The 57,671-nt window shown below is 47.4% G+C and carries 52 protein-coding genes (1 of these 52 running past the window's edge); 31 read left to right on the top strand and 21 right to left on the bottom strand.

Annotated elements, in window-relative coordinates; translation table 11 throughout:
* Positions 1-120: 120 nt before the first annotated feature.
* From NDI44_RS04795 to NDI44_RS04820, 6 genes are all read left to right on the top strand, one after another.
* A complete protein-coding gene (locus NDI44_RS04795) occupies positions 121-1,461 on the top strand; it encodes an adenylosuccinate synthase (RefSeq protein ID WP_190412581.1) in 1,341 nt (446 codons plus the stop codon).
* Between the two features lie 125 nt (positions 1,462-1,586).
* Complete coding sequence (locus NDI44_RS04800; protein WP_190412582.1) at positions 1,587-2,195, top strand: 50S ribosomal protein L25/general stress protein Ctc; 609 nt, start codon at positions 1,587-1,589, stop codon at positions 2,193-2,195.
* A gap of 127 nt (positions 2,196-2,322) precedes the next feature.
* A complete protein-coding gene (locus NDI44_RS04805) occupies positions 2,323-3,903 on the top strand; it encodes an AAA family ATPase (protein ID WP_190412583.1) in 1,581 nt (526 codons plus the stop codon).
* A 179-nt stretch (positions 3,904-4,082) separates the two neighbouring features.
* A complete protein-coding gene (locus NDI44_RS04810) occupies positions 4,083-4,382 on the top strand; it encodes a hypothetical protein (protein WP_190528405.1) in 300 nt (99 codons plus the stop codon).
* A 186-nt stretch (positions 4,383-4,568) separates the two neighbouring features.
* Positions 4,569-5,360: a YdcF family protein gene (locus NDI44_RS04815; RefSeq protein WP_190412585.1), complete on the top strand. Its 792-nt coding sequence runs from the start codon at positions 4,569-4,571 to the stop codon at positions 5,358-5,360.
* Between the two features lie 62 nt (positions 5,361-5,422).
* Positions 5,423-5,647, top strand: a complete 225-nt coding sequence (locus NDI44_RS04820) for a hypothetical protein (RefSeq protein ID WP_190412586.1) — start codon at positions 5,423-5,425, stop codon at positions 5,645-5,647.
* A gap of 63 nt (positions 5,648-5,710) precedes the next feature.
* Here NDI44_RS04820 and NDI44_RS04825 read toward each other — a convergent pair whose 3' ends face one another.
* Together NDI44_RS04825 and NDI44_RS04830 are read right to left on the bottom strand one after the other, a co-directional pair.
* Positions 5,711-5,935, bottom strand: a complete 225-nt coding sequence (locus tag NDI44_RS04825) for a ferredoxin-thioredoxin reductase variable chain (protein ID WP_190412587.1) — start codon at positions 5,933-5,935, stop codon at positions 5,711-5,713.
* Positions 5,936-6,119: 184 nt separating this feature from the next.
* The gene (locus tag NDI44_RS04830) at positions 6,120-8,381 is read right to left on the bottom strand and encodes a protein phosphatase 2C domain-containing protein (protein ID WP_199304832.1); all 2,262 of its coding nucleotides are present in this window, start codon (positions 8,379-8,381) and stop codon (positions 6,120-6,122) included.
* 242 nt (positions 8,382-8,623) lie between these two features.
* Here NDI44_RS04830 and NDI44_RS04835 point away from each other — a divergent pair, with 242 nt between their 5' ends.
* Positions 8,624-9,079 (top strand): NfeD family protein, encoded by a 456-nt coding sequence (locus NDI44_RS04835; protein ID WP_190412877.1) that lies wholly within the window; start codon positions 8,624-8,626, stop codon positions 9,077-9,079.
* A gap of 45 nt (positions 9,080-9,124) precedes the next feature.
* Positions 9,125-10,108: an SPFH domain-containing protein gene (locus tag NDI44_RS04840; protein WP_190412588.1), complete on the top strand. Its 984-nt coding sequence runs from the start codon at positions 9,125-9,127 to the stop codon at positions 10,106-10,108.
* Here the strand turns inward: NDI44_RS04840 and NDI44_RS04845 are convergent.
* A complete protein-coding gene (locus NDI44_RS04845; RefSeq protein WP_190412589.1) occupies positions 10,105-10,512 on the bottom strand; it encodes a Fur family transcriptional regulator in 408 nt (135 codons plus the stop codon). The genes NDI44_RS04840 and NDI44_RS04845 overlap by 4 nt on opposite strands.
* 162 nt (positions 10,513-10,674) lie before the next feature.
* Here NDI44_RS04845 and purS point away from each other — a divergent pair, with 162 nt between their 5' ends.
* The 3 genes from purS (at position 10,675) to NDI44_RS04860 (ending at position 13,064) form a co-directional block, all read left to right on the top strand.
* Positions 10,675-10,962, top strand: coding sequence for a phosphoribosylformylglycinamidine synthase subunit PurS (gene purS, locus NDI44_RS04850; protein ID WP_190412878.1), 288 nt, complete (start codon positions 10,675-10,677; stop codon positions 10,960-10,962).
* Positions 10,963-11,070: 108 nt separating this feature from the next.
* A complete protein-coding gene (gene purQ, locus NDI44_RS04855; RefSeq protein WP_190412590.1) occupies positions 11,071-11,745 on the top strand; it encodes a phosphoribosylformylglycinamidine synthase subunit PurQ in 675 nt (224 codons plus the stop codon).
* A gap of 206 nt (positions 11,746-11,951) precedes the next feature.
* Positions 11,952-13,064, top strand: coding sequence for an iron-containing redox enzyme family protein (locus NDI44_RS04860; RefSeq protein ID WP_190412591.1), 1,113 nt, complete (start codon positions 11,952-11,954; stop codon positions 13,062-13,064).
* 249 nt (positions 13,065-13,313) lie between these two features.
* Here the strand turns inward: NDI44_RS04860 and NDI44_RS04865 are convergent, their stop codons facing one another.
* From NDI44_RS04865 to NDI44_RS04875, 3 genes are all read right to left on the bottom strand, one after another.
* Positions 13,314-14,030 carry a class I SAM-dependent methyltransferase gene (locus NDI44_RS04865; RefSeq protein ID WP_190412592.1) on the bottom strand — a complete coding sequence of 239 codons (717 nt, stop codon included), beginning with the start codon at positions 14,028-14,030 and terminating at the stop codon, positions 13,314-13,316.
* Between the two features lie 469 nt (positions 14,031-14,499).
* Positions 14,500-14,856: a hypothetical protein gene (locus NDI44_RS04870; protein ID WP_190412593.1), complete on the bottom strand. Its 357-nt coding sequence runs from the start codon at positions 14,854-14,856 to the stop codon at positions 14,500-14,502.
* A 135-nt stretch (positions 14,857-14,991) separates the two neighbouring features.
* Complete coding sequence (locus NDI44_RS04875) at positions 14,992-15,579, bottom strand: Uma2 family endonuclease (protein ID WP_190412594.1); 588 nt, start codon at positions 15,577-15,579, stop codon at positions 14,992-14,994.
* A 397-nt stretch (positions 15,580-15,976) separates the two neighbouring features.
* Between NDI44_RS04875 and NDI44_RS04880 the strand changes: the two genes are divergently transcribed.
* Positions 15,977-16,993: an SDR family oxidoreductase gene (locus NDI44_RS04880; RefSeq protein ID WP_190412595.1), complete on the top strand. Its 1,017-nt coding sequence runs from the start codon at positions 15,977-15,979 to the stop codon at positions 16,991-16,993.
* Between the two features lie 202 nt (positions 16,994-17,195).
* On the opposite strand, the gene NDI44_RS04885 is transcribed toward NDI44_RS04880, so the two are convergent.
* Together NDI44_RS04885 and NDI44_RS04890 are read right to left on the bottom strand one after the other, a co-directional pair.
* The gene (locus tag NDI44_RS04885; RefSeq protein ID WP_199292335.1) at positions 17,196-17,888 is read right to left on the bottom strand and encodes an ABC transporter ATP-binding protein; all 693 of its coding nucleotides are present in this window, start codon (positions 17,886-17,888) and stop codon (positions 17,196-17,198) included.
* A gap of 568 nt (positions 17,889-18,456) precedes the next feature.
* Positions 18,457-19,710, bottom strand: a complete 1,254-nt coding sequence (locus NDI44_RS04890; protein ID WP_190412597.1) for an FtsX-like permease family protein — start codon at positions 19,708-19,710, stop codon at positions 18,457-18,459.
* 484 nt (positions 19,711-20,194) lie between these two features.
* Between NDI44_RS04890 and NDI44_RS04895 the strand changes: the two genes are divergently transcribed.
* The 3 genes from NDI44_RS04895 to NDI44_RS04905 all read left to right on the top strand — a co-directional run bounded on the left by NDI44_RS04895 (position 20,195) and on the right by NDI44_RS04905 (position 21,991).
* A complete protein-coding gene (locus NDI44_RS04895) occupies positions 20,195-20,494 on the top strand; it encodes a hypothetical protein (protein ID WP_190412599.1) in 300 nt (99 codons plus the stop codon).
* A 136-nt stretch (positions 20,495-20,630) separates the two neighbouring features.
* Entirely contained in the window at positions 20,631-21,557 is a 927-nt protein-coding gene (locus NDI44_RS04900) for an SH3 domain-containing protein (protein WP_190412600.1), read from the top strand.
* A gap of 215 nt (positions 21,558-21,772) precedes the next feature.
* Positions 21,773-21,991 carry a hypothetical protein gene (locus tag NDI44_RS04905; protein ID WP_190412601.1) on the top strand — a complete coding sequence of 73 codons (219 nt, stop codon included), beginning with the start codon at positions 21,773-21,775 and terminating at the stop codon, positions 21,989-21,991.
* Positions 21,992-22,112: 121 nt separating this feature from the next.
* On the opposite strand, the gene NDI44_RS04910 is transcribed toward NDI44_RS04905, so the two are convergent.
* The 3 genes from NDI44_RS04910 to NDI44_RS04920 form a co-directional block, all read right to left on the bottom strand.
* Positions 22,113-22,874, bottom strand: a complete 762-nt coding sequence (locus NDI44_RS04910) for a MinD/ParA family protein (protein WP_190412602.1) — start codon at positions 22,872-22,874, stop codon at positions 22,113-22,115.
* Between the two features lie 287 nt (positions 22,875-23,161).
* Positions 23,162-23,488 carry an ArsR family transcriptional regulator gene (locus NDI44_RS04915; RefSeq protein WP_190412603.1) on the bottom strand — a complete coding sequence of 109 codons (327 nt, stop codon included), beginning with the start codon at positions 23,486-23,488 and terminating at the stop codon, positions 23,162-23,164.
* Positions 23,489-23,605: 117 nt separating this feature from the next.
* Positions 23,606-25,963 carry a CHASE2 domain-containing protein gene (locus NDI44_RS04920; protein WP_190412604.1) on the bottom strand — a complete coding sequence of 786 codons (2,358 nt, stop codon included), beginning with the start codon at positions 25,961-25,963 and terminating at the stop codon, positions 23,606-23,608.
* 546 nt (positions 25,964-26,509) lie between these two features.
* On the opposite strand from NDI44_RS04920, the gene NDI44_RS04925 reads away from it, so the two are divergent.
* The gene (locus NDI44_RS04925) at positions 26,510-27,313 is read left to right on the top strand and encodes a DUF928 domain-containing protein (RefSeq protein WP_190412605.1); all 804 of its coding nucleotides are present in this window, start codon (positions 26,510-26,512) and stop codon (positions 27,311-27,313) included.
* 51 nt (positions 27,314-27,364) lie between these two features.
* Here the strand turns inward: NDI44_RS04925 and NDI44_RS04930 are convergent, their stop codons facing one another.
* The 8 genes from NDI44_RS04930 to NDI44_RS04965 all read right to left on the bottom strand — a co-directional run bounded on the left by NDI44_RS04930 (position 27,365) and on the right by NDI44_RS04965 (position 32,397).
* The gene (locus tag NDI44_RS04930; RefSeq protein ID WP_339380677.1) at positions 27,365-27,523 is read right to left on the bottom strand and encodes a DUF6760 family protein; all 159 of its coding nucleotides are present in this window, start codon (positions 27,521-27,523) and stop codon (positions 27,365-27,367) included.
* A complete protein-coding gene (locus NDI44_RS04935) occupies positions 27,508-27,885 on the bottom strand; it encodes a phage tail assembly protein (protein WP_190412606.1) in 378 nt (125 codons plus the stop codon). Before NDI44_RS04935 ends, NDI44_RS04930 begins: the two co-directional genes overlap by 16 nt.
* Before the next feature lie 9 nt (positions 27,886-27,894).
* A complete protein-coding gene (locus NDI44_RS04940; protein ID WP_190412607.1) occupies positions 27,895-28,254 on the bottom strand; it encodes a hypothetical protein in 360 nt (119 codons plus the stop codon).
* The gene (locus NDI44_RS04945; RefSeq protein ID WP_190412608.1) at positions 28,241-28,747 is read right to left on the bottom strand and encodes a phage tail protein; all 507 of its coding nucleotides are present in this window, start codon (positions 28,745-28,747) and stop codon (positions 28,241-28,243) included. The genes NDI44_RS04940 and NDI44_RS04945 overlap by 14 nt, the downstream gene beginning before the upstream one ends.
* A 122-nt stretch (positions 28,748-28,869) precedes the next feature.
* Entirely contained in the window at positions 28,870-29,370 is a 501-nt protein-coding gene (locus NDI44_RS04950) for a phage tail protein (RefSeq protein ID WP_190412609.1), read from the bottom strand.
* Between the two features lie 107 nt (positions 29,371-29,477).
* The gene (locus NDI44_RS04955; RefSeq protein WP_190412610.1) at positions 29,478-29,948 is read right to left on the bottom strand and encodes a phage tail protein; all 471 of its coding nucleotides are present in this window, start codon (positions 29,946-29,948) and stop codon (positions 29,478-29,480) included.
* A gap of 82 nt (positions 29,949-30,030) precedes the next feature.
* Positions 30,031-31,749 (bottom strand): phage tail sheath C-terminal domain-containing protein, encoded by a 1,719-nt coding sequence (locus NDI44_RS04960; RefSeq protein ID WP_190412611.1) that lies wholly within the window; start codon positions 31,747-31,749, stop codon positions 30,031-30,033.
* A 99-nt stretch (positions 31,750-31,848) separates the two neighbouring features.
* Positions 31,849-32,397, bottom strand: coding sequence for a Pvc16 family protein (locus NDI44_RS04965; protein WP_190412612.1), 549 nt, complete (start codon positions 32,395-32,397; stop codon positions 31,849-31,851).
* A gap of 240 nt (positions 32,398-32,637) precedes the next feature.
* On the opposite strand from NDI44_RS04965, the gene NDI44_RS04970 reads away from it, so the two are divergent.
* The 4 genes from NDI44_RS04970 to NDI44_RS04985 all read left to right on the top strand — a co-directional run bounded on the left by NDI44_RS04970 (position 32,638) and on the right by NDI44_RS04985 (position 38,031).
* Complete coding sequence (locus NDI44_RS04970; protein WP_190412613.1) at positions 32,638-33,792, top strand: HAMP domain-containing sensor histidine kinase; 1,155 nt, start codon at positions 32,638-32,640, stop codon at positions 33,790-33,792.
* Between the two features lie 79 nt (positions 33,793-33,871).
* Complete coding sequence (locus NDI44_RS04975) at positions 33,872-34,549, top strand: response regulator transcription factor (RefSeq protein ID WP_190412614.1); 678 nt, start codon at positions 33,872-33,874, stop codon at positions 34,547-34,549.
* A gap of 99 nt (positions 34,550-34,648) precedes the next feature.
* The gene (locus tag NDI44_RS04980; protein WP_190412615.1) at positions 34,649-35,995 is read left to right on the top strand and encodes a DUF4255 domain-containing protein; all 1,347 of its coding nucleotides are present in this window, start codon (positions 34,649-34,651) and stop codon (positions 35,993-35,995) included.
* On the top strand, positions 35,992-38,031 hold the full coding sequence (locus tag NDI44_RS04985; protein ID WP_190412616.1) for an ATP-binding protein: 2,040 nt from the start codon (positions 35,992-35,994) through the stop codon (positions 38,029-38,031). The genes NDI44_RS04980 and NDI44_RS04985 overlap by 4 nt, the downstream gene beginning before the upstream one ends.
* 111 nt (positions 38,032-38,142) lie before the next feature.
* Here the strand turns inward: NDI44_RS04985 and NDI44_RS04990 are convergent, their stop codons facing one another.
* Positions 38,143-38,352: a Nif11-like leader peptide family natural product precursor gene (locus tag NDI44_RS04990; RefSeq protein WP_190412617.1), complete on the bottom strand. Its 210-nt coding sequence runs from the start codon at positions 38,350-38,352 to the stop codon at positions 38,143-38,145.
* Positions 38,353-38,424: 72 nt separating this feature from the next.
* Here NDI44_RS04990 and NDI44_RS04995 point away from each other — a divergent pair, with 72 nt between their 5' ends.
* The 7 genes from NDI44_RS04995 (at position 38,425) to NDI44_RS05025 (ending at position 50,488) form a co-directional block, all read left to right on the top strand.
* Positions 38,425-40,776, top strand: a complete 2,352-nt coding sequence (locus tag NDI44_RS04995; RefSeq protein ID WP_190412618.1) for a substrate-binding domain-containing protein — start codon at positions 38,425-38,427, stop codon at positions 40,774-40,776.
* Between the two features lie 141 nt (positions 40,777-40,917).
* Complete coding sequence (locus NDI44_RS05000; RefSeq protein WP_199304833.1) at positions 40,918-41,205, top strand: hypothetical protein; 288 nt, start codon at positions 40,918-40,920, stop codon at positions 41,203-41,205.
* Entirely contained in the window at positions 41,205-41,795 is a 591-nt protein-coding gene (locus NDI44_RS05005) for a phage tail protein (protein ID WP_190412619.1), read from the top strand. Before NDI44_RS05000 ends, NDI44_RS05005 begins: the two co-directional genes overlap by 1 nt.
* A 19-nt stretch (positions 41,796-41,814) precedes the next feature.
* Positions 41,815-46,977, top strand: coding sequence for a hypothetical protein (locus tag NDI44_RS05010; protein WP_190412620.1), 5,163 nt, complete (start codon positions 41,815-41,817; stop codon positions 46,975-46,977).
* A gap of 28 nt (positions 46,978-47,005) precedes the next feature.
* Entirely contained in the window at positions 47,006-47,536 is a 531-nt protein-coding gene (locus NDI44_RS05015) for a hypothetical protein (RefSeq protein ID WP_190412621.1), read from the top strand.
* A gap of 454 nt (positions 47,537-47,990) precedes the next feature.
* Positions 47,991-50,084: a VgrG-related protein gene (locus tag NDI44_RS05020; RefSeq protein WP_190412622.1), complete on the top strand. Its 2,094-nt coding sequence runs from the start codon at positions 47,991-47,993 to the stop codon at positions 50,082-50,084.
* Positions 50,085-50,197: 113 nt separating this feature from the next.
* Positions 50,198-50,488: a PAAR domain-containing protein gene (locus tag NDI44_RS05025; protein ID WP_190412623.1), complete on the top strand. Its 291-nt coding sequence runs from the start codon at positions 50,198-50,200 to the stop codon at positions 50,486-50,488.
* Between the two features lie 141 nt (positions 50,489-50,629).
* Here the strand turns inward: NDI44_RS05025 and NDI44_RS05030 are convergent, their stop codons facing one another.
* Positions 50,630-52,306 (bottom strand): WD40 repeat domain-containing protein, encoded by a 1,677-nt coding sequence (locus tag NDI44_RS05030; RefSeq protein ID WP_190412624.1) that lies wholly within the window; start codon positions 52,304-52,306, stop codon positions 50,630-50,632.
* 628 nt (positions 52,307-52,934) lie between these two features.
* On the opposite strand from NDI44_RS05030, the gene NDI44_RS05035 reads away from it, so the two are divergent.
* The 4 genes from NDI44_RS05035 to NDI44_RS05050 form a co-directional block, all read left to right on the top strand.
* The gene (locus NDI44_RS05035; protein WP_190412625.1) at positions 52,935-53,348 is read left to right on the top strand and encodes a GPW/gp25 family protein; all 414 of its coding nucleotides are present in this window, start codon (positions 52,935-52,937) and stop codon (positions 53,346-53,348) included.
* 126 nt (positions 53,349-53,474) lie between these two features.
* Positions 53,475-55,682, top strand: a complete 2,208-nt coding sequence (locus NDI44_RS05040) for a putative baseplate assembly protein (RefSeq protein WP_190412626.1) — start codon at positions 53,475-53,477, stop codon at positions 55,680-55,682.
* Positions 55,683-55,867: 185 nt separating this feature from the next.
* Positions 55,868-56,947 (top strand): phage tail protein, encoded by a 1,080-nt coding sequence (locus NDI44_RS05045; RefSeq protein ID WP_190412627.1) that lies wholly within the window; start codon positions 55,868-55,870, stop codon positions 56,945-56,947.
* A gap of 61 nt (positions 56,948-57,008) precedes the next feature.
* Positions 57,009-57,671: the 5' portion of a DUF4159 domain-containing protein gene (locus NDI44_RS05050; RefSeq protein ID WP_190412628.1), read on the top strand. The gene runs 597 nt beyond the window's last position; only the first 663 of its 1,260 coding nucleotides appear in the window; the start codon lies at positions 57,009-57,011; its stop codon lies beyond the right edge, outside the window.

Consider the following 57,671-nt stretch of genomic DNA (forward strand, 5'->3'; position numbering starts at 1 on the left):
GTGCGCGGTGCGCCCCTTTTATAGATGTGAAGCTGCGAATTGTTAACCTGAAGTTGACAGCGGTAGCACCATCTGTTAATAATTGTAATTTGTGAAAACTCTAGCTCTTTTAATAAACCCTTGGCTAACGTAGTTGTGATCGGTGCCCAGTGGGGCGATGAAGGCAAAGGTAAGATAACTGATTTACTGAGTAAATCAGCAGATGTCGTAGTACGTTACCAAGGGGGTGTCAACGCTGGGCACACCGTCGTGGTGGAGGATCAGACCTTTAAACTGCACCTGATTCCCTCTGGAATTTTATATCCGGACACCGAGTGCATTATTGGTTGTGGGACGGTCATCGATCCGCAGGTTCTGATTGAAGAACTGGATCAATTAGAAGCTCTGAAGATATCTACCCGTAATCTACTGATTTCTCAGAATGCCCACGTCACGATGCCTTACCACAGGTTAATTGACCAGGCATCCGAGGAGCGACGCGGTAGCTATAAAATCGGTACCACCGGACGTGGGATTGGCCCTACTTATGCAGATAAGTCAGAGCGAACCGGCATTCGAGTCTTAGACTTGATGGATACCGAGGGTTTGCGCGAACAGGTGCGATGGACGATCGATTATAAAAACGTCATTTTAGAAAAGCTTTACAACTTACCGCCCCTGGATGCAGAAATCGTGATCGAGCAGTACCTGGGGTACGCCGAGCGTTTGCGTCCGCATATCGTGGATAGTTCCCTAAAGATTTACGACGCGATTGGGCGACGGCGCAATGTTTTGTTTGAGGGTGCCCAAGGAACGCTCTTAGACTTAGATCACGGAACCTATCCTTACGTTACCTCCTCAAACCCAGTCGCCGGGGGAGCTTGCGTGGGTGCTGGGGTTGGACCAACGATGATCGACCGCGTGATTGGGGTGGCGAAAGCGTACACGACGCGGGTAGGAGAAGGGCCGTTTCCCACCGAACAGAATGGCAGCGTCGGAGAAATGTTGTGCGATCGCGGGGCGGAATTTGGCACCACGACGGGGCGCAAGCGCCGCTGTGGATGGTTTGATGCGGTGATCGGTCGTTATGCCGTGCGGATTAACGGTCTCGACTGTCTCGCGATCACCAAACTAGATGTTCTCGACGAACTAGAGGAAATTAAGGTCTGCGTCGCCTACGAAATTGATGGCGATCGCACCGAAGACTTCCCCACCAACTCTCGTCAATTTTCCCGCTGTCAGCCGGTTTACAAAACTCTGCCCGGATGGAAACAATCCACTGCTGACTGCCGTACCCTGGAAGACTTACCCCAGCAGGCGTTGGATTATCTCAAGTTCCTGGCAGAGCTGATGGATGTCCCAATTGCGATCGTCTCCCTCGGTGCTAGCCGCGATCAAACGATTATAGTAGAAGATCCGATCCACGGACCCAAGCGGGCGCTATTGCACGCCAATGGCACGCCGGTAACATCACATCGGTAATAGGCGAAAAAATTAAAAGTTAGAAATTAAAAATTGAAGAAAGACGATTTTCTAATTTTTAATTTCTAATTTTTTATGAAGATGCCAATTACCAAGTCACTATTAGCAACTCACAAACAACGAAGATGGAACATACAGTTGAATGTCAAAAGCGCCCTGAAGGGAGCAAGCCGAATGCCCTTCGTCGCAGTGGATTAGTCCCAGCCGTCCTATACGGGCACAAAGGAACTGAATCCATTGAGTTGACTTTGGAAGCCAAAAAGGCTGAAACCTTACTCAAAGGTGCCTCTGTTAATAACACCTTGATTCAGCTCAACATTCCTGAGATTTCTTGGAGTGGTAAAACACTGCTCAAAGAAGTGCAGACGCATCCTTGGAAAAGAACCTCCCTGTATCACCTCAGCTTTTTTGCGGTCGCGGCTCATGGCGATCTGGATGTGCAAGTGCCCCTGCATTATGTAGGAGAAGCCTATGGTGTTAAGCAAGAAGGCGGCGTATTAGACCCCGTACTCAACGAACTTCAGGTGCGGTGTGCGCCTGAAAGCATCCCTGATTCGATTGAGATTGATGTCTCTAATTTGCATATTGGAGATAAATTGCATATCGGCGAACTCGTTTTGCCACCTGGGGTGACAGCGCTTGGTGAGCCAGATCAAGTGACTGTAAGTGTCCTCCAACCTCAAGTCCAAGCTGAAGATCAAGAAACTGAGTCGGAAACTGAATCTGAAGCATGAGACGATGGCTTTTTGCCAGTTTGTTTCTCATTGCCTTGAAAACCAGGGGTTAAGCCCCTGGCTTTTTTTTAACCGTAAAGACACATTAGTGAAGCCATGCGCGATCGCGCTATAGAACGCAAAAAATATGACAGAAGCTTCTTTTCCCCCTTTAATTCAGCAGATGTTGCAGCCGAGTTTTTATCCTCATCCGGTGACGCAACCAATTGAGCTGATTCAAACACACGTTTCTTATGTGTTGTTGACGGGTGATTTGGTTTATAAAGTTAAAAAGCCGATGAATTTTGGCTTTTTAAACTATTCAACCTTAGAGCTAAGGCAGCATTTTTGTAATGAAGAAATCCGCCTGAATCAGCGCGGTGCGTCGGAAATTTATTTAGAAATTTTGCCCATTACTCAGACAGACGACCAATTTCATCTAAATGGCACGGGTGAGCCGGTGGAATATGTGCTGAAAATGCGCCAATTTCCCCAAGATGGCTTATTCAGCAATCTGTTTGAGCAAGGCTTGCTGACGGAAAAACTGATGGAGGATTTGGGACGGGTTGTTGCCAAATTCCATGAAAAAGCCCACACGGATGACTATATTCGTAAATTTGGTGAAGTGGCTCAAGTTCGGGATGCCATTGATGAAAATTATCGGCAAACTGAAAACTATATTGGTGGGCCGCAAACTCAGAAACATTACGAGGAAACCAGGCAGTATACAGACTCTTTCTTCGCCGAGCGAGAGGAGCTATTTAAAAGCAGAATTCAAAACAATTGGATTCGGGAATGCCACGGGGATTTACATCTGAGAAATATTTGTCTCTGGCAAGACAAGATTCTGCTATTTGATTGCATTGAATTTAACGAGCCGTTTCGCTTTGTCGATGTCATGTTCGACATTGCCTATGCGGTGATGGATATGGATGCGCGATCGCGTCCAGACCTCGGCAATGCCTATTTGAATACTTATGTCGAGCAGATGGGAGATTGGGAAGGGTTGCAGGTGTTGCCTTTGTACTTGAGCCGTCAAGCTTATGTACGGGCAAAGGTGACTTCTTTCTTGTTGGACGATCCGGCTGTTCCCGCAGCGGATAAGGAAAAAGCCGCCGCCACTGCTGCCCAATATTACCAACTGGCGTGGGAATACACGCGATCGCCGTCCCCAGCGTATGCCACTATTAGTGGCTCCTCTAGCGGCTCCTCCCGCCAAGGAAAGCTGTTTTTGATGTCTGGTCTATCGGGTTCTGGAAAGAGTACGGTAGCGCGGCTCCAGGCGCGGCGCTTGGGGGCAATTCACATCCGTTCGGATGCGCTGCGGAAACATTTAGGCGGCGTTCCCTTGGAACAACCAGGAGGGGCAGACCTTTATTCCGATGAGATGACTCAGAAGACTTACAGCCGGTTGTTGGAATTGGGGATAATGCTGACAAGCCAGGGTTGGTCGGTGATTTTGGATGCGAAGTACGATCGGCAGAAGTTGAGAGAAGATGCGATCGCTCAAGCGACGGCTCACCAAATCCCTTTGCAAATCCTCCACTGCACGGCACCAATGGAAGTTTGCCAGGATCGTCTCGCCTCCCGTACTGGTGATGTTTCTGATGCTACCGTTGACCTATTGGCGAAGCAACAAGCCACTGCTGAACCTTTTACTCAATCCGAACAACCCTACGTGAAAACTTTAGACACGACTCAGGATTGGGAGTCACAATTAAATAGCTAATCGAAAAGTGGCTAATTGAAGGATTCAACCACTCTTCGATTAGCCACTCTTGGATTAGCCAGACACTTATGACGAACAAAGGCAATGGGTTCAGATCCCTGGGACTCTCAAGTGGGTTCTCTGCTGGGTTGAAGTACTGGTTGTTTTTTCTGATTTGCTTTGTAATGCTGGGGTATCGGGTGCCCTTGAGCATCTTTCTAGGGGCGGTTGGGGGTTTTGCAGGGGCATGGGTAGTTGCCTGGTCAAAAGCCAAAGATGAACCCCGGCAGGTACGCTCAGAGGAGACGAAAGAAGGTTCCAATGGGCGGAATCGGAATAATTCGGCAAACAGAAAACGCTATGGTAAACCCAAAAAACAATATCGTGGCTTAAGTGGTCGTCGCGACCGGGGCAACCTAGGAAATAACCAACAAAACAATACAGCCTACAACACAGAAGATAGCCGGGAAGACAACACAGAAGATAACCGGGAAGAATAATTCTGCTGGGGATGAAAAGCAGAGGCGCAAAAGGGGGACAGGAAGTTATCCTCTTTTAGATTTTGGATTTTAGATTCTGGATTTTAGATTTTGGCTCGTACTGGGCGTGTCCGTAGACACGCCCAGGCATTGATTTTGAGCGGCTTTAAGGTGAAATGGTATAGCAATTACTAATTACCTTGTTCTATGTTTTTGTTTCTCTCAAAACTGCTACCGCTATTTATCTATCCCTTGGGAATTGCCTGCGTGCTAATGATTGTGGCACTGGTATTACTGTGGAAACGACCTCGTTGGGCGGCGGTGCCGATTGTTTTGGCATTGATTGCCTTGCTGGTGGGGAGTAATGGCTGGGTGGAAAACTCGTTATTGCGATCGCTAGAATGGCAAAATCTCCCACCAGCCGAACTCCCAACTGCCGAGGCGATTGTCATTTTGGGCGGTGCCACGAAATCGGCTTCGCCGCCTCGACCGAGTGTAGATTTGAGCGAAGAAGGCGATCGCGTCTTCTATGGTGCCCAGTTATACCGCGAAGGCAAAGCTCCTGTCGTCATTGCTAGCGGCGGACGCATCGACTGGCGGGGCAGTGGGGCACCGGAATCTGCGGATATGGCTGTAATTTTAGAAACATTAGGCGTCCCTAAATCTGCCATTCTTCAAGATCCTAGCTCTTTAAACACTTATGAAAATGCGGTGAATGTGCGGCAAATTTTAGAAAAGCAGGGGATTCGCCGAGTATTATTAGTGACTTCGGCAATGCATATGCCGCGATCGCTCCTGATTTTCAAGCGTCAGGGAATTCAAGCCATTCCCGCACCCACCGACTTTTTGGTGACAGAAGCAGACTTTCTCGAATCCAACAGGAGCCTGCAAGCTCGAATCCTAAATGTTTTACCAGATGCCGAGCGGTTACACAGGTCAACCAGAGCGTTAAAAGAATACATTGGAACAGGGATCTATCGCCTTAAAGGCTGGCTTTAAAAAGTTTAGACAGTAGTTTGAAGCGATTATTTTTCCAACCTTCAACCTTCCAACCTTCAAAAATGCCAAAAGAATTCCCACACTTTATTCCAGCACCTCCCCCCGTAGCGGACATCTTTGCCACCTACCAAATGACTCATGACTTTTACCGGGAAGCTGAGTACCGAAAGGAACTTGAGCGTTACTGCCAGTGGTATCAGATGACAGCGGAAGCTAACCGGCAAGAGTTGCAGAGAATGCGGGGTGACATCAATATATTCGGCTGGTTTAATCGCGGTAGGCGATGATAGTCAATGGCTCATGGTCAATGGCTCATAGCTAATTGCGAATATGAGCCATTGACCATGAGCCTAATTTAGAGTTTCTAGCTCATCCTCGCGGAAGTGACCTTTAAATTTTTTGTCAAACTGGACAAAAACTGGAAGGTTGGCGCTGACGGGTCTGCCTTGCCATTCGTGAATGATTGAGACCACTTCTCCTTCCCGATCCTTGACATCAAAAGGCTTACCCTTATTTTCAGGATGGTGGTAAACAATCACAGATTTGATAACGCGGACGCGATCGCCTACTTTCATTTCTTGATCTCCGGTTGGGTATCTGAGTCAAACTGGTGCAGCCTTCTTTTGAGGAATAACTGCTTCCACCAAGCGTGGTGAGCTGGGAGCGTTGCCTATCAAGACGCTTGGCTCTTACCAGTACCCAAGCATTGTGCTATTGTGAACAACCTTAATATTCTTGCACAGGACGGTAACTTCCTCTTTATGGACTTGAAGGGGGTACTGACGGAACTGGCGACGCTGTATTTCCGGGAGGGGGTACTGACGGAACTGGCGATGCTGAATTTTCGGGAGGGGGTGTTGACGGAACTGGCGACGCCGAATTTTCGGGAGGGGGTGTTGACGGAACTGGCGACGCTGAATTTTCGGGAGGTGACGGCACTTCTGTGGATGGAGATGGAGAGTTTTGCGGTGATGGTGGCATCGAAGCGGGAGATGGGGTTTCGGGGACTGGAACGGGCAACGGTGCGGGGTTGAACAAGCGATCGCGTATTTGCTGGAACCCTTGAGGATTGTATTTCCACCAAGCATATAACCCAGCAGCACTGCCCCCCAGCAGTAGGAGGAAGACTCCCAGTGCGACGACCAACCCTTTCCCTCGGCGCAGTCGGTTTGGCTTTGCCGGAACGATCTCTACCGGCACCGCTTCAGCATACTTCACGTCTTCAGCTTCAGCTTGCAGAGTAGCTTTCGGCATCAAGGTGAGATTCCCGATCTCGCCAAAATTGAGTAGCACCGGATACTCTGGGGAAACGCGGCAGTAAGTAATCACGACTGAAGTATTATCGTGACCGTTCTTCTGATTCGCTAAGTCAATCCAGGACTGGACTGCCGCCTCCAGGGGAATTTTAGCCTGAAGCACCGGCTCCACATAATCTACCCAGGATCGCTCAACCCAGTTATTGTCGCTCAGACCATCAGAACACAGCAGCAGCAGTCCGTCTTCTTCCACAATGAAGCGTTGCACATTCGGACGAAGAAACTCGGCATCCCGCGTGCCTAGCGCTTGGGTGAGCGCCCCGGCATCGGGTCGCTGTAACGCCTCCCGGTAGAGACTGCGCCCCATTCGTACTTCCCTAGTAGCAACGTCATCGTCTACGGTCAGCAGCTGGCAAGAATGGGGGGTAATCCAGTAGGCGCGGCTATCCCCAACATGGGCAATATAGAGTTCGTGGGCATTCCCCACACCAGAGTTAGCCGTCGTCACCTTCTGGGGCAGCTGGAGAGCCATCACCAGCGTCGTTCCCATCCGCCGCCTAGACTCTCGTCCTTGTTCGTCATTGCGGGCACAAATGAGGTTATTGACTACCCGGATACTTGCCGCAAGTTGCTCTTTCACCAGTTCCGGTGGCACGATTTCCGTTTGCTCTGCCACTTCCGCCAAAAGCGCCCGAACTTGCAGTTTCAGGGATTGTACTGCTAGCTGGCTGGCAACTTCTCCACCTTCATGACCGCCAATCCCATCGCAAACGATGCTCAAGTGGGGAATCAGCGGGTCAGTTGTTTGGGTGAAGTCTGCGGCTAGCAAATCCCGTGCGGTGGGATAGCAGCTATCTTCGTTGTGATCGTGTTGGGGTCCCGTATCTGTGGCACCGGCAACCCGCAAGCGCAAGGGTAGTTCCGCTGCCTGCTCCAGTAATAGCTGATTTAGCCGTTCGGCGATCGCGCTTTCGGTCGCATCTTCGGCTTGCATCAGTTCGCAAATTTCTAACAGTGGCGTCACCGCTGATGCCTGGATTAATCGGCACCAACTCGCGATAACAAGACCCAGATCCCGGAGACTTGGGCCAAACCCCGCGACCATTTGATCCCCGGTCGGTTCCGCTAAGGCGTGAGCGGCAAAAGGTTCAAGGCTCAAGGTGAGAGGCAGAAATTTTTTCTCTTCCCGCCGACTTCCTCCGACTTGCTTGTGGTCGGAGATCCCATTCCCATTGTTTGTATGGGCAACTTCCATCTCTGGGTCGGTGACTGGGTCTGCGTAAAGTTCTAACAGCCGCAACCGCCACCCTTCAACTCGGAGATTGTCCGCAACTAAAAGGCTAGAAGCTACCCCAAATTCCGCCAGCGGCGTCCAAAGTTCCAGAATTTGCCAGAGCCAGTAAATCTGGCGGACTGCCGATGCTTGGGGCAAAGCGTCCAAAATGGAAGGAAATAGCTTGCCTGTGGCATCCATCGGGACATTTTCTAGCAACAGAATCTCAGTCGGGGATGGAGAATTTCCCACTGCTGCATATCCATAGACTTCGGGGAGATGAAACCGCTGGGGATATAAGCGCAGGTAAGGGTAAAGATTTTCCGGGAACTGTTCGGGGATCTGAGGCGGCTGTGTCGGTTGAGTATCGAGCCAAACTTGAGGTGCAACAACTTGATATCTGTCTTGCACGAATTCTCCGACCGGGATCGTTGCAGCAACTGAGCCAGTTGCCCAAAGATAGCGATCGCTCTTCAACTGGGAACTGTTCATAAACTGAAATTTTTATAAAAAAGCTTCCAAGAGATTCTTAAGGAAAAATTCCACTGGGTTCTAGGAAATCTATAGATGAAATGTTGTAGTAAACAGAAAGGCAAGATGCCTTCCCAATCCTAACTGGCTTTCATTGGAATAGTTCATCTTACCTTGATAACTATCCTTACCGGGATATCAAGCAGGGATTGAGTTTTATGACAATTTGGTTTTTAGCAGGGTTGTTTGATTCTCCTTTACTGATGCAGCTGTCGATCCAGCCTTTCGGATTCAGCCCGACTTTGTTGTGGTTACTGGTAGGGGCGATCCTTTGCTCGATAGAGCTAGTTGTACCAACAGCTTTTACCGCTTTCATGATGGGAGTCAGCGCCTTCGTGGTGGCACTGTTAGTCATGCTGCTCCCATTACCGGCGGCTTTACAAGTGGTGCTTTGGTTAGTGTTTTCAATTGCTTTCGTTTACCTGGGTCATCGCTTGATGCCGAGGCGAAAGGTGTCTTCGATGGAAGATGCAACCGAGGGTCAGACTTTAACAGAGATTTTGCCAGGAGAGATGGGGCGGGTACTCTACGAAGGAAATTCTTGGAAGGCACGATGTGAAGATGAGAAACTGGCGATCGCTCCCAATCAAAGAGTGTACGTCGTCAGACGGGAAGGCACAACTCTCATCGTGCTGCCAGAACACCTATTGAAATCCTAATTTTAGGGTTTATCAATCTGCGATATTGTAAAAACGAGGTTCACAATGGAAGGATTTTTTGGGTTACTAATCGCTTTAGTTTTAGGCGGATCTGCCCTCTCAGGGGTCAAGGTGGTTACTCAAGGAAACGAAGCTTTAGTCGAAACTTTAGGTAAATATAGCGGCAAAAAACTAAAACCCGGTTTGAATTTCGTGATCCCGGTTTACGAAAGAGTCGCTTACCAAGCAACCGTCCGGGAAAGAGTTCTCGATATTCCTCCCCAACAATGTATTACCCGCGACAACGTTTCGATTACCGCTGATGCTGTCGTGTACTGGCGCATTCTGGATTTGGAGAAAGCCTACTACAAAGTGGAAAATCTCCAGTCAGCAATGGTGAATTTGGTGCTGACGCAGATTCGCTCAGAAATGGGCAAACTGGAACTGGATGAAACCTTTACTGCCCGGACTCAAATTAACGAACTTTTGCTCAGAGAACTGGACGAATCTACCGATCCTTGGGGAGTGAAGGTGACACGGGTAGAACTGCGAGATATCGTTCCCTCCAAGGCTGTGCAAGAATCGATGGAATTGCAAATGTCGGCGGAACGTCGCAAGCGGGCGGCAATTCTCACCTCTGAGGGCGAACGCGAATCAGCCGTGAACTCTGCTAAAGGTAAGGCTGAGGCGCAAGTTTTGGAAGCAGAAGCCCGTCAAAAATCCGCGATTCTGGAGGCAGAAGGGCAACAAAAGACGATTGTTCTCAAAGCGCAGGCGGAACGACAGCAGCAAGTTCTCAAGGCTCAGGCTACTGCTGAAGCGCTGCAAGTGATTTCTAAAACGCTCAAAACTGACCCCAATGCTCAGGAAGCTCTCCAGTACCTACTGGCTCAGAATTATCTGGAAATGGGGATGGCGATTGGCAAGAGCGGTAGCAGCAAGGTGATGTTTATGGACCCGCGCACTATTCCAGCAACGTTGGAAGGCATCCGCTCGATTGTTGGAGACACGAACCAAGCTCAATTTTTAGATTTAGATGAGGACAGTTAATCCAGGGCATCGCTAGCAACTTGAGCAACACAGCAGCGATCGCACAGTCCAAAAAACTCCAGAGTATGGTAGAAAATTTTAAACGAGTGCGATTGTTGCAGCTGGCTCTCTAATTCATGGACTGGACATTGATTGATGGGAATCGAGTCTCCGCACTGCAAACAAGTCAGGTGATGCTTGTCTTGTTGCACGGAACTGTAGAGCGATTCGCCACTTGCCAATGTCCGTACCTGGACGACACCATCCAGTTTTAAGGCTTCCAGGGAACGATAGACGGTTGCTAGTCCCATGCTTTGGCTACGATTGCGAAGTTCTACATAAATATCTTGAGCTGAGACAGCTCGGTTCATCGTCTTGAGCAGATTCAAAATACGCTCCTGACTGCGGGTGCGTTGGGCTTTCATGGTCTTCAGTTTTGCTAGATATCCTTAATATGTTTCAGGTTGTCGCTGATACCTTTATCTCTTTCCAGCTTAAATTGCGAGAACTTCACGCAGCTCACACCCTTTCCCCCTTAGAATAAAACAAATATCACCTATCTAAGGGAATAATTTATAGGAATGGCTGTGAATCGGAAATATCAAGCGAAAATCTACGTGACTCTGCGCCCTTCAGTTTTAGACCCAGCAGGCACGGCGGTACAGTCTGGGTTGGGGCATATGGGATATGCCAATGTTGAGCAGGTGCGAATCGGAAAGTATATTGAACTGACTCTGATGGCAGAGAGTGAGGATGAGGCGCGGCATCAATTAGATCGGATGTGCGATCAGTTGTTGACGAATCCGGTAACGGAAAACTATCGGTTTGACCTAACTGAGATGTCGGGTCAGATAGAGACGGAGATATTCTTTTAGGATAATAGGGGCTAGGTAGTTGGTAGTTAGTAGCGATGGGTCATTTGTGAAGAACCAATCGCTACTGATGACTTCTGGCTAGCCAGTCTTCCATTAGCGATTAGCAATATGAAATTTGGGGTTGTTGTGTTTCCGGGTTCTAATTGCGATCGCGATGTCGCCTATGTGACTCGCGATTTGCTACATCAGCCAACGCGGATGGTTTGGCATGAAGACACGGATATTTCCGATCTCGATGTGGTAGTGATTCCGGGTGGCTTCAGCTACGGCGATTATCTGCGCTGTGGCGCGATCGCTCGTTTCTCTCCGGTGATGCAAGCAACGATTAAACACGCCCAGCAAGGGAAGTTTGTCTTGGGTATCTGCAACGGGTTTCAGGTGCTAACGGAGGCGGGACTTCTGCCAGGGGCACTCACTCGAAATCAAGAATTGCATTTTATTTGCGATCGCATTCCCCTGAAAGTCGAACGCACCCATCTCCCTTGGACACAAGCTTATTCTACCGGGCAAGTCATTACCCTCCCAATTGCCCACGGTGAGGGGAGATACTACGCCGATGCCGATACTTTGGCAAGTCTGGAAGATAACCATCAAATTCTCTTCCGTTATCACGGCGAGAATCACAACGGCTCTTTGAATAATATTGCGGGTATTTGCAATAAAAAAGGAAACGTGCTAGGAATGATGCCTCATCCAGAACGCGCCTCAGATCCGATTTTAGGCGGTACGGATGGCATTGGGTTGTTCCAAGGATTACTGTCTGCGGTGGCAGCGATCGCATAGTGCCATAGCAAAAAATGTTTTGTTGAACCACAAAGACACAAAGAAAGCACAAAGTTTCTTTGTGTCTTTGTGGTTAATCTTCAAACACCTATATATTTAGGTAGAAATACGTTTGGCTGTGGCAAGTTCCCCCCACAGACCGACAATTGTTCCAACCGGACAGCACTAGCATCAAAAAAGTGCAAAGACGGAATTCATGGGCAATTATGGTCGCGATTACTGATTTTCAACCAACGAATACGGCAACGAGTCAAGAAACAGCCACAAGCTACAACGAATCTGAGCAGCAATTTATAAAATTGCTCGAAATGGAAGATTTAGACAACAAGCTAGCTGCACAACCTGAACTAGCAAGCGACGTTGAAAGTGCGATCGCTACCGCAATTGAGGCGGCTTACAAGGTAGGAAGTGGTGATGAGCTAGTTGAAGCCGCACACCTCTTTTTGCAGCGCGTGCTGTATCGCATCAATCGGCTCAAGCTGTTTTGGTATGACGATCTGCGCCATTACACCAACGAACGCTCAATTTGGTTGCAAAAAGTTCGCAACCAAATCGAGTCCGCTTGGCAGCAGTGGGAACTGGCACACTTTGATGTAGAAGCACTCCAAAAACTTTCCCCAGCCGATGTTAAGCAAGCGCTGAGCGAGCGGGGTGCAGCCGACTTAGATCCTCCCCTATCGGAAGGTAGTCGCTACTTGCGGGAGCAGACAACAGAGGCTGGTTATCGCCGAATCTTGGCAATTGGTTCCTTTGATGGCTTAGTTGAAGGCAGCCGCCTGTCGCGCATTCTGGGAGGCACCGCCAACGCAGTACAATGTACCCTCGTCAAAGTGTTGTTGGAAGAGTACGGCAACGGTCGCCTTTCCCGCAAGCACTCTACCTTTTTTGCCCAGATGCTTGACGAGTTTGGCATGAACACAGAGCCAGAAGGCTACTTCGATTTAGTACCTTGGGAAGTGCTAGCCTGCGCCAATCATAACTTTCTCGTTACCGAGCGCAAAATTTATTTCTTGCGTTACTGCGGTGGATTGACTTATTTTGAAGTGGCAGGTCCTGCGGCATACAAAACTTATCTAGCCGCGGCACAACGGTTGAAACTTTCTGATGCAGCAATGGGTTACTGGGAACTGCACATTCGGGAAGACGAACGTCACGGTCAATGGATGTTAGATGATGTGGCGATGCCGTTGGTTGACAAGTACCCGAATGATGCTTGGGAAATTGTCCTGGGATATGACCAAGAGAAGCTAATGGGCGATCGCGCTGGTGTAGCGATCGCGCGTTCGGCAAGAGAAGCGGATCGAGAGGCCAATCGATAAAATACATTTTGCCTAAAATACTTGCCGACTTGTTAACAGTCAGTCGTCTTCCATTCTCGTTCTTTAGGTTGAACCCTGAGAACGAGAATAAATTTGAATTTTTCTAGTTTTAGTTAGAAATTAAACAATAAGAATAGGGCACTGAGAACTGTTAACTTCTCAATACCCTTGATTCGTTCCCGTCTAAAGTGGCTTTTGGGTTTAGGAAAGATTCTTTAGCGATCGCTCTCCCCCTCCCTGTTTAAGCTTTTACAAAGATGTCATGATCTGAATCAGCTCAGTAGATAAATCCACTTGACATTTCTGCTGCTTCCTAAACAAAACACCAGCTAAAAGATAGATGTTCGCTGAGTAAAAAGCCATCTTCTTTTCTCGCAACTCTCTAATTGTGTTTTTAACCTTTGGCTCACAACTGTAATAACCAAAGTTTAGAGGGGAGACGATAAAATTAGCAATCGAGTAGCCTTGCATGATTGCATAATTAATAAAGCCCTCCGGATTAGAATAACTAGAGAGCATTAGTAAGACGTTTTCATAATCTAAAGATAAAAGCCGTTTGGCAATTTTAGACCCATCTGTACCCCCATGTAACAGGGGTTGATAAATATTCTCATCTGGCGCTGGAAGGTATGGTGGATTTGAGATCAGATAATCGGCCTTGGGAAGAGATGCCTCAAAGAAAGAAGTATTGTGAATGATATATTGGGCGCTAAGTTCGTATTCCTGAATATTTGATTTAGCAGTTTTCCAGGCTAAGTCATTGAGTTCAAAGCCATGTATAATTCCATCAAATCTGGTTCTCATTAAGGAGTTAATGACTGGGGTTCCATCTCCTGAACCAAATTCGATAATAGTTTTACCATGAGCGCCCTCATTTAAAACTAAACTTTCTAAACATTGAGAATAAAAATTAGATTCTTCTGGGCAATAGAATACATCTTTTACTGGCCTGGATGAAATTAGCATAGTTTTCTCGGTGATAACTATAACAAAGCTAATTCATTCTCTATGCTTTTGTGATCTATCAAGAGAATTATACCCAAAGGCATTGACAAGCATTTACATTTATTTATAATTTTCTAAGGTGTTTTTACGGAATTTTAAAAAACACTGTTTTTCTGAACAAAAAACAACAAATGGCTAATTGCTTTTCAACACTTAGCAATTAGCCATAAGTCATCATTAAGTAATAAATGGAGCTATAAAAAGTTAAGCAACTACTGCCAGTTGGTTAAGATCGCCATTCAATCCACAGGTATAAACTAATCTTTGATGAGTACCTGGAGTTTGGCTAGCAAGCTACAAAATATCTTTGTTAACAAAACCTGGGATGATATCTGTGTGAACGCACATCCATCAGAAGCCAGCATTGCCTAACGTTGTTACTACAAGCATCAAACCAAAGGCGAGGCAATACTGACGACATGAAGCTGTTTCAGGGGTGGTTGATAGCGCTAGAAGCGTTAGGGTAGCGTTTGCGGAGGACAACTGTATTGTAGTTGTAGGCGATCGCTAGAATATTCATGACCAGGCAGGTGCTTCCCAAACATAGCAGGATATAGGTGGGAGGCAACACTACCCCAACCTGGAACCAAGTAAAGACGTGTAGCACCATCACCAGAGCAAAGACGGTTGCCACTCCAGCACTCCGCCACACCTGAACTTGAGGGCGACAGAGTGCAGCCAGAATCATTGTCCAGATGGTAGCACCCAAGTTGGCTGGAACCAGAAACGCGCAAATGGCGATACAGTGGGCGCGTGAAAACTCAGAGAGGGAATTAAAGTCCAACATCTGTTCATTATATCGAATGGCAAGATTTTACAAGACTTTTTGCGATCGCCTGTAAACACTCACGGCTGTTGATCACATTTATTCACATACGACTGCGATCGCTTTCCCACTAAAACTGCACGACCTTGTCTAAAACTACATAATTTGTTTTAAATCTAATAAAAACCCAGGTAACACATCTTCTCCTGATAAAGTTGCCGGATTTTCTAAAATCTCCACATCCTGCCCTTGACGATAGATTTCTACTCGCTGGTTTTTCCGGTTGATCAACCAACCCAAACGAGCGCCATTTTCCATATACTCTCTCATTTTCGCCTGTGCGATTTTCAGCGAATCGCTAGGAGAGAGTAACTCAACCACAAAATCAGGACATAGCGGTGCAAATCCCTGTTGTTCTTCGGGGGTCAAAGCATCCCAGCGATCGCGTCTTACCCAAGACGCATCAGGTGAACGATCTGCACCATTCGGTAGTTTGAAGCCACTCGAAGAGTCGAAGGCAAGCCCTAGATTGCTCTGTCGGCTCCAAGCTTGGAGTTGATACGATAAATCGATATTACGATTTCCAGTTTCGCTACCTGTAGGGGGCATAATGATTAATTCTCCCAATGCTGTGCGCTCAAATCTCAAATCCCGATTGTTCTGACATAACTGGAAAAACTGCTCGTCTGTCAAATCAATCGTTAATTTGAGGGTAGAAGGTAAAGTAATTGTTGTTGTGTTCATAAAGTTATTAAAGTATTAACTCGCTTATATTTTCTAGTCTATTATCGCTCTGTTATAAAATTTGTTCGCTTCTTCTTGCTTCTGTATTGGCGCTAAATAAATTGTTTTCTTTTTTTCTCATTCTGGAAAATTCAGTCGTGGACTATCTGCACGAATTCGGAGCTGACTTCTGTAAAAGTCAGCTATCCAGCGATCGCAAAATCTAGGCAAAGGGCGCTACTCCCATCCCCATTGTCAACCTTGAGGTCAACCCTGAGACTGATGTAACCCGCCGTGAGTCGATTAATTTAGTTAATAGAACTTAACATTTGACAACTAAGGCAACGTTCCTGGATGCAATTGAGCTGCAAAGGTGAATGGTTTGTCGTCAGCAACTTTAATAAAAGGATGAGCAACAATGCAATTAAAGCCAATCACAGAGCAAGTCGTCGCCGTCGTTGGCGCTTCTAGCGGCATCGGGCGCGAGACAGCTTTGCAGTTTGCCCACCGAGGCGCAAAAGTAGTCGTCTCAGCTCGCAGCGAACCAGGGTTAAAGTCTTTGGTGGATGAGATACAGCAACAAGGCGGTGAAGCAGTCGCAGTCGTTGCTGATGTCACGGATTTCGAGCAAGTAAAAGCGATCGCAGATAAAGCCGTGCAGGTATACGGGCGACTCGATACCTGGGTGCATTGCCCCGCCACGGGCGTTTTTGCCACTTTCGACAACACAACACCGGAAGAGTTTAAGCGGATTATCGATATCAGCCTGATGGGGCAGGTATACGGAGCAATGGCGGCGCTACCTCATCTCAAGCGTGAAGGGCGCGGGGCGCTGATCCACATCTCTTCAATGGAAGGCAGGCGTTCATTACCCCTCCAGAGCGCCTACTCCTCAGCAAAGCACGGGGTTGAGGGCTTTCTAGAATCTCTGCGCGTCGAGCTGCAACATGAGGGAATCCCCATCAGTGTAACGAGTGTGAAGCCATCCGTGATCAACACGCCCTTCTACAACAACGGTCGCACGAAATTAGGCGTCAAGCCGACGGGAATACCGCCTTACTATGAGCCGAACCTTGTTGCCGATGCGATTCTCTACGTAGCCGAACACCCCACTCGTGACTTTATTGTGGGGGATGTGGGCAAGATGTTAGACGTGGTTCAGCGCATCTCACCGGGACTGGTGGATCAAATTTTGGTTCTCATCGGCTTCAATTTTCAGAAAACCAACGAGCCAAAGTCTGAAGATGCTCCAGATAATCTTTACGAGCCGATTCTCAGCCATGACAAAGTAGAAGGAGATTTTGGCAATCTAACGATTCCCTCCTTCACTGACTGGCTGGATAAGAATCCGCCGGTTAAATGGGGCGCTGTAGCAGCTGCGGCGTTGGGAGTGGCCGCAGTCGTCAAAGAGTTTTTCCCAGGAAATAATATTTAAGGCGATCGCATCAGGGACACTACTCGGTTGAAGCGATCGCATCCAACCTCAGCTGCCTTCTCATCTAAATCTAAAGTTGCGATCGCTCTCATAATTCTTAAAACGAATGGGGAATTGGAAAGAAGGCACGCCTAATGTCATTTCCAATTCCCCATTCCCAAACAGCAACAAACTATCAATGATCCGATTCACAAATTAGATTTTATGCCTTCAACCTTCCATCTTCTAGATGCAAAACTCGATCGGCAACATCCATAATTCGACTATCGTGTGTCACCATCAGAACCGTGCAACCGCCTTCCTTGGCGAGCTGACGCAGTAACTCAATCACAGCGTGTCCGGAGTGAGAATCTAAAGCCGCCGTAGGCTCATCTGCCATAATCAACTGAGGATTGCCAGCTAAAGCACGAGCGATCGCTACCCGTTGTTTTTGTCCCCCAGATAAATCGCGGGGTAAATTTTTCGCCTTATCCGCCAATCCCACCTGTTCTAGCAAAATTTGTGCTTGTTGCCGTGCCATTCGTCCCCGAATCCCTTTCAGATTCAGCGCTACTTCTATATTCTCAGCCGCAGTCAGCGCCGGAAACAAGTTAAATCCTTGAAAAATAAAGCCAATATTTTCCAGTCTGAACTTTGCTAACTGGCTCCGAGACATCCTTGTAATCTCTTCCCCCAGCAAGTGTACGCTGCCAGCAGTCGGCGTCAAAATCCCAGCCAAAATTGAGAGTAAGGTCGTTTTACCCGATCCAGATGGCCCCATCAATAGTTGAATATCGCCCTTGAAGATTTCCAGATTGACTCTTTTAAGGGCTTGGAAACGCGATCCTCCCGACTGGAATACCATTTCTACTCCGATGCCGATAATGGCTTTTCTGTGAGCCTGAAGCGAACTCATAGAAGGAATAGCATCTAGATTTCGGACACTGGCAAATTGAGTACGGTTGCTTTGGGAAAGAATCATCAAAATTTCTATTCGTTAGGTCTAAACTACAACGAGTTACTAAATGCAATCTGTCTTAAGTAACCATACTCCGGACAAAATTTCAACGGAAGCATCGAAGGAAAGAATCAGATGCAGGCTTTAAGAAGAAACCGAACATTAATGCCTCCTACTCTAGATAAAGGCTGTTCGACTATTGAATAGCAAGCAGGAATCAATCTATTTTATAGAGATTGACATTAGAGACTAAATAGTAGGTGTGACTTCAGGTAGTACGAACACTGCTCCCCTCACCGTTTCAAGTGAGATTGAATTAAACTCACCTACTTAAAGTACGCATACTCTCCAAAATAGGTTTGTATAATGTTTTAATTTCTAATCGTTCCGCCCTGTTGCCAATATAAAGTTCAACTCACTATCAGTTAGGATAAAACAGACATCTACATTTATTATTGATGGTCATTGAGTATATCAGGTTCCTGAAAACCATCGACTATTATCCTAAAGCGGCAAAATTCTGAAATCATGCCTTAAAAACAATAGCCGGATCGACACGAGTCACTCTTTGGATAGCGAAGATAGCTGAACCAACACACATCAGAGTCGTAATCCCAAAGATGGCGATCGCACTTCCAGGCGTGATTAAAATGATGATTCCCTGAGTAGCAAACGTCCAAGCTCCCAACCCCTGGCAAAGAACCATGCTGGGAATATAGCCCAGAACCGCCATCCAGAGCGCCTGCTCGACAATCACACCGTAAATCTTCCAATCTGAAGCTCCCATCGCCTTGAGCGTACCATACTCCTTTAAGTGGTCAGATACAGAAGCGTAGAGGATCTGACCTGCGATCGCCATCCCGATAATAATGCCAACAACGGCACCCAAGCCCAAAATAAACCCAATTCCCGTGCGCTGCTGCCAGAAAACCCGCGTCTGCGATGCCATTTCAGCCTTCGTATAAGCGCGGGTATCTGGTAGTGCTGCTTCTAACTTTTTCTTGAGTTGCTGTAAATCTTGACCGGGCTTTGCCTGCACCAATACATAGGTGATTAAATCAGTAGGAGTTAATTTCTGGGGTGCAGGAGCAGATAGATTATTCGCAGCGGGTGGGTTATTAAAACTCGCCGACGCACTGGTACACTTTATGTCACCCGATTGGAGCTTGCAGTTTAAACTCGTCGTTACGCGGGAATTTGCGTAAGCGTTGGCAGTCTCCAACGAGGTGAACAAAAAAGTATTCGATGTAATTGATTGAGTGTCTTGCGTCAGAGCAACTAACTGTGCCTTAAATGAGCCAACTTCAGCAACATCGCCAATTTGTTTGATGTTCAAAGGACGCAAATTAGATTTATCCAGCATCACCGTGTAAGGCTGCTTTAAGGCACTCAAACTTCCTTGAATAACTTTCCCTGGACTAAATAATTCTCCGGCTGGATTGAATCCGATGATTCTCATCGGTGAAATCTTGTTCCGAGAATCTCGCCACAAAGATGCTTGGACAATCAGCGGTTCAGCTTGTTCTACGCCTTCTACCCGTCGAGCCTCAACAACTCGCTGCGCGGGTATGGGTAGTGTCAGCTCCATGTGAATCATATCCGCTGAGGATACCCAGATATCAGCATTGGAATTGTCGATTAGCAAAGTCGTAGCGCGAGTAAATCCATTGAAAATACCCGTTTGAATAGTGACTAAGCTAACTGCAAACATAATCCCCGCCTGAGCTGCCAGGAAGCGGGGAATATCCTCAAATAGGTTTTTGCGGGCGATTGATGCCATGAAAGGAGTTGTTTACTAGCGTGTTTATTATAAAACCGGAAAATTGAAAGACAATTTCCGCAAAACGAGCGAAATAAACTGAAAATTGCGTTACAGTACCCCAAACCCGATTTCTTAGAACAATCAGATTTGCTAATCCTATTCATTGTGCTTACCGATATATCCGCACTAAGATGGATTTTTTAAATTTATTTTACTGTGAAAGGATTAAGCTTGGTTCTGGCTGCGATTTCCCTATAATTACCGACGTGCTGAGAGGAGTTCAATGCGATCGCGTCTTTTCCGTGTCAGAGGAAATCTCGCCTATCCAGCGTCAAGCCAAGCCTCTGCTATCAAGCAATGCCGCTGCGCTCTCTACCTTTGCCTTTACCAATTTAATACCCGCGAAAGAGTAAAGAGCGATACTAACTAAGCTACCTTCATAAATAGAAACATCGTAATAAACAGACTACGCTCAACTTAAAATAACATAGGAGAAAAATTCATGAGCGACGAACAAAATCCAGTATTGCCAGAAGATCCCAGCGAAGCAGAACCGGGAAGAGGGGCACCAGGAAACAACCACATTGGAGTTCAATTATCGCAATCAGTATTGGGCGTGAATGCAGCAGATGCGGTGATTCCATCTAATGTGGACAAAGAGCTGAATAAACACCAAGTTGAAGCAGCTAGAGAACAAGAAGAAGGAACTGGTTTAGATACGACCGAGGGTTACATCCTGGATGAAGCGGGGCAGCTAAACAATTTTGCGATTGAGCCTCCAATGTATGTAGAAGAGAAATAATATACGACCTTTGCTGGGAGCGCCAATCATCAGCCTCCCGGCATATTCATGTATTTAAAAACAAAAATTTAATAACTTTGCCTGAAATCCTAGCGTCTCAACTGTAGGTAACAAAAAGACGTTATCGGCATTAGTTATGAAAAAAATATACTTTTTGATTATGGGGGCAGTTGCGATTTCGGCAATTACTGGTGCCACTCTAGCAACAGCCGGTCGCCAAACTGGGGCACAGAACCAACAAAGCATAGAAACAAATATACCGGAATCAACTTCGACCTCACAAGCAACTGCGATCGCTTCCACCGTTAAAACCAACAACGATGCAGTTGAAGCCACAACGCCACAGATAAAGACTCAAACGGATGTGGCAATACAGCCAAAGCTGGATAACTTTCCCCATCAACGCATCGTTCTGGTAGATGAAGTAAACCCAGGAAGTGACTTCGCTCAATTTCGGCAACAGTTGCGGGAAGCAGTGCGATCGCGCGATGCTGAGTTTCTGCAATCCATTTTGCCCCCCAACCAAATTGGCATTGGTCACGGCATCAGCACCCTCCCCGATTTAAAGCTGGAAAATCACAATGCCCCAATATGGGAATGGCTAGAAAAAGCCCTAACTGCCGGTTGTTTTCAAACCAATAACCAGGGGCAACCAGATGTTGACTCCCCTCAGGGTTGGACTTGTAACACCGTACCGCGCGATTTTGCTCGACAGTATCCCGCACCGAATGCCGATGGGGTTTCCTACGAATTAAGCCGCGTCATCGTTGTTGGTGAAAATGTGAACGTGCGATCGCAACCCAGCGTAGAGAGTCCAGTAGTCGGCTTACTCTCAAACGAAGTCGTCAAAGTCAATCGTCAAATCGAAGAACAACGCGCCAGAGAACGGGCGCAACGAGGCGAAGATTACAGTTCCATCAACGGGTGGACTGCGGTAATTTTGCCAAATGGAAAACCGGGCTACATTTCCAATCGCTTTGCTTATTCTCCCCTTGAATATCAAGCCGTCTTTGGCACAGTGAAGGGGCAATGGCGTCTGCTTTATATGCCCGGTGGAGAGTAAATCAAAGTGAAAGTATCGCTATTTCGGGGAAAATTAGACAGGCGATCGGGAATTAAAAGCAAGTTTCCTACAGACTAAAGCTTGAAGCCAGGTAAATGAAGTTCGCAAAGGTGACTTCACGAAAACTATCTTTGTATTTTCGAGCTAGCCAAGCAAAGATTCTGTTACCTTGTCAAAATTCTCCAGCCTGATGAATACCTTTGAGAGTAACGTCCATGCCAGTAGACTTAATCATTCTAATTGCCGCACTCATCGTATCCTGGTTAGTCTTCACCTTACTCATTAAGGTAGTGAAAGCCAGCATCGGCACAGCCATTTTAATTGCGGCAGTTGTTCTCGTTTTACAACTCTTCTTTGGCATTGGCCCCCAAGACCTTTGGCAGCAGATAACCCAACTTCCCCAAACTATTTTGCGAATGGTTACGGGCAATTAATTAAATAGCAAAAGTCCATAGTGTAGGGGAGTTTATCAATATGCTTAGCTAATCACCAATATTTTGTCAAACCCGTCCCTACAAATTCAGTTGTTTTTTCGGTTGCACTGACAATTACCTATTAAGCCATAATCATCTTGGCAACCTTTTCCATTACCTTACTCAAGGGATGATCTGGAAACCGCAGGCAAAAGAGATCGCTGCTTGCCATTTGAATCATCTCTTCTGAAAGCGGCAAAATTCCAGCCACCGGAGCATTGTAGGTTTTTTCTACCTGTTGCTTCAAGGCATCAAAATCCAAAACGGGTAGCGCCTTATTTACTAGCAGCAACATCTTAGGCACCTGTAATTTCCGAGCCACCTCCACCGTCACAGCAGTCCCCTGAAAGTCCTGGCGGTCTGGACGCAAAATTAGCACCAAGATATCAGATATAGTAATAGAAAGTAGAGTTTCTTCGTTAAGACCTGGGTGGGTGTCAATAAATAAGTAATCCAGATTCAAGGTTTCCATTATCTCTTGGAAACCGTCATTGAGGAGACCAAAATCAAATCCCTCGCGCAGAACTTTAGTAATATCCCCTGCTTTGATACTAGAAGGAATCAGATGAATGCTGCCGCCTTTAACGCCAGTTTTTCTTAAAACTGAGGTGACATCATAAGCAGCTTCTTCAATTAAACAGCGACCCCACAGGTAGTCATTGAGAGAGTGTTCCATCTTCTGCTCATCGAAACCGAAAAGCACGTGAATTCCTGGCGATTGAATATCGGTATCAACGATACCAACGCGATACCCAAAGCGAGCCACTAAAGCTGCCAGATTCGCCGTCGAATTTGATTTGCCGGTGCCACCCCGGAATGAGTGGATGGACACAATTTTTGACATGGTTTACCTCAATATGTGAGAGGATTCTTCATCCTTAACAGAAAACAATCGAGAAAGCCCACTCAAGGGCGCGGGGAATGAACCGTGCGGCTTATACGCTATACCATTTTGTCTTTTGGTTGCAACATATAGATTCTCAGATGCCCTTTTTTCAAGCGTTAGGGAGGGGCTGGAAGAAGGGTTAATCTAGCGCCTCACAACCCAAATAGGATTACAACCTTATCAAGGTAGTAGAAACTTGCGTTTAGGCTAATTCCCACAACTTGATAGACGCTTATTTCGTTTACTCACTCCAGGTTCTGCCAGATATTTGTAGATAGCTTGCTTCGCTGTTTAGAGGCAAGGCGAGGTCGGTAGCGGAGTGTTTCTCCCTCTTCTAGTTCTTGCACGACGCCTTGAGCGACTAGAGCTTCTAACTGGGTGCGGGCAACTTCCTCACTTTCGCCAGTGTGAGCTGCCACTTCCGGCAAGGTCACGTTTTTTTGACGCATCATCCAGTTGACGAGTTTTTGCAGGTCATCGGGCAAATTCATCATATCAAGCATATTCAGACCAATATCAGTTTGGTGTCCGCTGGAATCGGTGGGTGATTGATCGATTCGATCCTGATTCATCTTTTCCTTCCTTGTTCTTCAGCTAATGATGTGAATCGCGAGCCTACGCATCCGGCGTAGCATCCTCAGTTCGATGTATCGATAGATGTCCTCTAATAGCGCTTTATCTCGCCGCCATCAGGTAGATTCAGTCTCTGTATTCCTCACTGTTTTTGCCCGTTGCTGCAACTGCTGGAAGTAATCGAGTTCTTCGCTTTCAGCTTCCTGGCTAGTCTCTAGAGCTTCTATTGTTGAGGAATTTGACTCGGTAGTGGTTTCTGCGTGCCCGTCGCTGCTCGAATTTCTCAAGTTTGCTCGTTGCTGCAACTGCTGGAAGTAATCGAGTTCTTCGCTTTCAGTTTCTTGGCTTGCTGGTGTGACATCTGCTATTGAGGTATTTAACTCAGTGGCAGCTTGGGTTTGCCTATCTTCCTCCCAATTTCTCAAGGTTGCTCGTTGCTGCAACTGCTGGAAGTAGTCGAGTTCTTCGGTTTCTTCAACTTCTTGGCTTGGCTGGAGGACTTTTGGGGTGGAGGTATTGGACTCAATTGCGGCTTCTCCCTGTCCGTCCTGCTGATTGCTTAATTCTTCGACAGGAGAAGGAATTTGGCTTGCCAATGCAACTTCTGGTATTTCAACGTTTGATTCCGCAACAGCTTCTGCTTGCCCATCATGATGCCGATTTCTTAACTTTTTACCCTTTTTCTGTAACTGCTGTAAGTAGTCGATTTCTTCTGTTGTTTCAGGGGCTTGGCTTGCCTGTGTAGCTTCTGGTATTTCAACAGTTGGCTCAGTGGTAGCTTCTGCTTCCCCATCATTGGATCGATTTCTTAACTCTTGCCCCTTTTGCTGCAACTGCTGTAAATAGTCGATTTCTGTGGTTGTTTCAGCGGCTTCTGGGATTTCAACGGTTGACTCAGTGGTAGCTTCTGCTTCCCCATCATTGGATCGATTCCTGAAACTTTTTCCCTTTTGCTGCAACTGTTGTAAGTAGTCAGTTTCTGCCGTTGTTTCAGCCGCTTCTGATCTCTCGACTTTTAATTTAGAAGTTGTTTTTTCAGAAGGATTGCTTTCTCGACTCCTGAGATTTTTCGCCTTTTCCTGCAATTCTTGGAAGTAGTCACTTTCTGTAATTTCCGCTACTTGGCGTTCTTTCTTTTCCTGGTCAATCTCAATATCGATTTTTAAAAACCCTTTGACGCCTTGATAGATGGCTTTGGCGTATCCTCTATCTATCAAAACGACGCCGACTGCCGTTGTCACCAGTGCCAATGCTGGGGGCACGAGGGGTATCCATCCTGCTTTGAGAAACAAAACATAACAAGTTCCAAACAAGAGGGCGATCGCTCCCCCTCCCGCAATCACCAAGAGCAAGGGACGCCGAATCCGCCATGCTACTAAGCCTCCCACCAACGACCAGACCCAAATCCACCCAATTTCGCCCCACTCATTCCAGTACCAAAATAGCGGTCGTTTATCCAGAACTGCACTGAGGATTTGACTCACAACCTGAGCATGAATGACCACTCCGGGCATTTTCTGGGTGCCTTCTTGAGCAGCACTATAGGGCGTGTTGAAGTCGTCATTCACGCTAACTGCGGTGTAGCCAACCAAAACAACGCGATCTTTCACTAAAGCCGGATCTATCTTGCCCTTGAGTACATCTGTGAGCGTTATCTTTTGGGCAGGCAGATTTGCCGAACGGTAGTTAATCAACATCTGCAACCCTTCCGTGTCGGCGTTCCGGTATCCGCCAGCATTCGGGTCGGGGCTTTTGAATACAGTGGAACCGATCTTCAAGTTTCCATCATCTGAAGGTTCTGCTTCGATTCCCTCAGCTTGCAGGTACATGAGTGCTAGGGTCAAATCCAAGGAGGTGAGTTGCTCTTCGGGATCGCTACAAAGATGTGGGTTCTCTAAGGGAGCGTTCGGGACTGGAGGATTTGCAACTAAGAGACTGCGGCGAACCCATCCATCAGGTTCTTTGACGAAATCAGCAAATCCCACTTGGTCTGGTGAGATTCCAGGCGGTGGCGGAAATCCTGCCTGTTTCCCATCACTGAGTTGGCAGATCGTAATAATGCGATCGCTTCCTTTGAGGATCTTCAATAAATTGGCATTCCCCTCTTTGACCGGAACATCCCGAATAATATCTATACCGATGGCTCTCGGTTCATACTGCTCTAGTTTCTCTAACGCTTTGGCAATTGTGGCATCCGAGATAGGCCACCCTTTCTCAGTTTGGATATCTCCCTCAGTAATCTCCACCAGCAACAGGCGATTATCTGGACCTTCATCACGACGCATCCGAGTCAGCTGGTCAAAAGCACCCAGCTCTTGTCCTTGGAGTATCCCTAGTTGCCTAGCTCCCACGACCAAGCTTGTCGCCACCACACTGGTGAGAACAACTTGTCCACCAAAATTTAAAGCTGCTGTGCGTAGGTTGTTTGTGTTTGATAGCAGGGAGCGAATCTTTGAACTGAGCTGAGAAACCATATAATTGCCGCCTCCTCTCTAGGGGCTAGAGTTTTAATCTTCGCTCAATGTGTAGCTTAAACAGAGAAAATTAAGATTAAGAATTTGTATGTATCCTTGTGTCCTTGAAAATTGTTTAAGCCGCAAATTGAGTCGTCAAGAACCAAAAAATTAATTGACTACAAAACTTTATGAAGCTTTTGAGAAGAAATCGGACAAATAGATAATTTTTTTGATTGAGGAAAGAAAAAGTGCCAACTTGAGAGATAATTTTATAGTAGTTATAACATCAAATTTTGTACTAAGCAAAAACCAGCGATTTTAAGTACCCACTAAGGCAAGAAACATGACAAAATTAATCGCTAATTTCTAGAGATATGCCAGGAAAAGTGGGAAACTTTGTTGAAGATTAAAGAGTCTTTGTCTAAAACCACTACGGTCGCGATCGAGTTTATTTACAAAGCACGATGCCTCATGGAGGCGATCCCTTTGGAAAGTGTTTCGATCCCTTTGTATGCACTCCGCTTGCTGCTCGCTAGGTAAACCCACTGCAACAACTTAAAGATTATGGTGAACAAGTCTTCTGTGTATTTCACAACACTCTCCTTAGCCTTGTTTGTGGGGCTTAGTGCGATCGCTACCAGCTTTCCAGCCACCGCCACCACAAAAAGCAAACCGATTCAACAACCCAGCCTGAACCGTAGGGAAATGCGTGTGGCAGGGCGCTTAAGATTTAGGCTGCCAAGGGTTGGGGCACCCAAAACTAGAGAACCGGGAGCATCGCGTGGTAGCAGCAGCTGCGCCGCCCAAGGAAAGTCGCTCATGGCATTGTTACCCAGCACAAATGTAGGTTTGACTGTAGCAGCTCGCCCGACATTATTTGTTGCTGTTCCTAAAACTTCCGCCCAAGACGCAGAGTTTATTCTGTATGACGGCGAAACAAGTCAGCAGGTAATATACGAAACAACATTGCCGATTCCTAGCACAGGAGGTGTTGTGAGTGTTAGCCTTCCTCAAAAGGATGCACCCTCGTTAGTTGCTGGCAAAAAATACCGTTGGTCGTTATCAATGATTTGCGATGCTGAAGATCGGGGAGCAGATATTTCTGTAGAAGGGTGGATTCAACGAGTCCAACCAAATGTTGCCCTGAGGAATGATCTAAAGAAAGCAGCACCGCGCGATCGCCCAGCCATTTATGCAGCAGCTGGGATGTGGCTTGACACCCTCTCATCTCTAGCTGACTTACGTAACACCAATCCTAGCGATTTCACCTTAGAGACCGATTGGAAAGACTTATTAAAGTCAGTTAATCTCGGCACAGTGGCGGAAGAACCCTTAGTGGTAGATATCACTCAGAAGCCAACCCGATAAAGGAAAGCATTGCAGTGAATTAGGGGTAAGGGTCAAGCCCTTACTCCTACTTTATTCTGGCTGCACCAGCTGACTAATTTCTGTCACCCAATCCCGGCGATCGCGATGTTCCAGATTGAGGATATCCTCTAAAGACCAGTGAAAGTGAAAAGCAATCAAGGCTACCTCTTGGCGTAGTATGTCCGAGGGGTAGCCTAGAATTCCCCCGATAGAGAAAGCTCCACCTGAAATTGACGATTGCACTGGGGACACTGAACCGGAATGTAAGCTTCCCCCTCCTGGTTAATGCGATTGTAAAACTCCCGCAAATATGCCAGATCTCGCGAGAAAAGACCCTCCAACAGCGTAGGCGTTACCTCGGTTACAGTACCGATACAGGTAATCACCCGCGAGAGCATTACCAAGACTCCATAAGCTGGATTATCCTGAACGCCCCGGTCTTTTTGGACGCACATTTCATCTTTTGCCGTTGCCAGACGCATCACCCCCTGGCGATGAACGCCCCCTTGAGCATCGATCAATCCTCTAGGGAGGACAAATTCAAATTCTGTTTGGATGCGATCGCTGTCCATCTCGTCGGGTTACTCGGAATCAGAAGCCAGTGCAGGATTTGCAGAGGGGTTCGTGGCTTCTTTCAATCCTGCATTTTCCTGTTCTAGGTCATTAATTTGACGATAAAATTTCTGGAGATAATTCAGGTCACAAGCAAAAAAGCCTTCAACAACTGAAGGCGTGACCTCCTCCAACGCTCCCAAGCGGACAATCACGCGGGACAAAATAATCACTGTAGCGTAGGCAGGATTTGATTTAACACGCGGATCTCGCAAAGGGACAATCTCATCCATCGCCCTCGACAAACGCATCACACCTTTGCGGTGCAGATTGCCATCCGCATCGAGATATCCCTTAGGTAAAGTAAATTCAAACTCAGTTTGAATCATTCCTTGCTACTTGAATCCGTTTTAACTGTTCAACTGTCATTTCTATTTCTTCAATCTCCAGCTCACCCCCAGCCGCATTCACATCAGAAATTTTATAGCTAGTAGGCCACGCCCGTTGAAACTCAAATCTAAACTGTTCTTCCGCCGCTTGATTATAAATCACCAAAGAACCATCTCGTCGTTGTTCAGCCCAATCTCCATCCTGGACAGCTTGAATCCAGTTCCATAACGTCATCGAACAAGTCAGACCCCGGCGCAGAGTAATATTGCTGTAACTAACCTTACCCGGAATTTTTGTACTGACAATTCGACCCTTAGATTCCCCATCTTTTCCCCACTTTTGAGGTGTCACCTCAGAGATTTCTATCACCTGTTGGGTAGACTTAAAACCACTACAATCCATAAAGTAGCCGTCTACTGCATCATTGCTGCCATTTAGTTTTAGTTCTAGAAAAAATCGGCAAGTGGTAAGAATTTCAGGGAAGTCTGTCACAGTTGATACCGCCTTACAACCAATGAGCTTTCGAGCTGATAAATCAATGACTGGTGAATAAGACTGTGCAACATCTCACCTCACCAGCGCAGTTTTACAGGGAGTTGACTTTAGAATTCCTTCTACGCCGATACAGTAAACTTCATCCGCTCGTAGTTCAGCTTAAGCGTCCAAGTTTCCAGTTCGCTACTCCCTGCGTCCCGCTTAGGAACATCAAAACTATTGGGAAGCACCCCTACAAAGCTGTAGGTTAACCCCACCTTCCCCTCTGAACCGGAGTAATAGACATTAATTGTCATTTCTTTGCGTAAAGTTCGCGCTTTTGCAGCTTCCCCAAGGTTAGCTTTCGAGGCGCAATCCTTGTACCACTCCCACAGCTTATCGTCATTTCCGCCTTGATGCGCTCCTGGCACCAAAACGAGCGTTATCTCGCCATACTTCGGTTGGCTTGGAACACTGAGAACCAGCGATTTTCCCTTCGGGCCAGAACCGATGGCATTATCAGCACCCTTTGGGGACATATCTACTGACATCCCACTGACTTCTTTGATAATGATGTCTTTGATATCACCAATTGCTACATCATAGTTATCACTAGATAGTAACTCAACAGCATCAGCCATAAATAACCTTCCAATCAATTACAAAGTGCAAAGGAATGATTTTTGCGATCGCTTCTTAAAGCGAACAAAATTAAGAATATTGTCTCAAACACCCAGACTTAGATAGATCAAGCTGGATCGAATTGGTCAACCTGTAGCGTAAAGGTTTCTTCAAGCAACCCGCCATCTGCACTGAGTTTCCCGATTTGATATTTACAAATCCAAACTCCGCTCATCTTCCAAGAGTCCACCATTTCTCCGGCTGAGTTATAAGATTTAATTACGCCTTCTGCCATCCTGGCACTCGTTGGAAAACCGCCACCATCCTCTGCTTTTGGCATACACTGTAGCAACCACTTTCGCATCAGTGAGCTAGTGCTTTTTGCATCTCCACTCGCTAGGGTTACTAAAGTAATTTGAACCGCGGCTTCCCTTTTCTTAGTAAGAGTCTGCCGTACAGCTCCCTTGGCACCAGACATTAGGGCATCACCGTGTTGAACGTCAGTCTTATATGCTGGTAAGTCAACACTTTTAAACTGTAAACCGTCACCTACGCCCTTAATTTCTAATTCAAAATTCTCAACGGTAATAATCGCCATTATTCAAAACCTCCTTACAAATTTTTCAATATCAGCTCAGATATCAGCTCTTGATCAAGAGCTGATATCTGAGAGTTTTAACCTACTGGTTAGGAGACCACTGACTGATACGGAAGATCACAAATTCCGCTGGTCGGACTGGGCAAACTCCAATTTCGACATACAAACGACCCAGCATTACCGTCTCATGGGTGTTGATACTGGCATCGCACTTCACGTAGAAAGATTCACCAGGCGAACCACCGAATAACGCCCCTGCACGCCACAGTCGTTCGAGGAAATTGCTGACCGTGCGAGTAACTCGCGCCCACAAATCTTGATCGTTAGGCTCGAACACAACCCACTGGGTACCGATTTCAATCGAGCGCTCAATGTAGCTAATCAGGCGGCGGACGCTGATATAGCGCCACTGGACATTAGCCGGTTCTACCAGAGTCCGTGCGCCCCAAACTTGGAAACCTCGGTTGTAGTTAGCAAAGTTGCGGATACAGTTAATCCCCACCGGGTTCAACAGTTCCTGTTCGCGGAAGTTAGTTTCGTAGGCTAGACCCAAGACACCGCGAGGAACTTCGTTGGCGGGTGCTTTAAAAACGCCACGGGTCTCATCGGTGCGGCACCAAATCCCCATCATGTGACCGCAGGGGGGAACCAAAATCGGTCGTCCGGCATTGCGTGGGTTCGCTACTTTAATCCAGGGATAGTACAACGCCCCAAACATGGAACGACGATTGAAGTTACTTAACCACTGAGCTACGTGCTGAGGCTTTTGTTGCTCAGGGGGTACAGGCTCGCCGCCTCCCTTGCAAGGTGGTGGGTCGAGAACCACCATGCGATAGTTGGGGCTGGGTGCGTTGTTTTCGCACATGCTAACCATCATTTCCATGATGCCGTGAACCTGATCCAAATCCAGCAGGCCGCGTTGGTATGCCAGCATTAGGTCGGGGCAAGCAATCATCGAAACTTCGTCAATTTCAAAAATCCCTTGGACGCCCGTGCGGTCATCGCGCACCCCATTTACATCCCGTGGAAAGCGTTCAGGGCTAGAAATGACGGGTGGAGGGCTGACTTCATAGGTGCCGTTGACAGGTCGTCGAGACAGGGGTTGTCCGCTGGTGGACATATCGGTGACGGACAAAAATTGAGATGCCTCTTGGTCGCCAATCCCCTCATTAATCGCAGTGATGACATAGGTACCCACTTGCGCCTCGACGTCCGGGTTCATGGTCAGGTGGCTGTACTCTTCGAGTTTCTCTCCACCGCGACTAACGATGACTTTAAAGTATTCACCCGTGTTGAGTGGGGGTTCTGCCTCTGGATCTTCAGGAGCTTTGGGTTCATCGGGAAGGATTGAAACATTGACTCGTCCACCGGGTAAGGCAAGAGCTGAGCTACCATCCTCTTCGCCTTCGGATGCCTTAATCGCAAACATCAAAGAGGGACGATTTCCAGAGGTTCTGAGCTTTGTGGCTGTTTCCTCCGGTGCTGGTGGTTCCGAACCGGGGAGTTTGGTACCAATGCTAGTCACCCAACAGCGCCCACCGCCGTTCATAAACCAGCCATTGACGGCAAAAGGGAGGTAGGCGTTGAAGTCTGTGTAACCATCGGAGCCTTGTTTGGCAAAATACTCTAGGTATTGGCTCCAGTTGGTAATCATCATGGGTTTGAACAGTTCGGCATCACCGCGTACATCCTCGGTAAAGCCAACAAACCCAGCAACACTCATGCTTACGCCTTCAATCGGGCGACTACCACGGTCTACTTCTTCGACGTAGACACCAGGAGCAAAATAATCCATTGGCATAGCGTAGTCTTCCTTGATTAGTGGTGGGTAATCGGTAATTGGTAATCGGTAATTGGTAGGGGCGAGCTAGCAGGTCGCCCCTAGAGTAGTAGGTAATTGTTACGACCTACTACCTACTACCCCATTCCCTACTACTTCTATAGGTGTGATTGGTTCTCCTTGTCCTAGCTGGTTAAAGGGAACTGTCACGGTTACATATAAAGCTGGACGTAATGGAACCCCCAGCGCACGCCATAGAGCGACGGCATCAATAAGCCCAACGGCAGAAATGGTCATTGACAAGTTGCCATAACCCCGTAGTGAAGGCGCTAGCAGCTCTTCTGGTAGCCAGCGGTAACGTAACAACAGCATCAAGGCTTCTGACAGCAGACGCTGTTCTCCCAGGACGGTACGATCCCAGGCACTGACTAGGAAGGAAATGTCAAACCATAATGGGGAATACTTCCCAAAAGTGGGTGGATGCGGTTTTTCCTGGTTAATCCTGTGGTCTACCTGACTGTTTTCCCCGATGTTGTAGCAGAACAGGTTCAGTGCTGGTCTTACATCCTGCCGCATACTAGGGTGGTTGAAATCAATTTGCTCTGTACTGAGCAGGGAAGTCCCTTCAGCCAGGATTTCTGCCAAAGTCTGGGCAGCAGCAGGGATCATAAGACTGGGTGTTTAGGCTGTATAGGTCTAGATTAGGAAGACAACCCCAGAGTGTTTATTAGACTTTGGTCGAAACTTTAAAAAATGTGTGTAAATACGGATGAAGACTGAAATCCCCGACTAAGCTAGATTTGTCATTTATTTCTTGCGGAAGATGACAAGCTCCGCAAAATGAAAATTCAGTGGTGCTTACATCCGATTCAACGTTACTGAAATATCCTGTATGGCGGGGAGTTACAGATGAAGGTTGGAATAAAACGGTTTGCTGTACAGGTGCATCCACCTTCCTCCACACTCGGTTCGCTAGGTACACCGTACCCTCCCGATCTTAGGAGTATTTGCAAGCTCCATCTCGAACAGATAGGCGCACAACTACCTGTTGTAGCCGCCTGGATTGTTTACCAAGATTTAGATACCCAAAAGCGTCAATTAGTAGCCTATTATTCAGACGAGCGCCAAGGAAATTACGCGGAGTTGCCCAAATTTTTTGCTGAGGTGGAGTGGGAAGATTCCCTCCCTGCGCTGAAGTTGAGCGAAATAACCGAGCGTGCTAAAAGTGCATCTGCTGACGCCGCTTGTAGCTACAACACTTACGTTTGCACTCTCAGCGAGCAGAAAGCCAAAGAAGTTGGGTATTTGCTGTTATGGAGTAAAAATCCCCTTTCTTCGCTGCAACAACAAGGCGTAGAAAAACAGGCTCAATTGCTGAGTCACTACCTGGTGATGTCTCGCGAGTGTTCCCGTCAAAAAGCTGAGATTCAATTACTTGAGCAAGTGCTAGGTCGTACAGAACATCAACTGCGAAATCCCTTGGCACTGATTAGTCTTTACGCCGAAAATTTATGTTTAGGGTTGCCATCTGGCTGCTTGCAAGAGCAGGCTGGGATTGTTCGCGAAACCGTGAATGAGTTAATTGAAAACTTAACGGATTTGGTTTATTGCGGACAGCAGGCAAAACTACAGGTAGCACCTTATGAGCTGCGGAAAACATTGGCTGAAAGTATCCAAGGTCTGCAACCTTGGTTAGAAGAAAAACGACTGCATATCCGCTATCCGGAGAAGCCGGTCACGCTGGCAGGGGATCGATGGCAGATGAAACAGGTATTTGACAACCTGTTGAGTAATGCAGTTCATTTTAGCCCCCCTGGGGGAATGATTACTTGTAATTGGCAAGTCTTTCAATCTGAAGTAATCGTTGAAGTTTCCGATTGCGGTTCCGGGCTTTCTGAAGAAGACTTGAAACAAGTATTCACACCTTTTTATTCTAAGCGTCCAGGCGGTACTGGTTTGGGTTTGGCGATCGCTAAAAAAATTATCCTCGACCATCGAGGAACCATTTGGGTAGAAAACTTGCCTTCTGGTGGGGCACAGTTTTCCTTCACCCTACCTCGATAGCAATTTTCAGTGAGTCAGTGGGAATGATAAATGAGTTACTCACCCTCTAAAACGAACAGTCGCCTTGAGGTTCTCTAAAATGTCCGCACCAGCGCCAATTTCGATTTTACTCGTGGATGATGAACCACGCTTTCGAGCAGGGATACGGACTCTACTTGACTTCTTGAGTAATAACGGCTCTTTTCGATTTGAGATTGTCGGAGAGGCGGCTTCTGTAGAGCAAGCGTTAAAATTAACCGCTGAGCAAAAGCCAGCGATGATTTTGCTGGATATGGAATTGCCCCCTGGAGATGGAATTACCGCCTTGATCGGTTTAGGAGAAATGTCCTATAAGGGGAAAGTGTTAGTTCTCTCAGGACACCGGGAAGACGAATGGGTGTTTCGGGCGATGCAGGCGGGTGCTAGCGGGTACGTGTTTAAAGACCGGGTGGCAACTCAACTGTGCGAAGCAATTAACACCGTCATGAAAAATGAAGTGTATTTATCGCCAGAAGTTGCAGCTTGCTTCTTTCGATTGTTTCAATTTTATGCAGGGCGATCGCATCTTTCCGGTCGGAGTATTCACTTAACCGAACGAGAGCGAGAAGTCTTACACTGGCTCGTTGAAGGATCTTCTAATGAAGAAATTGCCCGCCGCCTTTACATCACAGTCGCTACAGTTAAAGCTCACTTAACAGCAATTTTTGAAAAACTCAGTGTCACCAGCCGCACGCAAGCAATTGTAAAAGCCTTAAAACTGGGATTAGTTAGTGCTTAATGGTCAGAATCTGGTCATTATCAAAAGAAACCTTTGTCAAGCTAAACTGTGAAAACGAATAAATCAGCTTTTTACGAAGCTGATTGCTGAATTTTTTTTATGAGCAATTATTTAGCGATCGCTACTGTCACTGCTGCTTTGCAAAGAACTTTGCAAGCTGTTGTACAAATAGACCTGGATGGCGCAAGAGTGACAACGGTGCGACCCAGTAACTTAGGGAGTGGCACCCCAGAGACGGGAGTGAACATCTACCTGTATCAAGTGAGTCTCAATCCCGTGTGGCGCAGCAGTGCAGATGTGCGGAATCGCAATCGTAAGGGCGAAATGGCAAAGCGATCGCACAATGCTCTCGATCTGCATTACATGATCAGTCTCTATGGCAATGAGGTTGAGTTAGAACCGCAACGACTTTTAGGCAGCGTCGTCCGTACCCTTAAAGATCGCTCAACTCTAACCCAGGAAATGATTTGGGACACGATCGCTGATTCTAACTTTACCTACTTAGCGGACTCTAACCTCTCCGAACAGCTCGAAGAAATCAGCTTCGTACCAATGGATTTATCCTTAGAAGATTTATCTAAAGTTTGGTCGGTATTCTTCCAAACCCCATACACCCTATCAGTGGCTTACCGAGCGACCGTCGTCATGATAGAAGGGGAAGAAGCAGCCCAGAAAGCTTTACCCGTACGCGAGTATAGGTTCAGCGGTGTGGTACCGTTTTCCAATCAGCCGGTGATTCAGGAGGTAGTGTCTCAAGCAGGCAGGTTTCAGGCAATCTTGGCAGACAGTACGTTGCTGATTCGGGGTAAAAATTTGAATAGCAACATCACGCGGGTTCGTCTTGGTGAGGTGGAAGCGACGCCTTCAGAAGTTCACGAAACCCAGGTCACATTGCCCCTAAGTGCCTTCTCTGCTGAGTTGCTCCGCGCAGGCGTACAAAGTCTACAGGTGATTCATCACCTCTCAAGCCCCAGCGCCCCTGTAGCAAACGGGGGAGTCGAATCTAACGGCGCAACATCCAGAGGCAACTCGACCCCTGCGTTAAGCCTCCAGCCGGCTCTCCAACGCAGTGTTGAGTCGAATGTGGCACCGTTTGTATTGCGTCCAACGATTACAGAAGTAAGTATTACCGACATTCAGGGAAGTGGAGATGAACTGCGCTCGGCGAACCTGACGCTGCAAGTAAATCTTACTATCGGCAACAAGCAGCGAGTTGTGGTGGCGCTGAACGAACGGTCAATCGATAACCCAGGCGCTTATCTGTTTGATGCTTTACCGCGTCGAGCCGATACAACCTCGGTAATCATTCCGGTTCGAGATGTGAAGCCAGGAGAGTATTTGGTGCGGGTACACGTAGATGGAGCGGAAAGTATGTTGAGCGTGGATACGGACAAAGACAGCCCGACCTTCCAGCAGTATATTGACCCAAAGGTAACGATTGTATGATGACCACGACTAGCGATCGCTGGCAAGCAGCTAATCAGCGCTACTTCATGGGACAAATTGCTCGCGTGCGTCAGGCGTTAGAACGCCAAGCTGCAAAGATGCAAGGAGAGGAAAAAGTCCAGGAAGAAGATTTTCTACCTCAGACCTCGAACCTTTCGCCTCCAGCAACACTAGAACAACTGTGCAAGACCTTCGGTTTGTCAGATTTTGAGCGGGATATCCTGCTGTTGTGCGTGGGGATGGAACTTGACCCCAGTTTTCCTTCCTTATGCGCGATCGCTCAAGGCAACGAGCGGCAGGCATATCCGACAATGAGCTTAGCGCTGGCGATTCTACCTGCCTCCCACTGGGATGCACTCACCCCCACGGCATCTTTGCGTCGCTGGCAATTGATTGAAGTTGGGACAGGTACTACACTCACCTCCAGCCCCCTGCGAATTGACGAGCGAATATTGCACTACATCGCTGGCGTGCAACATCTAGATGAACGGCTCATAGGCATTATCGAGCCATTGCACCGCTCGGTTCAAAGTTTGGTGCCATCGCACCGACAAGTTGCAGAACAACTGGCAGGGACGTGGTTGCAGGCATCGCAACAAGGTTCGGCGTTACCTGTCGTGCAGCTATGTGGAGATGAGACTGCCAGCAAACGAGCGATCGCATCTGCAACTTGCGCTCTTTTACAGCTCAACTTATATGCGATGTCCGCCCAAGCGATTCCCACCAGTCCCAGGGATTTAACGAGCATCCTGCGCCTATGGAATCGGGAAGCTATTTTAAGCGAGAGTGTCCTATTACTGGATTGTGACGATGTAGAGACTAGCGATCCAGCGCGAGAAAATGTTATTGCCTCGTTGATTGAAGGAATCACCAGCCCGATAATCGTCATCAGTCCTGAAAGACGGCGATCGCGACAGCGTCCCTCAATTACGATTGATGTTAGCAAGCCAACCGCCCCCGAACAACGGGCTATCTGGCAAGATGCCTTGGGTGAAGCAGCAGAAAGCTTGAACGGACATCTAGATACGCTGGTATCCCATTTCAGCCTTAGCGCCCCTTCTATTTACGCTGTTTGTACTGAGGCAAAAGGTAGAGGAGATAATAAAGAATCTCTCTCTTCACTCAGCCCTCAGTCCTCAGTCCTCAGTCCTCAGTCCTCAGCTCTCAGCCCTCAAGAAACGCTCAGCAACCTCTTGTGGGATACCTGCCGTTCACAAGCTCGCCAGAGACTCAACGACCTGGCTCAACCCATTATCCCAGGAGCCAGTTGGGATGAGCTGGTATTGCCAGAGGCACAGCGACAGGTGTTGCGCGACATTGCCGCTCACGTTCGGCAACGTGCCAAAGTATACGAAAACTGGGGATTTGGCGGCAGCGGACGCGGCTTGGGCATTAGCGCCTTATTTGCCGGAGGCAGCGGCACTGGCAAAACAATGGCAGCAGATGTACTGGCTGGAGAATTGCAGCTAGACCTTTATCGCATCGACCTGAGTTCTGTCATCAGTAAGTATATTGGGGAGACAGAAAAGAACCTGCGGCGAGTATTTGATGCCGCAGAAGCTGGGGGAGCAATTCTGCTGTTTGACGAAGCTGACGCCCTGTTTGGCAAGCGTTCTGAAGTGAAAGACAGCCACGACCGTCATGCCAATATTGAAGTTGCCTACCTGCTACAACGCATGGAAGCTTACCGAGGCTTAGCGATTTTGACGACTAATTTAAAAGGTTCTCTCGATCAGGCATTTCTGCGCCGGATTCGTTTTATCGTTCAGTTTCCCTTCCCCGATGCCACCCAAAGAGCCGAGATTTGGCAGCGCATCTTCCCCAGAAAAACACCGACTGAAGGGCTAGATCCTGTGAAGCTAGCACGGCTAAACGTCGCCGGGGGAAACATTCGCAATATTGCCCTCAATGCAGCCTTTATCGCCGCAGATGCCAATGAGCCGGTCGGGATGCAACACATTTTGCAAGCAGCAAAAAGCGAATATGTCAAACTGGAAAGACCTCTCACCGATGCGGAAGTGAAAGGCTGGGTGTGAAATAAGAAAGCGAACCGACAGGTCGGCGCTAGGCTAACGCCTCGCTTCGCTGTTTTCATGCCCAAAGGGCTGTACGCTATCGCGCTAATTATTCTTTACAGCTGATTAAACTTATAAACCAGGGATTTCTGACAATTCCCCTTCCAACTCTTCTACCTTAAATCCGGTTGTATCTTTCCATTCTTCAACTGTAAAGTGATAACCACATTCTTCAGCCATTTTGACTAATGTTTCCAAGTCGGGTGCAGAGTTGAGCTTTTCCCGTAAGCCGGAGTCAGTTTGAACAGCTCTAAAAAGTTTTATTACTTCCTCTTTTGCCATAAGTTTATATTCCCAGTACGTTAAATCAATGTTAACTTACCATCCACCTATCGCTTATCCGGAGAATTTTCGGTGGCACTGACAAACATTCCCAAAATTGTTCTGAGGGAGTATCTAAGGCGGAACCCCCCCCATTTCAGACTCCACCAATACGGTTGGTTGAGTCAATACCAATGGATTGCGCCTGTCGTTGATGAAATCAAAACCGAACTCGATCCGCTAACGCTAGAAGAACCAACGACTCCATCAGACCTAACAGAAGTACCGCCGCCTCAATTTACCCCGCAGGTTCAGGGAGTTGACCACCTCTACAGACAGTACCGTTGCAAGTATAGTGAAGCCTTAAGCTGCACCTTACCGCTACAAACGGTTCAGCAAGATCCAACCGCCAAATATTGCTCAGAATGTAGTTTCCCAGCTACCTTAGCCGAGAAAAGTGAGATCCGGGGGCGTCGGGGAAGATATCGGATCGAAGGCTTGTTGGGACGCCGGGGAATGGGGCGACTGTATAAGGGAATTCAGGTTGCCGATCAGCAGCCAGTTGTGATTAAAGAGTACCTGCTTCCCGACCGTTGTTTCAACGAGGAAGAAATCCGCCTGCGTCAGCAAACCTTCGAGTTAGCAGCCGGTTTGACTCTAGCAGATGGAAGAGTCCAAGATGTTCGCTTGCGTCACCCTTGGGACGCCATTTCTGACCCGATTCAGGAACGCTGCTATCTTGTTACCACGAGCAATTTAGATACGCATCCAACTCTAAACGCCTGCCTTGCCGCCAATGGTGCGATGACCAGTCGGCAAGTGCGCCAAGTCCTCAACCAAGTCCTGCAAACTCTGGAGTTTCTCCACGGTCAAAAGTTCAGTCTGCCCTCCGGTCAGGTGCAGCAGGGAATCGCTCACGGCAATATTAGTTTGGATAGTCTGCTGATGGTGACAGACGACCAGAAATTTTTTATCCATGTATGCGATTTGGCGCTTTGGGAACGTCTGTTCGATCTGCCAACTGCCCAAACCATTATCCCTACAGTTACCCAAGACTTAATCGCTTTGGGATACGTGGCTTTTTACCTGTTAGTAGGACGCTCTACTCACCCCGTTTCCGGTCAGCTGCTTGACCCCAAGGATGAACAGCAATGGCCTGTAGTGGAACCTCACCTCAAAATGTTTATTTTTCGCCTTTTAGGGCTAGATGTCAGTTTTGAGAGTGCTGAGGAAGCACGACAAGCACTGTTGAAGTTGCCGCCAGAGAAACCAGTCGATCTAGTAGTTGTAGACACAGTGCCGCTAGAAGAGCAAAAAACCAAGCTGCGCCGTCTTCCCTGGCTGCTGTTGGGTGCTTTGGGAGTGACTTTGTTGGGAATACTCATCTGGTTTTTGATTCCGAAGTCCCAAGCGGGTAATCGTGCCGCCGATGATGATTTTCTGGTTTGTTGCATCAAGGAAATCCCTGGTATTCCTGCGGGTAAGTTTACTTACACAGCAGAAAAAGACGGAACATGGAGCTATATCCTGCGCCAGTCCAATCTCATCTCAAAGAATAAAACTTTAGAAGACAAGCTCAGAGAACGTCAGCCAAAATTAGAGTTGAATTATCAAGCTGAGCCTTCCGGAGAGGACGCGATCGCGAAAGTCAGTTCGCAGCAAGTAGACTTTGCGATTTCTAGCTTGGTGAGTGATTTGACCAGCGAATTGAAGTATAAACCAGTTGCCTACGATGGGCTGGTCGTGTTTGTTGCCTTCAGCTACGCCAAACGAGAGAAAAGCCTTCCTCAGGCTCTCAATGGTCAAATCACTTTTGAGCAATTGCGTCAGCTTTACACTGGCGAAATTACTAATTGGCAAGTCTTAGGAGGACCTGATTTACCTGTAAAACTCTATATTCCGAAAGAAACTGAGGCGGTACGAATATTTGAGCAACGAGTTCTTAAAGATGAGCAAAAAATTGCTCTGTTTAGAAAATTAATTCAAAAGAGCGAGCAACCACCTCCTTTGTTTAAAAATTCTTTCGAGCCAGAAATTAAGCCTTTGTCAACCTTCGAGACTCTACGACAGGTGATTCGGGATTTTGAGGATGATGAGGTTGGGGGAATTGCCTTTGGCACAATCAGCAAAGTTTTCGGTCAATGTTCGGCTTATCCCTTAGCTTTAAAAGACGGAAATAAACTAGCAATCCAGGCGTTAATTCAAGATAATGGGAAGCCTGTAGAGCCAACAACAGACCTCTGTGATGATAAAGGAAGTTATCATCCTAATATAGAATTTTTCAAAAATAGCACCTACCCCTTGGCATATCCGATAACCGTTATTTATTCTGGAGATAACCGCCGTATCCCTGCCGGTCAAAAGTTCGCCGAGCTGCTGAGAACTCTTGAGGCACAGCGATTGCTGAGCAAAGCCGGACTGGTGCCGTTACAACCGCTAGAATAGTTTTTAGATAATTACCTGCTGGATTAGAGTGAATTAGATTCTTAGAGGTTAATGGCGAATAGCTATTAGCTGAATTTAGACCTTTGTCTAGCAATCAGCCAAAAACGGATGCCCTAAGATAACAGGAAGTTTTGGTTTTTTATGAACAGGTATTCTTCCCAACAAGCGGTTTCCGGCGCGCTCGCTAATCTGGGGACACAATCTTATCTACAACCCATTGGGAGTAGCACTCGTCCGGCTGGGTACGCAGCACCGGGTTTAGTTCCCAGTAACGATAAAGATAACCAAACTGCGGTTTCAAAGACAGCCGCTAAAGTTCTGCGCGATCCTTTATTGCTGAGGCAATTGAGCGATCGCGTTTATGAATTGATGCTTGAAGATTTACGTCGTCAAAGGGAACGCAGTAGAAACTACGGAGGATACTTCTGATGCCCGCCCCACTGCCACCAGCACAGTCGTCTGCGTCAAGTCGCAATAATGGACAGAACAAAAATGGCACTAGCGTCCGCGAACTAAACTACGTTACTGCCAATCGTTTTTATGTAGAAATTCAAAGTAATATTACTGCCTGTTTCACCGAGTGCCAAGGCTTGGGCGTGACGATCAAGGCTCAAAAACACTATGAAGGCGGTGTCAACGATCAACAGAGAATTTTTCTAGGTCAGGCAGAATTTTCAGATGTGACCCTCAAGCGGGGTATCACTAATGATTTAGTTTTTTGGGATTGGATTAGTAAAATATTAAGCGATGTTGGGCGTAATCAAGGCAATAATCTACCGAAAAAAGAACGTCGTAACATTAATATTTTGGTATTCAACCCAGCAGGAGAAACAATGCAGTGTTGGACACTAATTGGTGCCGTTCCTGTTGCCTGGAAGTCAGCCTCATTAAGCGCGGATTCCAATGCAGTGGCAATTGAAGAGTTAACACTTTCATACGAGAGTTTACAGGTTGATAAGTCACGCAATGGCGGATCTTCAATTTCCGGTGGACGCGATAGTTTGGGATACTTTGCCTAGAAATTAACACAACAAAAATATGGCGGAACATGAGGGCACAGAAGCAAGGAACAATTTTCCCGATGGAGAAACGATACCCCAGGAACCCCTTGGTATCAAAAACCCCTTGCTTCCACCTAATCCGTTAGGGCAGAACTTACTAAATCCTAAATTTTTGCACCCGCTGGGAGCAAGATCGATTACCGTTTTCAATCCTTCTGGTTTTTTCTCTGAGGAAGTGGCGGATGAATTTCCGCCAGATAATCCTTTCAAGAATTCACCCTTTTTTGCAGAATCCCAAGGCTCACAATTAAGTGAATCGGTCGATGTTGACACGGCACCGATCTCGGCAGAGGCTGCTTTGCCAGTTATGCGGGCAACCGATCCAACATTAGTGCAACCCGTTTTAGCTACCGAACTACCAGCTAAAGCAGTAGGGATTGGTCCTGTCAGGACACCCATTGCAGCACCAGCAACTGAAATAAGCAATGCGATCGCTAATTCGCCCTCAGCCAGCACAATTCAGCCACCCATAGCTGCTCTCACGGCACCTCTTGAAGCAGCAGGAATTGAAATAAGCAATGCGATTGCTAGTTCGCCCTCACCCAGTACAATTCAAAGGGCAGCATCGATTGAGGCTTCTACACCGGGTGTAACACCAACAACTGAGAGAAGTAACGATAGCGCTAGTTCGCCCTCACCCAGCACAATTGAGTCATCAATAGATGCTCTCAGGGCACCCATTGAAGTAGCAGAAACTAAAATAACCAATGAGATCGCTAATTCGCCCTCAGCCAGTACAATTCAAAGGGCAGCAGCAATTGAGGCTTCCACACCGGGTATAACACCAACAACTGAGAGAAGCAATGCGATCGCTAGTTCGCCCTCACCCAGCACAATTCAAAGGGCAGTAACGATTGAGGCTTCCACGGCACCAGATTCAACACCAGCAACCATTGCAGCACCAAGAACTGAAATAAGCAATGAGAGCGCTAGTTCGCCCTCACCCAACACAATTCAGTCACCAATAGATGCTCTCACGGCACCCCTTGAAGCAGCAGGCACTGAAATAAGCAATGAAATTGCTAATTCGCCCTCAGCTAGCACAATTCAAAGGGCAGCAGCATTTGAGGCTTCCACACCGGGTGTAACACCAACAACTGAGAGAAGCAATGAAATTGCTAATTCGCCCTCACCTAGCACAATTCAAAGGGCAGCAACAATTGACGAACAGACGGCACCCCTTGAAGCAGCAGGAATCGAAATAAGCAATGAAATTGCTAATTCGCCCTCATCCACCCCAATTCAACGGACAGCAGAAATTGAGGCTTCCACACCGGATGTAACACCAACAACTGAGAGAAGCAATGCGATCGCTAATTCGCCCTCAGCCAGCACAATACCCCTTGAAGCAACAGGTACTGAAATAAGTAATGAGAGCGCTAGTTCGCCCTCAGCCAGAACAATTCAACGGACAGCAGCGCTTGAGGCTTCCACGGCATCAGATTCAACACCAGCAACTGAAATAAGTAATGAGAGCGCTAATTCGCCCTCACCCAGCTCAATTCAACGGACAGAAGCGATTGAGGCTTCCACACCGGGTGTAACACCAACAACTGAAATAAGCAATGAGAGCGCTAATTCGCCCTCACCCAGCTCAATTCAACGGACAGAAGCGATTGAGACTATCACGGCACCCCTTGAAGCAGCCGGAACTGAAATAAGCAATGAAATTGCTAGTTCGCCCTCACCCAGCTCAATTCAACGGACAGCAGAAATTAACGAACCAACAACACTTATCGCAGCACAAACTTCTGAGATAAGCAATGAAATTGCTAGTTCGCCCTCACCCAGGACAATTCAAAGGGCACCAACAATTGACGCTATCACGGCACCCATTGAAGCACCAGCAACTGAGATAAGCAATGCGATTGCTAGTTCACCCTCAGCCAGCATAATTCAAAGGACAGTGGCGATTGAGGTTGCCACGGAACCAGATGCAGCACTAGGAACTGAAAGAAGCAACGAGATCAGTTTACCCTCTTCAACCACACCTTCATCGGTGCCAACTAAGACAGCCGCAACCGAAGCAAGGTTAGGACAAGCCTTTTTGGATACAGAACCACAAGTTCAAAAAGCACCAGCAATTAACGAACAAATAGCACCAAACGTAGCATCAGCACCCCGAGACACCATTGCTAGCCAGCGAGATCCCATTGATAGCCAACCAACTTTGGGACAAACCCTTTCGCATACAGAACCACAAGTTCAAAGGGCACCAGCGGTTGAGGAATTCACGTCATCTATTACAGCACCAGCGCCAGAACAGATGACTCAGGTGAAAAACCCTCTGGCTGATTCGTCCTCACCCACTATGCCTTCATCTGTGCAGCCAGATACAGCCGCCATCGCACCAACCGTAGAACAACCGCTGTTACAAGCTGAACTGCAAGTTCAAAAGGTACAAATGCCTCCGTTAACTGCACCGCAAGCGGCATCGGTGCCACCAGAGACAGAGTTAGAACTTACTTCAGCAGTAAACGAAAACTTAGCCGCAGTCTCTAATTTGACCACTTCCAAGACTGTGCCAGAAGCCACTACAGATCGAGTTGTTGTACAACCTCTGTCGGAAACAAAAGCAGCAAACCACACAGAAACTACGTTATCGAAGGTTACGGAATCGATTGAGTCACCAATGTCATTTTCTGGGATGACAGAGGCGGAATCAGTTGAAATGCCAGCGATCGCTTCTGAGAATATAACAGTTGACCGTTCGGATAGCACAGCGCCTGTAACAAAGGTAGAATCCCTAGTTCAAAAGGCACCAGCGCTTTCAACAGCCACAGAACCAGGTGAACCCCCACTGGTACAAAGGATGGAGGAAAATTTCTCTTCAGAAGTAACTGACAACTTCGCCCCCACACCCTCGCTTTCCACACCAGCTACTGCGCCACCTGAAACCACACCTAACATATCAACCCTTGTACAAGCCAGCTTAAATTCACAGCCGTCTGACTCAACATCACCAGTGTCAGATGTCCTGGAACCATTTGAGCCTGCGGTGCAGTTAAAGGCTGAATTTCCATCACAGGTAAGCTCATCTCCCCCGATTTCCACCTCTGCGATCGCTCCAAAATCTGTACGCGAAGAAACGACGCCTACAGAATCCACGCTAATACAACCGATGGGGGAATTATCTCCACAAACAAAGGCAGAAGTGTTGCCGGAATTCCTGGCACCCATCGCTGAATTACCACTCCCAATAGAATCATCGGTAAAAGAGCCTGAAGCGTTCAACTTGGCGCTTTCACCTACTGAATCAACCGACTCTCCTCTACAGATGCCCGAAAGTACGCCGATTATAGGCGCTACAGTCATTCAACCGAAATTAGAAACCGTATCGGCAAGTGAAGATTTGACTCGGTTAGCACCAAAAGCGATCGCTTCCACCGACTCCAGACAAGTACCTGAAAGTACAACAACGCCAGACGCTACAGTCATTCAACCGAAATTAGAACCTGAATCGGTAAGTGAAAAGGTTGCTGGGCTAGCACCAGACGCGATCGCTTCTACCGACTCCAGACAAGTCCCTGGAAGTACAACAACGCCAGACGCTACAGTCATTCAACCGAAATTAGAACCTGAATCGGTAAGTGAAAATTTGGCTGGCTTGGCACCAGACGCGCTCGCTTCCACCGATTCCATACAAGTACCTGAAAGTACAACAACGCCAGAAGCTACAGTCATTCAACCGAAATTAGAACCCGAACCAGTCAGTGAAAATTTGGCTGGATTGGCACCAGAAGCGATCGCTTTCACCGATTCCATACAAGTCCCTGAAAGTACAACAACGCCAGAAGCTACAGTCATTCAACCGAAATTAGAAACCGTACCAGCACGTGAAAATTTGGCTGGCTTGGCACCAGAAGCGATCGCTTCTACCGACTCCAGACAAGTCCCTGGAAGTACAACAACGCCAGACGCTACAGTCATTCAACCGAAATTAGAAACCGTACCAACAAGTGAAGATTTTCCGGTTGATACAAAACAAGGCATCGCTTCCACCGACTCCAGACAAGTACCTGAAAGTACAACAACGCCAGACGCTACAGTCCTTCAACCGAAATTAGAACCTGAATCGGTAAGTGAAAATTTGGCTGGATTGGCACCAGACGCGATCGCTTTTACCGATTCCATACAAGTACCTGAAAGTACAACAACGCCAGACGCTACACTCATTCAACCGAAATTAGAAACCGAACCAGCACGTGAAAATTTGGCTGGCTTGGCACCAGCAGCGATCGCTTCTACATCCTTTGCCAATCCCCCTGTAGAGGTGCCTCAAAGCACACAAATTGAACCCACCGTTATACGACCTTTGGTGGAAACAGAGTCGCTTGACGAGAGCGAAGAACTGCCTCAATTGCCTCAAGTGCTGACTAATCTATCCATTCTCAGCCCTCTAGCTCAACAATCCAGTCTTCTCGCTTCCCCATTTCCAGACATGGGCAGCAATAAGGTTGAGGAATCCTTTCTTGCACCGCTCTCCTTAAACTTCTCGTCTGCTTCGGAGCCGCCTATTCCTATCCAGAGAATGCCAGAAGATTCAGGGCAGAATAACCAAGAAGCTACAGCATTTTCAAGCAGTGTAGAACAAGTGCAAATGGCACCTTCTTCCTTTTCCTCTTCCCCTGAAACTCTACCTTCCTTAAACAGTTCTACAAACACCAGAGAGATACCAACATCTTGGTCAAGTATTTCTGAATTAATAGGGGAGAATACGCCTAAAGCAAGCGAATCAATCGTTGTACAACCTCTCTCAGAACAGAGGACGTGGGAGGCACCGCAAAAGCCGATAATTTCCAAACCATCCGACTCTAACAGCTCCCAATCAAATGTTTCCCAGCCCCTGATAAATTCCCCACAAAACAATAGTTTGGGCAATGTTATTCAGACCTATTCCATGCCCTCGCGTCGCACATCAGCCTCTGGAATGGAAGCTCTTATACAGTTAATGGGGGACGCTGATAGCCAAGTAGGAGCAATCGATCAAAGCGTATCTACCGTTGATAATTTCTCTAGTGAAGAAGCCACCGACAACTTAGAGCTTCTAGCTCGTGAAGTCTATAGTTTTATCCGGCAACGGTTGGAAATAGAGCGAGAGCGTCGAGGAAATAACTATTCTGGACGCCTGCCCTGGTAAAGTCACTGCCATTATTAAGGAGAATAATATGTCAACCACTCGTTTGGTCAAAGCAAAACTTATTCCAAAGGTTCCAGCACAGGGTGTGGACACGATTGAGTTCATGTTCAACCCCACCAAGCTTTCCTTCAGCCGGAGTGTTCAAATCAATGCCCCTCAAGGCGCACGTACTGCTAGAGGACTGCCGAAAGTCAGCTTCCAAAGTATAGATCCTTATAAACTCACTATCTCAGAGATTTTGTTTGATACCTATGAGGAAGGAACCAGCGTCCTCTGGTACATCAACAAACTAAAAAAAGCTGTTGAATTTCCCGATGGTCAAGATGTCCCGCCCGTCTATGTCTTTACTTGGGGTGCCCAAGAATACCTCCGTTGCTTTGTGCAATCACTCAGTTACGAACTGACCATGTTTCTACCTGATGGGACTCCCGTGCGTGCTTCAGCTAGCCTGACCCTCCACGAAGTAGATGTACTTATCCCCCCAGGCTCTCCAGAAGCTCCTTCTAGTGTGAATCGCGTCGGGGAAAGTCGAGGCAGCAAGACTCGAAAAGCTACATGAACGGTCATCATTTGTTGGATTGCGCTGAACCAGAAGGTTAGAAAAAAATTGTAGTTCGACCTTTGGAGAATGGGCGGGGGCGTAGAGTTTCTTCTAAACTAGCTGAAACTTGCGTTCTAAATTTTGAATTTGGATGAACGTCTGCATGGGTTTAAATATCCTCTCGGTGATTGAGAAATTATCCGCGTGTAGATTACCTTGCTTGACTAACAAAACGCCTGATAATTTTAAAAAATCTTAGTTTTGACAGAGAGTTTTTTTACCAAACTAAGCTCACAGTTCTAATTTGAGATTACAAAATCTAGCCTAAAAATTCGAGATTTGTCAGGCAACAAGGCAAAAGACCCCTATAGTTCAAATACCAAAGAATAAAAAATTTGAAAAAAAATGCCAGTCAGGATTTCATCCAAAATCTAAAATTTAGAAGCTAAAATCATTTACGTGTTGCCTACAAATGCCAAAGTATATATCCTATCCTCAAATAAAAATTGATGGAGATGATGCTCCTGCGAGTTTGATGGAAGATATTCTTCAAATCTCCGTAGAAGAAAGCCTCCATCTTCCAGCCATGTTTACCCTAGTTATCCGGAACGACTACTTCCCAGGGCGCGAAGGAGATGAACTTTGGCGCTACGAAAACTTATTAACAATTGGTAAACCCGTCCAGATTGGCTTTAAATCCAGCACTACAGAAGATGCTGATTTTGACGATCCACAGCAGGGCAACATTCTGAATGGCGAGATTACAGCAATTGAAACCCACTTTACCAGTGGTTCTCAAGCTCCGGTCGTGATTCGCGGGTATGACGTTTCTCATCGCCTACATCGGGGACGCTACAACCGCTCTTTCCAAAACATGACCGACACCGACATTGTTCGGCAAATTATCGGTGAATTGGGGATTACAGCGGGCACCATTGACGAAAGTGGCGGGCCTTATGGCTTTGGCGATCCCGTTGGCTATATTTTCCAAGAAAATCAAACCAACATGGAATTCTTGCGAGAACGGGCAGCCCGGAACGGTTTTGAGTTGTTTGTGCAAGATGGGAAACTGCACTTCCGCAAGCCGGTAGCGGGTGCTTCTTTGGCTCTCAAGTGGTTACAAGAAATACATAGTTTCCAAGTTCGGGTAACAAGTGCCGAACAGGTAGATTCTGTTGAGGTAAGAGCTTGGGATTATAAAAGTAAACAGGTGATTGCATCTACTAAAAGCAGTCAAACAACACAAGTCATTACCGATACCAAACAAGGCAAGGGCAAAGCAACTAGCACTAGCTTTAGCAGTACCCCCAAGATGATTGTTGTCGATCAGCCAGTCTCTTCTCAGGCAGAATCAGACGCGATCGCGCAAGCTTTGTATAACGAGTTATCGGGGGAATTTGTCTACGCTGATGCCAAAGCTGAAGGCGATCCTCGAATTCGACCGGGACGGGTCGTGGACTTGGCAAGTATGGGCAAATACAGCGGCAAGTATTACGTCACGACAACCCGTCACGTTTATCAGGAACGGTTCTACACTACCGAATTTAGCGTGCGGGGATTGCGGGGAGACGATCTTCTGGCAACCCTGTCTCCCCGAACCCATCTCCAAGCAGGACAAACATTGTTAGTAGGAATTGTCACGAATAACAAAGATCCCAAAAAATGGGGTCGAGTGAGAGTAAAGTTTCCCACTTTAACAGAGGAACACGAAAGTAACTGGGCCAGAGTGGTGGGAGCCGGAGCTGGTGTAAATCGCGGGTTTGATTGTCTGCCGGAGGTCAATGACGAGGTATTGGTTGCCTTTGAACACGGCGATATTCATCGCCCCTACGTCATTGGCGGTGTCTGGAACGGTACAGATGCACCGCCGGAAGATGTTGATAATACAATTTCAGGTGAAGGCAAAGTCCGACTTCGGACATTTAAAACCCGTACTGGGCATAAATTACAGTTTGTGGAAGAGGATAAAGATACTAGCAAGGCTGGTGTCTACATTGAGACGATAGGCGCTCATAAATGTCACATGAATGACAGCGAAAAGTTTGTGGAAATTAAAACGACTGACGGTCATTATGTGCGCCTAGACGATCAAAATAAGAAGATCGAAATTAAAACCAAAGGCGGTCATAAGATCCTCATCGACGATCTCAATAAGAAGCTGGATATCACAACAACTGGCGGTCAGAAGTTGCTGATGAATGACATGACCAACACCATCACGATGCAGGCAGTGCAAAAAGTGAGTATTTCAGCACCAATGGAAATTCTGCTGCAATCAGGCCCTAGTAGTATAAAACTCGCACCTGCTGGCATAGAACTTCAAACCGCAGCCAAGTTAAGCGCTCAAGCAGGCGGAGTTTTAGACTTGAAGTCTGGGGGTGCTGCCACTATGAAAGCTGGTGCGGCGTTGTCGCTACAATCCGGCGGTGCTTTGTCGGCGCAGTCGGCTGCTGCTGTAAGCGTACAGTCTGGCGCAGCGTTGAACCTGCAAGCAGGTGCTGCGGTGGCGATTATGGCAGCTGCCACAGCGAGTATGACCGCACCGCTGATTCGGCTGAATTGTTAACAATTGAGGGGAGCGGGCAAGAAGCAATTGCGATCGCGACCAATGGCTAATGCCTAACCATAGGAACGTGGTACACAATTAGCCATTCTCGATTAACGATTAAGGAAGGTTCTATGTTACCAGTAGCCGTATTGGGCGATGTCGCTAGTGGTAGTCCCATTATCGGACCGGGGGCACCAACCGTTTTAGTTATGGGGCGACCTATCGCTTGTCTGGGAGATGCTGTCACGGGTCCGTCAATTGCTGGCGCTCTCGCGATGCCTTGTTCTGTCACCGTTCTGGCTTGCGGGCGTCCAGTGGCGCATATGGGCACAATGGCAGTGGGAGCAACTCCTACTGTGCCTCCAGTTCCCATTTCTTTACCTGTGATTGCCACAGGAGTCACTGTATTAGTTGCTCCTTAATGAGCAACTATAAGAGGTAGAATTCGTTATTTCTAGTTTGGGTTAGCGATCGTTTATTCCCCAAGGTGCGTCGGCAAATCCCGACGAGGGCAGCCCTGAATTGCCCAAATCATCCTCGCCAGGGAATACTTCAAACTTCCCTTATCGAATTCCCCAGACTTTGATGGTGTTGTCGTAACTGCCACTAGCAATCGTCCTTCCATCTGGGGTTATTGCTACGGAACTCACTGCGTTTGAATGCCCCTCTAGCGTACCTCTGCACTCGCACGTCTCAAGATCCCACACTTTGATGGTGTTGTCTTTACTGCCACTGACAATAGTTTTACCATCCGTCGCTATTGCTACGCAAAGAACATAGTCTGAATGTCCCTCTAGTGTGCCCTTACACTCGCACGTCACGAGATCCCACACTTTAATAGTATTGTCCTTACTGCCACTAACAATCGTCCTTCCATCCAGGGCTATTGCTAAGGAATAAACTCGGCGTGAATGCCCCTGTAGCGAACCCTTCCACTTACCTGCTTCGATATCCCACACTTTGAGGATGTTGTCATCATTGCTACTAACAATCGTTTGATCGTTCGGGGCTATTGCTACGAAATAAACATCCCATAAAAACTTATTTACCATGCGGAGGCACTCCCTCGTCTCTTTATCTAACGCTTTGATGGTTTTATACTGACGACCATGAATCAAAGTTTTACCATCTGGGAATATTCCTAGTATTTGTAGGCTGCGCTGACACTTGCCCGTCAGAATATCCCATACGTTGATACTCGTTAAGCCCCCTCTACCACAGAAGTTGTTGTCCCTACTAGCACTGACAAAAGTCTTACCATCTGGCGCTATTGCTACAGAATCAACCCAGCCTAAATGCCCCTCGAAGGTGCCCCTACACTTGCCCGTCAGAATATTCCACACTTTGATATTCATATCGCCACTGCCACTAACAATGGTTTTACCATCCGGCGCGATCGCTACCGAACTAACATAGTCAGAATGCCCCTCAAAGGTACAAAGACATTCAAAAAATTGATAAGGATTGAATTCTTGCAAGGCAATTTTGACTTTCGTTTCTGTCCTTGTCCGCAGTAGCGAGTACGCAGCCCACATTACCTGTGCCGATTCATCCAGCAAAGCAGGAATCACCAAATCTAAGCCTGACTCGCCATAATAGAGGGCACCGCTTAATGCAAGAATTCTTTGCGCTGACACTGCACTAGCCAAGCGTCTCTTAACAGCTTCTAACCCGCCAAAGATAACAGCAAGACTAATGGAAATGTCTAATGAAAAGTCTTGAATTGCAACTAATTTGCCTTGATAAAATGTCATCTCCAAAAGAGGTTTTAAGAAGATTCCATCAATGAAGTCTTTACCTAAGGTGATTCTCCCAGTAAAACGGGTAAAAACTTTAAGATTCCGATAACAAAAACCACTACGGTTATCGTAGGTTGGCATAACTCCTTTTATAGGTTTATGACCACCAGTAACACTACCGACAGTCATTTCCTTCAAAAACAATTCTTCATTAACAATTTCATAGGTTGAATAAAATCCTCTCCGGCAAGCTGTAGAAAATAGAATCTCTTTCATCCCATAGTCGTGCGGTCTAATTAAAAATCCTTCTTTTATTACATTTGAGAGAACTAATTCCTCATTTATCAAATCAAATATTTTATCTTCTATTTCATCAAAATTTACAGATTCTTCTGCTGTATAATTAATCCCATCAACCGGATATTTTAAAGAAGGCTCTAAGCCAGCTAAATAGTATATTTCTCCGTTATAGATGAATTTTTCCCTTATTTGCTCTGTCATAACAATAAAAAAACCTTAAATTCGAGGTCTAAATCATATCTGTAAGAAACCCACAGATTTAGCTTGAACTTTCCCAAAGAATAATGTTAATTTTCAGCAAAATCTCTTCTAATCACCCCTCAAAAGTCTTGTTCAGTCGCTAAAGTTTCTCGTCCTAAACCTTAAACGCTGCGCGATAAAAAGCATCCCGATATACAATAACCTCTGTCTTTAACTGCTGACCAATTCGCTCCAACCACTTGCTCTGGGGTGCTGTCCAAGCACGACTTATTACATTACTAATTCTTGGAGTATGTCTCGCACACAAAGAGCATCCCGGTTTTATAAAACCTCCATTTCCATCAAAAACAGGATACTGGGTAGAGAGTCAACGATTAGTCAGCCACTAAACACGGGGTAGCTCCCGCAGTGTCAAACTGATTCAGGTCATTTAAGCAATGTTGTATGTGCTGGTGACTGGCTGCGCTTGGCGACTGTTGCCTTCGGCTACAACCCGCTTTGAGGTAGAAGGGCACCGCCTCTAGAACCTAGGACTACAGACAGCTTGGGATAACTCGACTTTTGGCGAATAGTCGGGGACTTTCAGCTTTAGTAAAGTAGCTGCGATACTAGGCACAGAGTCACTTTTATGCCAGAAGGATCGGATAAGCAGCGCAGCCACTTGGGTACGGGATGGTCTTTCCCACTACGGGTGAACGTACAGGGAGGGCTTCAACTCAGTTCGGCAGAACGGAATATCGAAGAATCTATTCGGATTATCCTGCGGACTGAAATCGGAGAAAGGGTGTATCGACCCAATTTTGGGTCGCGCTTATCGGAGATGGTCTTTGCGCCTATGAATACTCAAACCCTTCTCCTGTTGCGCTTGCACGTCCAAGAAGCTCTAGAAATGTGGGAGCCGCGCATTGTCATCGATTTGGTGCGGACTGACCCCGATCCCATCCGAGGTCGAGTGGATATTATTGTGGAATACCATCCTAAGGGCACTTATGATGCTCGGAGCTTGGTCTATCCTTTCTATCTGAACGGCAAAGAGGAGTGATGGTTCATGAGGGTTTTGAGTAACAAGAGAATTCTTTAATTCAAAATCCCTACTCATTTATCGCATTTCTATAACTTTTGCCCAATTACTAATTACCAATTCCTAGTTACCGATTATTTATTAATAATGGACTTTGATTTTTTACCCAAGTTACCGAAGTCTGATTTAGATGATCGGACATTCAAAGATTTAGTAGATGAGTGCATTCTACGGATTCCTCGCTATTGTCCGGAGTGGACGAATTATAACCCTAGCGATCCTGGCATCACGCTGATTGAGCTATTTGCGTGGCTGACCGATCAAATGTTGCTGCGGTTTAACCAAGTTCCCCGTCGTAACTACGTTGCTTTTTTAGAGTTGCTAGGGGTTCGCCTGCAAGCTCCGGTTCCCGCTCAGACAGACCTGACTTTTTATCTGAGTGCTGCTTTGCCCGAACCGTATACGATTCCATCTGGGGTGGAAATTGCGACCGTCAGGACAGAAACTGAGCAAGCGATTGTCTTCAGTACCAACCAGCCCCTGGTGATTGGCAAACCGAGTATCCGACATTTTCTAACCGCTCAGACGGTTGAAGATACTCCCCAAATGTTACGCGATCGCTTCACGAACCTTTGGACTCTGCGCCCTGACGGTGAGTGGATGGGCAGAGAATTAGCCTTTTTTGATGAGCAACCCCAGTCGGGAAATTGCTTTTATCTGGTATTCGACCCGGAGGACGAATGCGAAGGGAATGTTTTGGCAGTCAAGTTTAAAGGAGAAGTTGCGACATCTACTGGGATTAATCCCGACGCGCCTCCTCGCCGCTGGGAAGCTTGGAATGGCGCGTACTGGCAGCCGGTTTTGTTGCAGGAAGCTGATGATGGCACGAAAGGATTTAGTTTCAGCGAATTCGCTCGGACTGGAAGCAATCCCCTCCAAAGTGGGGACGTCGTGCTACATCTGCCCCAACGCTGGCCTGTGAGCCACTTCCTCACCTACCAGGGTCGCTGGCTGCGCTGCGTTTATAGTCACATCGACCCTACGCAACCAGGTTACAGTAGTTCTCCGCGGATTGTGAGTTTGTCGGCGAGGGCGATTGGTGGCACCGTCCTTGCTTCTCAATGCGAACAGATTAGAAATGAACTTTTGGGAGAAAGCGAGGGTACGCCTGGTCAAACTTTCCAATTGCAAGGCGTTCCTGTCTTGACACGGCGGGAAGATGAATACATTTTGGTAAGTCCGCCTGGAGCCTTGCCTCAAATATGGACAGAAGTCAATGACTTTGCTGATTCTGGCCCTCAGGATCTTCACTACACGATTGACTCGCGGACTGGGATGGTTCAGTTTGGCCCCCTGATTCGAGAACCCGCCCAACTCCAGCAGCAGACTCAGTTGCGCGCAAGAACGCAGATGCAGAACCTTGTGAGCGATCGCCTGTTGAATGCTAGCGCCCGTCCCGAAGAAGTGCGATCGCTAGAGCGTCAATATGGTGCAGTGCCGCCCAAAGGCTCCGCGATTCGGATGGTCGCTTACCGCACGGGAGGAGGTCGAAAAGGCAATGTTCAACGGGGAACCATTACCATCCCCAAGTCAGCCGTTCCCTACGTTGCCAGAGTCATTAACCATACCCCCGCCCGCAACGGTGCTGACGCCGAATCATTGGAAGATGCCGTCATCCGAGTGCCAGCAATGCTCCGCACCCGCGATCGCGCCGTCACCCCCGAAGATTTTGAGGTACTGGCGCTACAGGCAGCAGGTGGTGGCGTTGCTCGTGCCCGTTGTCTGACTCCTACCGATAGTAGCGAAGCAGGAACCGTTCGACTGATGCTGGTGCCCCAGGCGAATACCGATGCGATCGCGCGAGGCGAAGGCATTCACCCAGACCTATTTTCCCTCAGCCCTCAACTGAGCGAGCAAATCCATGCTTACCTGAACGAGCGACGGCTGCTGGGAGTGCAAGTGCGTCTGCAAGCACCCGAATATGTCGGAGTGTCTGTTCAAACTGAAGTGGCACTGGAGCCAGAGTACAATAACCCCCGTGCCCAAGAAGAAATTCTGCTGAAATTACGGGTAGCGTTGTACCGCTTCCTCAACCCACTTACTGGCGGAATGGATGGGAAAGGCTGGCCTTTTGGACGCCCCGTTTATCCTTCAGACATTGTCACCTTATTCCAGCAAATTCCAGGCGTTCGCTATTTAGGTGTGGTGCAGCTGTTTGAGTTGCGTCAGCAGGAACAAACCTGGGTTCGTACACTGCCTCAAAATCCGGTCATCGATCCCGGCCCTTTAGGGCTAGTCTGTTCCTGGCTGAACACTCGCCTGCGCTCCGGTCATGTCGTCAACCTCATTCAATAAAGGACTGAGGGATGAGGACTGTTAGCGAAGCGGTGCGAAGCACGGACTCAGTGCAAGTGTGAACAGAATGAGAAAGTAGTATCAGTTCTTCTCAATTTTTAACTGCTGGCTTCTGGCTTTCCACTGTCTGATTTTTCACTGAGTTTTCCGCCCTCACCCCTGATTTTCAGCACTCACCACAGACCATGACTCAAAGCACGTCGCACGGTAAAATCTTACACCTGACACTCACCCCCATGCAGCTTGCCGAGGCAGTTCAGCCAGTGGGGGCGAGTAGCACGGCTAATGCCCTGGCACTCAGTGGCAGTGTCAGTACCGAAGGCATGACGAGCAATCAATTGCTCGTGTATCCAGGCGAACCCAGTGAAATGGTGGTGCAGCTAAAAAACCTGGGAACCCGAATCCTAGACGTGAGCCTGCAACTTGAGGGCAACTTTCCAAGCCAATGGTGTCGCATTGGGATGGAGGGGCATGAAATTGCTCCAGGTCAGCAGATGGATGCGGTGTTATATTTCCAAATCCCAACCAACTTCTTTGAGAATAACCAGTCTTTGGAGTCGGGCGAAACCCTAGTCGTTGATTATCATAGCCGCCTTTATGTGTACTACACAGAGCTAGGAGGAACTGGAGGGATTGCTACACCAGGTCGGCAACTAATTGAATCCGCAGCTTTCAACCTTTATGTACGTCCCCGCAGTCTCTACCTGGATTTTTTGCCCAGTCTCTATCGGGAAGTAGACTTTATTGGTCGCTTTTTAAAGATTTTTGAGGAGACTTTTGAACCCGCAGTGCAGTCGATGGATCTGTTGTGGGCTTACTTAGATCCTTTGACTGCGCCGACGACGATGCTACCCTTTCTAGCCCACTGGGTAGCATGGCCGATGGACCCTCGATGGAGTCTAAATCGGCAGCGATATCTGATTCGTCAGGCGGTAGAACTTTATCGCTGGCGAGGAACGCGACGGGGGTTGCGGCTCTATCTACATCTCTATACAGACTTGCCACTCGATGAGCATCTCCCTGAAGAAGCTGATAAGCACATTAGTATTGAAGAAATCTTTGGTAAAGGTTTCCTTTTAGGGGAAACCCGCCTTGGCGAAGACTCCATGTTGGGCGGTGGGCGTCCTTATCACTTCATTGTACGCCTGCGACCTGAGCGACCTGGTCAAGTTGATGAAGGATTGGTACGGCACATCATCGACCAAGAAAAACCTGCTTTCTGCACTTACGATCTGGATATCGCAGAGGTAATCGGTAGTGGGTAATCTGAGTAAAAAAACCATGAGTCATTAATAATTAGCAATCATTAATTAGCCATTAATCATTATGTTTCCACCACCCCCAACGAATCCTTTAGAACGTCTCCAAGTTACTGATGGTCTGTTGATGAATGCCGACCGTTGGCGTCGGGCACATGAGTACCACCGACAGAGACAGAATATCCATTATCAGTCGCTCAATCAGCCAGGAATTGTCTGCGGTTTAGGCGTGCGCTTGATCGCAGCACCAGCGGAAGTCGCGCCGCAATTCCGGGATGGACGTTGGGTACAAATTCAGCCGGGAATTGCGATTGATTTAGCGGGAAACCCGATTGTTGTTTCCGAACCGATTGAATTTCGGGTGTCGGGTGAGACGCTGACAGAAAATCCTCAGATGGTTTATCTAGCGATTAGTTATGTAGATCCGGAGAAATTGCGCCGGAAAGAGTCTCGTGAATTTGAAAAGGAAACCTTCCGGTTAGATGAAAAGACCACTCCACCGAGTGAAATGGAAGTGGAATTGTGCCGAATTTTTCTGCAATCTGAGTCCGAGGAATTAGAGAATCCCAAGGATGTATTTTTTCCGACAGTTAATAGCTTAGATTTACGTTATCGAGCGATCGCGCGATCGCGTCCTCAAGCAGTTGTCCGCGTTGCCCAAGTCACGCAGCAACAACCTGCCGATGGGCGCAGTTTTTCCAATCTTTCGTACTTACTCAATTCGGTTCCT

This window comes from Trichocoleus sp. DQ-A3 (assembly GCF_039961975.1).
In the GTDB taxonomy this organism is placed as follows: Bacteria; Cyanobacteriota; Cyanobacteriia; order Cyanobacteriales; family FACHB-T130; genus FACHB-T130.

Bases quoted from the DNA above. Each gene is read 5' to 3' on its own strand.
- NDI44_RS04800 (WP_190412582.1), top strand. From the start codon at position 1,587: ATGGAACATACAGTTGAATGTCAAAAGCGCCCTGAAGGGAGCAAGCCG.
- NDI44_RS04805 (WP_190412583.1), top strand. From the start codon at position 2,323: ATGACAGAAGCTTCTTTTCCCCCTTTAATTCAGCAGATGTTGCAGCCG.
- NDI44_RS04815 (WP_190412585.1), top strand. From the start codon at position 4,569: ATGTTTTTGTTTCTCTCAAAACTGCTACCGCTATTTATCTATCCCTTG.
- NDI44_RS04820 (WP_190412586.1), top strand. From the start codon at position 5,423: ATGCCAAAAGAATTCCCACACTTTATTCCAGCACCTCCCCCCGTAGCG.
- NDI44_RS04825 (WP_190412587.1), bottom strand. From the start codon at position 5,935: ATGAAAGTAGGCGATCGCGTCCGCGTTATCAAATCTGTGATTGTTTAC.
- NDI44_RS04830 (WP_199304832.1), bottom strand. From the start codon at position 8,381: ATGAACAGTTCCCAGTTGAAGAGCGATCGCTATCTTTGGGCAACTGGC.
- NDI44_RS04835 (WP_190412877.1), top strand. From the start codon at position 8,624: ATGCAGCTGTCGATCCAGCCTTTCGGATTCAGCCCGACTTTGTTGTGG.
- NDI44_RS04840 (WP_190412588.1), top strand. From the start codon at position 9,125: ATGGAAGGATTTTTTGGGTTACTAATCGCTTTAGTTTTAGGCGGATCT.
- NDI44_RS04845 (WP_190412589.1), bottom strand. From the start codon at position 10,512: ATGAAAGCCCAACGCACCCGCAGTCAGGAGCGTATTTTGAATCTGCTC.
- purQ (WP_190412590.1), top strand. From the start codon at position 11,071: ATGAAATTTGGGGTTGTTGTGTTTCCGGGTTCTAATTGCGATCGCGAT.
- NDI44_RS04860 (WP_190412591.1), top strand. From the start codon at position 11,952: ATGGTCGCGATTACTGATTTTCAACCAACGAATACGGCAACGAGTCAA.
- NDI44_RS04865 (WP_190412592.1), bottom strand. From the start codon at position 14,030: ATGCTAATTTCATCCAGGCCAGTAAAAGATGTATTCTATTGCCCAGAA.
- NDI44_RS04870 (WP_190412593.1), bottom strand. From the start codon at position 14,856: ATGTTGGACTTTAATTCCCTCTCTGAGTTTTCACGCGCCCACTGTATC.
- NDI44_RS04875 (WP_190412594.1), bottom strand. From the start codon at position 15,579: ATGAACACAACAACAATTACTTTACCTTCTACCCTCAAATTAACGATT.
- NDI44_RS04880 (WP_190412595.1), top strand. From the start codon at position 15,977: ATGCAATTAAAGCCAATCACAGAGCAAGTCGTCGCCGTCGTTGGCGCT.
- NDI44_RS04885 (WP_199292335.1), bottom strand. From the start codon at position 17,888: ATGAGTTCGCTTCAGGCTCACAGAAAAGCCATTATCGGCATCGGAGTA.
- NDI44_RS04890 (WP_190412597.1), bottom strand. From the start codon at position 19,710: ATGGCATCAATCGCCCGCAAAAACCTATTTGAGGATATTCCCCGCTTC.
- NDI44_RS04895 (WP_190412599.1), top strand. From the start codon at position 20,195: ATGAGCGACGAACAAAATCCAGTATTGCCAGAAGATCCCAGCGAAGCA.
- NDI44_RS04900 (WP_190412600.1), top strand. From the start codon at position 20,631: ATGAAAAAAATATACTTTTTGATTATGGGGGCAGTTGCGATTTCGGCA.
- NDI44_RS04905 (WP_190412601.1), top strand. From the start codon at position 21,773: ATGCCAGTAGACTTAATCATTCTAATTGCCGCACTCATCGTATCCTGG.
- NDI44_RS04910 (WP_190412602.1), bottom strand. From the start codon at position 22,874: ATGTCAAAAATTGTGTCCATCCACTCATTCCGGGGTGGCACCGGCAAA.
- NDI44_RS04915 (WP_190412603.1), bottom strand. From the start codon at position 23,488: ATGAATCAGGATCGAATCGATCAATCACCCACCGATTCCAGCGGACAC.
- NDI44_RS04920 (WP_190412604.1), bottom strand. From the start codon at position 25,963: ATGGTTTCTCAGCTCAGTTCAAAGATTCGCTCCCTGCTATCAAACACA.
- NDI44_RS04925 (WP_190412605.1), top strand. From the start codon at position 26,510: ATGGTGAACAAGTCTTCTGTGTATTTCACAACACTCTCCTTAGCCTTG.
- NDI44_RS04935 (WP_190412606.1), bottom strand. From the start codon at position 27,885: ATGGACAGCGATCGCATCCAAACAGAATTTGAATTTGTCCTCCCTAGA.
- NDI44_RS04940 (WP_190412607.1), bottom strand. From the start codon at position 28,254: ATGATTCAAACTGAGTTTGAATTTACTTTACCTAAGGGATATCTCGAT.
- NDI44_RS04950 (WP_190412609.1), bottom strand. From the start codon at position 29,370: ATGGCTGATGCTGTTGAGTTACTATCTAGTGATAACTATGATGTAGCA.
- NDI44_RS04955 (WP_190412610.1), bottom strand. From the start codon at position 29,948: ATGGCGATTATTACCGTTGAGAATTTTGAATTAGAAATTAAGGGCGTA.
- NDI44_RS04960 (WP_190412611.1), bottom strand. From the start codon at position 31,749: ATGCCAATGGATTATTTTGCTCCTGGTGTCTACGTCGAAGAAGTAGAC.
- NDI44_RS04965 (WP_190412612.1), bottom strand. From the start codon at position 32,397: ATGATCCCTGCTGCTGCCCAGACTTTGGCAGAAATCCTGGCTGAAGGG.
- NDI44_RS04970 (WP_190412613.1), top strand. From the start codon at position 32,638: ATGAAGGTTGGAATAAAACGGTTTGCTGTACAGGTGCATCCACCTTCC.
- NDI44_RS04975 (WP_190412614.1), top strand. From the start codon at position 33,872: ATGTCCGCACCAGCGCCAATTTCGATTTTACTCGTGGATGATGAACCA.
- NDI44_RS04980 (WP_190412615.1), top strand. From the start codon at position 34,649: ATGAGCAATTATTTAGCGATCGCTACTGTCACTGCTGCTTTGCAAAGA.
- NDI44_RS04985 (WP_190412616.1), top strand. From the start codon at position 35,992: ATGATGACCACGACTAGCGATCGCTGGCAAGCAGCTAATCAGCGCTAC.
- NDI44_RS04990 (WP_190412617.1), bottom strand. From the start codon at position 38,352: ATGGCAAAAGAGGAAGTAATAAAACTTTTTAGAGCTGTTCAAACTGAC.
- NDI44_RS05000 (WP_199304833.1), top strand. From the start codon at position 40,918: ATGAACAGGTATTCTTCCCAACAAGCGGTTTCCGGCGCGCTCGCTAAT.
- NDI44_RS05005 (WP_190412619.1), top strand. From the start codon at position 41,205: ATGCCCGCCCCACTGCCACCAGCACAGTCGTCTGCGTCAAGTCGCAAT.
- NDI44_RS05010 (WP_190412620.1), top strand. From the start codon at position 41,815: ATGGCGGAACATGAGGGCACAGAAGCAAGGAACAATTTTCCCGATGGA.
- NDI44_RS05015 (WP_190412621.1), top strand. From the start codon at position 47,006: ATGTCAACCACTCGTTTGGTCAAAGCAAAACTTATTCCAAAGGTTCCA.
- NDI44_RS05020 (WP_190412622.1), top strand. From the start codon at position 47,991: ATGCCAAAGTATATATCCTATCCTCAAATAAAAATTGATGGAGATGAT.
- NDI44_RS05025 (WP_190412623.1), top strand. From the start codon at position 50,198: ATGTTACCAGTAGCCGTATTGGGCGATGTCGCTAGTGGTAGTCCCATT.
- NDI44_RS05030 (WP_190412624.1), bottom strand. From the start codon at position 52,306: ATGACAGAGCAAATAAGGGAAAAATTCATCTATAACGGAGAAATATAC.
- NDI44_RS05035 (WP_190412625.1), top strand. From the start codon at position 52,935: ATGCCAGAAGGATCGGATAAGCAGCGCAGCCACTTGGGTACGGGATGG.
- NDI44_RS05040 (WP_190412626.1), top strand. From the start codon at position 53,475: ATGGACTTTGATTTTTTACCCAAGTTACCGAAGTCTGATTTAGATGAT.
- NDI44_RS05045 (WP_190412627.1), top strand. From the start codon at position 55,868: ATGACTCAAAGCACGTCGCACGGTAAAATCTTACACCTGACACTCACC.